Source organism: Castellaniella caeni NBRC 101664 (genome assembly GCF_001592225.1).
GTDB classification, from domain to species: domain Bacteria; phylum Pseudomonadota; class Gammaproteobacteria; order Burkholderiales; family Burkholderiaceae_B; genus Castellaniella; species Castellaniella caeni.
Window position 1 is genome coordinate 1 of the sequence record NZ_BCWN01000017.1, and the last position, 55,693, is coordinate 55,693.

At 65.8% G+C, this 55,693-nt stretch carries 54 protein-coding genes and 1 pseudogene (1 of these 55 cut by a window edge); 28 read left to right on the top strand and 27 right to left on the bottom strand.

Annotated features, from left to right (window positions below):
- A pseudogene (locus CCA01S_RS15845) lies at positions 1-228 on the top strand (hypothetical protein); the annotation flags it as partial.
- A gap of 186 nt (positions 229-414) precedes the next feature.
- A complete protein-coding gene (locus tag CCA01S_RS10915) occupies positions 415-1,557 on the top strand; it encodes an ABC transporter substrate-binding protein (RefSeq protein WP_232305084.1) in 1,143 nt (380 codons plus the stop codon).
- Between the two features lie 5 nt (positions 1,558-1,562).
- Here the strand turns inward: CCA01S_RS10915 and CCA01S_RS10920 are convergent, their stop codons facing one another.
- The 6 genes from CCA01S_RS10920 to mltA all read right to left on the bottom strand — a co-directional run bounded on the left by CCA01S_RS10920 (position 1,563) and on the right by mltA (position 11,526).
- The gene (locus tag CCA01S_RS10920) at positions 1,563-3,812 is read right to left on the bottom strand and encodes an EAL domain-containing response regulator (RefSeq protein ID WP_084386695.1); all 2,250 of its coding nucleotides are present in this window, start codon (positions 3,810-3,812) and stop codon (positions 1,563-1,565) included.
- Positions 3,809-6,850, bottom strand: a complete 3,042-nt coding sequence (locus CCA01S_RS10925) for a hybrid sensor histidine kinase/response regulator (protein ID WP_066458284.1) — start codon at positions 6,848-6,850, stop codon at positions 3,809-3,811. Before CCA01S_RS10925 ends, CCA01S_RS10920 begins: the two co-directional genes overlap by 4 nt.
- A gap of 13 nt (positions 6,851-6,863) precedes the next feature.
- Positions 6,864-7,709 carry a substrate-binding periplasmic protein gene (locus CCA01S_RS10930; RefSeq protein ID WP_198149987.1) on the bottom strand — a complete coding sequence of 282 codons (846 nt, stop codon included), beginning with the start codon at positions 7,707-7,709 and terminating at the stop codon, positions 6,864-6,866.
- A gap of 351 nt (positions 7,710-8,060) precedes the next feature.
- The gene (locus tag CCA01S_RS10935; RefSeq protein WP_066458293.1) at positions 8,061-8,903 is read right to left on the bottom strand and encodes a DsbC family protein; all 843 of its coding nucleotides are present in this window, start codon (positions 8,901-8,903) and stop codon (positions 8,061-8,063) included.
- A 45-nt stretch (positions 8,904-8,948) separates the two neighbouring features.
- Positions 8,949-10,133 (bottom strand): FAD-dependent monooxygenase, encoded by a 1,185-nt coding sequence (locus tag CCA01S_RS10940; protein WP_066458454.1) that lies wholly within the window; start codon positions 10,131-10,133, stop codon positions 8,949-8,951.
- 115 nt (positions 10,134-10,248) lie between these two features.
- On the bottom strand, positions 10,249-11,526 hold the full coding sequence (mltA, locus tag CCA01S_RS10945) for a murein transglycosylase A (RefSeq protein WP_066458296.1): 1,278 nt from the start codon (positions 11,524-11,526) through the stop codon (positions 10,249-10,251).
- A 72-nt stretch (positions 11,527-11,598) separates the two neighbouring features.
- On the opposite strand from mltA, the gene rpe reads away from it, so the two are divergent.
- The 3 genes from rpe to trpE all read left to right on the top strand — a co-directional run bounded on the left by rpe (position 11,599) and on the right by trpE (position 14,969).
- Positions 11,599-12,312, top strand: a complete 714-nt coding sequence (gene rpe / locus CCA01S_RS10950) for a ribulose-phosphate 3-epimerase (RefSeq protein WP_066458298.1) — start codon at positions 11,599-11,601, stop codon at positions 12,310-12,312.
- Between the two features lie 274 nt (positions 12,313-12,586).
- Positions 12,587-13,267: a phosphoglycolate phosphatase gene (locus CCA01S_RS10955; RefSeq protein ID WP_066458300.1), complete on the top strand. Its 681-nt coding sequence runs from the start codon at positions 12,587-12,589 to the stop codon at positions 13,265-13,267.
- A 181-nt stretch (positions 13,268-13,448) separates the two neighbouring features.
- Entirely contained in the window at positions 13,449-14,969 is a 1,521-nt protein-coding gene (trpE, locus tag CCA01S_RS10960) for an anthranilate synthase component I (RefSeq protein WP_066458302.1), read from the top strand.
- A 62-nt stretch (positions 14,970-15,031) separates the two neighbouring features.
- Here trpE and vapC read toward each other — a convergent pair whose 3' ends face one another.
- From vapC to lldP, 5 genes are all read right to left on the bottom strand, one after another.
- Positions 15,032-15,436 (bottom strand): type II toxin-antitoxin system tRNA(fMet)-specific endonuclease VapC, encoded by a 405-nt coding sequence (vapC, locus tag CCA01S_RS10965; protein WP_066458305.1) that lies wholly within the window; start codon positions 15,434-15,436, stop codon positions 15,032-15,034.
- On the bottom strand, positions 15,436-15,669 hold the full coding sequence (gene vapB / locus CCA01S_RS10970) for a type II toxin-antitoxin system VapB family antitoxin (protein WP_066458308.1): 234 nt from the start codon (positions 15,667-15,669) through the stop codon (positions 15,436-15,438). The genes vapC and vapB overlap by 1 nt, the downstream gene beginning before the upstream one ends.
- 74 nt (positions 15,670-15,743) lie before the next feature.
- Positions 15,744-16,880 (bottom strand): FMN-dependent L-lactate dehydrogenase LldD, encoded by a 1,137-nt coding sequence (gene lldD / locus CCA01S_RS10975; protein WP_066458311.1) that lies wholly within the window; start codon positions 16,878-16,880, stop codon positions 15,744-15,746.
- A gap of 26 nt (positions 16,881-16,906) precedes the next feature.
- The gene (gene lldR, locus CCA01S_RS10980) at positions 16,907-17,662 is read right to left on the bottom strand and encodes a transcriptional regulator LldR (RefSeq protein WP_066458457.1); all 756 of its coding nucleotides are present in this window, start codon (positions 17,660-17,662) and stop codon (positions 16,907-16,909) included.
- An 85-nt stretch (positions 17,663-17,747) separates the two neighbouring features.
- Positions 17,748-19,433, bottom strand: coding sequence for an L-lactate permease (gene lldP, locus CCA01S_RS10985; RefSeq protein WP_066458324.1), 1,686 nt, complete (start codon positions 19,431-19,433; stop codon positions 17,748-17,750).
- Positions 19,434-20,001: 568 nt separating this feature from the next.
- Between lldP and CCA01S_RS10990 the strand changes: the two genes are divergently transcribed.
- The 5 genes from CCA01S_RS10990 to CCA01S_RS11010 all read left to right on the top strand — a co-directional run bounded on the left by CCA01S_RS10990 (position 20,002) and on the right by CCA01S_RS11010 (position 24,423).
- Positions 20,002-20,568 (top strand): anthranilate synthase component II, encoded by a 567-nt coding sequence (locus tag CCA01S_RS10990; RefSeq protein WP_066458460.1) that lies wholly within the window; start codon positions 20,002-20,004, stop codon positions 20,566-20,568.
- Positions 20,569-20,596: 28 nt separating this feature from the next.
- Positions 20,597-21,631 (top strand): anthranilate phosphoribosyltransferase, encoded by a 1,035-nt coding sequence (trpD, locus tag CCA01S_RS10995; protein WP_066458329.1) that lies wholly within the window; start codon positions 20,597-20,599, stop codon positions 21,629-21,631.
- A complete protein-coding gene (trpC, locus tag CCA01S_RS11000; protein WP_066458331.1) occupies positions 21,628-22,419 on the top strand; it encodes an indole-3-glycerol phosphate synthase TrpC in 792 nt (263 codons plus the stop codon). The genes trpD and trpC overlap by 4 nt, the downstream gene beginning before the upstream one ends.
- A gap of 82 nt (positions 22,420-22,501) precedes the next feature.
- Positions 22,502-22,909 carry an HIT family protein gene (locus CCA01S_RS11005; protein WP_180984215.1) on the top strand — a complete coding sequence of 136 codons (408 nt, stop codon included), beginning with the start codon at positions 22,502-22,504 and terminating at the stop codon, positions 22,907-22,909.
- A 143-nt stretch (positions 22,910-23,052) separates the two neighbouring features.
- Positions 23,053-24,423, top strand: a complete 1,371-nt coding sequence (locus CCA01S_RS11010; RefSeq protein ID WP_084386696.1) for an amino acid permease — start codon at positions 23,053-23,055, stop codon at positions 24,421-24,423.
- 315 nt (positions 24,424-24,738) lie between these two features.
- Here CCA01S_RS11010 and CCA01S_RS11015 read toward each other — a convergent pair whose 3' ends face one another.
- The 9 genes from CCA01S_RS11015 to CCA01S_RS11055 form a co-directional block, all read right to left on the bottom strand.
- On the bottom strand, positions 24,739-25,164 hold the full coding sequence (locus CCA01S_RS11015) for a F0F1 ATP synthase subunit epsilon (protein WP_066458338.1): 426 nt from the start codon (positions 25,162-25,164) through the stop codon (positions 24,739-24,741).
- 9 nt (positions 25,165-25,173) lie between these two features.
- Positions 25,174-26,595: a F0F1 ATP synthase subunit beta gene (gene atpD / locus CCA01S_RS11020; protein ID WP_066458341.1), complete on the bottom strand. Its 1,422-nt coding sequence runs from the start codon at positions 26,593-26,595 to the stop codon at positions 25,174-25,176.
- Positions 26,596-26,640: 45 nt separating this feature from the next.
- Positions 26,641-27,540, bottom strand: a complete 900-nt coding sequence (gene atpG / locus CCA01S_RS11025) for a F0F1 ATP synthase subunit gamma (RefSeq protein WP_066458344.1) — start codon at positions 27,538-27,540, stop codon at positions 26,641-26,643.
- A 52-nt stretch (positions 27,541-27,592) separates the two neighbouring features.
- Positions 27,593-29,134 carry a F0F1 ATP synthase subunit alpha gene (atpA, locus tag CCA01S_RS11030; RefSeq protein ID WP_066458346.1) on the bottom strand — a complete coding sequence of 514 codons (1,542 nt, stop codon included), beginning with the start codon at positions 29,132-29,134 and terminating at the stop codon, positions 27,593-27,595.
- Between the two features lie 36 nt (positions 29,135-29,170).
- On the bottom strand, positions 29,171-29,710 hold the full coding sequence (locus CCA01S_RS11035) for a F0F1 ATP synthase subunit delta (protein ID WP_066458348.1): 540 nt from the start codon (positions 29,708-29,710) through the stop codon (positions 29,171-29,173).
- A 12-nt stretch (positions 29,711-29,722) separates the two neighbouring features.
- Positions 29,723-30,193: a F0F1 ATP synthase subunit B gene (locus tag CCA01S_RS11040; RefSeq protein ID WP_066458350.1), complete on the bottom strand. Its 471-nt coding sequence runs from the start codon at positions 30,191-30,193 to the stop codon at positions 29,723-29,725.
- A 131-nt stretch (positions 30,194-30,324) separates the two neighbouring features.
- Entirely contained in the window at positions 30,325-30,567 is a 243-nt protein-coding gene (gene atpE / locus CCA01S_RS11045) for a F0F1 ATP synthase subunit C (protein ID WP_043684944.1), read from the bottom strand.
- 100 nt (positions 30,568-30,667) lie between these two features.
- Positions 30,668-31,546, bottom strand: a complete 879-nt coding sequence (atpB, locus tag CCA01S_RS11050) for a F0F1 ATP synthase subunit A (RefSeq protein ID WP_066458354.1) — start codon at positions 31,544-31,546, stop codon at positions 30,668-30,670.
- Positions 31,547-31,572: 26 nt separating this feature from the next.
- Positions 31,573-32,046, bottom strand: a complete 474-nt coding sequence (locus CCA01S_RS11055; RefSeq protein ID WP_084386697.1) for an ATP synthase subunit I — start codon at positions 32,044-32,046, stop codon at positions 31,573-31,575.
- A 383-nt stretch (positions 32,047-32,429) separates the two neighbouring features.
- Between CCA01S_RS11055 and CCA01S_RS11060 the strand changes: the two genes are divergently transcribed.
- From CCA01S_RS11060 to CCA01S_RS15850, 9 genes are all read left to right on the top strand, one after another.
- Positions 32,430-32,879, top strand: coding sequence for a curli production assembly/transport protein CsgE (locus CCA01S_RS11060; protein ID WP_157076531.1), 450 nt, complete (start codon positions 32,430-32,432; stop codon positions 32,877-32,879).
- A complete protein-coding gene (locus CCA01S_RS11065) occupies positions 32,880-33,341 on the top strand; it encodes a curli assembly protein CsgF (RefSeq protein ID WP_157076532.1) in 462 nt (153 codons plus the stop codon).
- Positions 33,338-34,297 (top strand): CsgG/HfaB family protein, encoded by a 960-nt coding sequence (locus tag CCA01S_RS11070; RefSeq protein WP_084386698.1) that lies wholly within the window; start codon positions 33,338-33,340, stop codon positions 34,295-34,297. The genes CCA01S_RS11065 and CCA01S_RS11070 overlap by 4 nt, the downstream gene beginning before the upstream one ends.
- Before the next feature lie 42 nt (positions 34,298-34,339).
- Positions 34,340-34,885 (top strand): hypothetical protein, encoded by a 546-nt coding sequence (locus CCA01S_RS11075; RefSeq protein WP_066458362.1) that lies wholly within the window; start codon positions 34,340-34,342, stop codon positions 34,883-34,885.
- A 112-nt stretch (positions 34,886-34,997) separates the two neighbouring features.
- Complete coding sequence (locus CCA01S_RS11080) at positions 34,998-35,615, top strand: hypothetical protein (protein WP_066458364.1); 618 nt, start codon at positions 34,998-35,000, stop codon at positions 35,613-35,615.
- An 81-nt stretch (positions 35,616-35,696) separates the two neighbouring features.
- Complete coding sequence (gene csgH, locus CCA01S_RS11085) at positions 35,697-36,014, top strand: curli-like amyloid fiber formation chaperone CsgH (RefSeq protein ID WP_066458366.1); 318 nt, start codon at positions 35,697-35,699, stop codon at positions 36,012-36,014.
- A 175-nt stretch (positions 36,015-36,189) separates the two neighbouring features.
- Positions 36,190-37,524, top strand: a complete 1,335-nt coding sequence (gene pgaC / locus CCA01S_RS11090) for a poly-beta-1,6-N-acetyl-D-glucosamine synthase (RefSeq protein ID WP_066458367.1) — start codon at positions 36,190-36,192, stop codon at positions 37,522-37,524.
- A complete protein-coding gene (pgaD, locus tag CCA01S_RS11095) occupies positions 37,521-38,036 on the top strand; it encodes a poly-beta-1,6-N-acetyl-D-glucosamine biosynthesis protein PgaD (RefSeq protein ID WP_066458369.1) in 516 nt (171 codons plus the stop codon). The genes pgaC and pgaD overlap by 4 nt, the downstream gene beginning before the upstream one ends.
- An 83-nt stretch (positions 38,037-38,119) precedes the next feature.
- Positions 38,120-39,019: a response regulator transcription factor gene (locus tag CCA01S_RS15850; RefSeq protein WP_066458374.1), complete on the top strand. Its 900-nt coding sequence runs from the start codon at positions 38,120-38,122 to the stop codon at positions 39,017-39,019.
- Between the two features lie 13 nt (positions 39,020-39,032).
- Here the strand turns inward: CCA01S_RS15850 and CCA01S_RS11105 are convergent, their stop codons facing one another.
- The 3 genes from CCA01S_RS11105 to CCA01S_RS11115 form a co-directional block, all read right to left on the bottom strand.
- A complete protein-coding gene (locus CCA01S_RS11105) occupies positions 39,033-39,755 on the bottom strand; it encodes a cellulose synthase operon protein YhjQ/BcsQ (RefSeq protein WP_066458377.1) in 723 nt (240 codons plus the stop codon).
- Entirely contained in the window at positions 39,752-40,000 is a 249-nt protein-coding gene (locus CCA01S_RS11110; RefSeq protein ID WP_066458379.1) for a BcsR/BcsP family cellulose biosynthesis protein, read from the bottom strand. The genes CCA01S_RS11105 and CCA01S_RS11110 overlap by 4 nt, the downstream gene beginning before the upstream one ends.
- Positions 40,001-40,367: 367 nt before the next feature.
- Positions 40,368-41,144, bottom strand: a complete 777-nt coding sequence (locus tag CCA01S_RS11115; RefSeq protein ID WP_066458381.1) for an enoyl-CoA hydratase — start codon at positions 41,142-41,144, stop codon at positions 40,368-40,370.
- A 25-nt stretch (positions 41,145-41,169) separates the two neighbouring features.
- On the opposite strand from CCA01S_RS11115, the gene CCA01S_RS11120 reads away from it, so the two are divergent.
- Complete coding sequence (locus tag CCA01S_RS11120) at positions 41,170-42,966, top strand: M61 family metallopeptidase (RefSeq protein WP_084386700.1); 1,797 nt, start codon at positions 41,170-41,172, stop codon at positions 42,964-42,966.
- A gap of 21 nt (positions 42,967-42,987) precedes the next feature.
- Entirely contained in the window at positions 42,988-43,404 is a 417-nt protein-coding gene (locus CCA01S_RS11125) for a dihydroneopterin aldolase (RefSeq protein WP_373278668.1), read from the top strand.
- A 16-nt stretch (positions 43,405-43,420) separates the two neighbouring features.
- On the opposite strand, the gene CCA01S_RS11130 is transcribed toward CCA01S_RS11125, so the two are convergent.
- Entirely contained in the window at positions 43,421-44,911 is a 1,491-nt protein-coding gene (locus CCA01S_RS11130; RefSeq protein ID WP_232305080.1) for an ABC transporter substrate-binding protein, read from the bottom strand.
- A gap of 118 nt (positions 44,912-45,029) precedes the next feature.
- Here CCA01S_RS11130 and CCA01S_RS11135 point away from each other — a divergent pair, with 118 nt between their 5' ends.
- Positions 45,030-46,583 (top strand): GGDEF domain-containing protein, encoded by a 1,554-nt coding sequence (locus CCA01S_RS11135; protein WP_066458384.1) that lies wholly within the window; start codon positions 45,030-45,032, stop codon positions 46,581-46,583.
- A gap of 75 nt (positions 46,584-46,658) precedes the next feature.
- Here CCA01S_RS11135 and CCA01S_RS15855 read toward each other — a convergent pair whose 3' ends face one another.
- A complete protein-coding gene (locus CCA01S_RS15855) occupies positions 46,659-48,761 on the bottom strand; it encodes a 5-oxoprolinase subunit B/C family protein (RefSeq protein ID WP_198149989.1) in 2,103 nt (700 codons plus the stop codon).
- Positions 48,761-49,525 carry a LamB/YcsF family protein gene (locus tag CCA01S_RS11145; protein WP_084386701.1) on the bottom strand — a complete coding sequence of 255 codons (765 nt, stop codon included), beginning with the start codon at positions 49,523-49,525 and terminating at the stop codon, positions 48,761-48,763. The genes CCA01S_RS15855 and CCA01S_RS11145 overlap by 1 nt, the downstream gene beginning before the upstream one ends.
- A gap of 341 nt (positions 49,526-49,866) precedes the next feature.
- Between CCA01S_RS11145 and CCA01S_RS11150 the strand changes: the two genes are divergently transcribed.
- The 4 genes from CCA01S_RS11150 to CCA01S_RS11165 are packed head-to-tail and all read left to right on the top strand — an operon-like array spanning position 49,867 to position 53,194.
- A complete protein-coding gene (locus tag CCA01S_RS11150; protein ID WP_066458387.1) occupies positions 49,867-50,409 on the top strand; it encodes a cupredoxin domain-containing protein in 543 nt (180 codons plus the stop codon).
- Positions 50,410-50,413: 4 nt separating this feature from the next.
- Complete coding sequence (locus CCA01S_RS11155; protein WP_066458391.1) at positions 50,414-51,877, top strand: cbb3-type cytochrome c oxidase subunit I; 1,464 nt, start codon at positions 50,414-50,416, stop codon at positions 51,875-51,877.
- A gap of 11 nt (positions 51,878-51,888) precedes the next feature.
- Positions 51,889-52,515, top strand: coding sequence for an SCO family protein (locus CCA01S_RS11160; protein WP_066458393.1), 627 nt, complete (start codon positions 51,889-51,891; stop codon positions 52,513-52,515).
- Positions 52,481-53,194, top strand: a complete 714-nt coding sequence (locus CCA01S_RS11165; protein ID WP_198149991.1) for a hypothetical protein — start codon at positions 52,481-52,483, stop codon at positions 53,192-53,194. Before CCA01S_RS11160 ends, CCA01S_RS11165 begins: the two co-directional genes overlap by 35 nt.
- Here the strand turns inward: CCA01S_RS11165 and CCA01S_RS11170 are convergent.
- On the bottom strand, positions 53,139-53,843 hold the full coding sequence (locus CCA01S_RS11170; protein WP_146030635.1) for a Crp/Fnr family transcriptional regulator: 705 nt from the start codon (positions 53,841-53,843) through the stop codon (positions 53,139-53,141). The genes CCA01S_RS11165 and CCA01S_RS11170 overlap by 56 nt on opposite strands.
- 294 nt (positions 53,844-54,137) lie before the next feature.
- Between CCA01S_RS11170 and CCA01S_RS11175 the strand changes: the two genes are divergently transcribed.
- Positions 54,138-55,307, top strand: a complete 1,170-nt coding sequence (locus CCA01S_RS11175; RefSeq protein ID WP_066458402.1) for a p-hydroxyphenylacetate 3-hydroxylase oxygenase component — start codon at positions 54,138-54,140, stop codon at positions 55,305-55,307.
- Between the two features lie 10 nt (positions 55,308-55,317).
- A protein-coding gene (locus tag CCA01S_RS11180; RefSeq protein WP_066458404.1) for a flavin reductase family protein crosses the window boundary here: on the top strand, positions 55,318-55,693 show its 5' portion. 269 nt of this gene lie beyond the right edge of the window; only the first 376 of its 645 coding nucleotides appear in the window; it begins with the start codon at positions 55,318-55,320; the stop codon falls past the right edge of the window.

Genomic DNA, 55,693 nt, shown 5'->3' on the forward strand with positions numbered 1-55,693 from the left:
GCGCGCGCCGGGGCCGCTGGTGGCGGCCAGGCGGGGGCGCAAGCAGCGGGCAGCCGCGCGCCGCGTCTACCCGCGGCCGCCCCTGAAAAAGTGGTCAGCCCCGCCCCGCAGCGGCCCCGCCGCACCGAGCCCAAGGCGGCCGAGCCCAGTTCAACCCGTACCGCCTTGCGCGCCCCGGGCAAGCCGGCCCCGGTGACCGCCGACACGGAAGAGTGGACAGAGTTCTAAACCCTTCGTTCCTGGGCGCCGCCAGCGCCCAAGCCCTTCCCCAAAGCCCCAATCGCCGGACACCAGCCAGCCTTGGGGCTTTTTCACGGCACTTGCCCACAGCCCGCATTTCCACCAAGATATCGTCCGCGGCGCCCACCTGCGCGCCACCCAACAAAACCCACATTCTGGAGACCGCGCGTGCGCATTCAACTACTGGCAACCGCCCTGGCCACGGCCCTGCTGGCCCTTCCCGCAAGCAGCTTCGCCCAGGTGAAGATCGGCGTGGTCGCCTCGACCACCGGGCCCACGGCGCTGATCGGCATCCCGCAGAAAAACACTGTACCCTTGCTGCCCACGCAGGCGGGCGATCTCAAGATCGACTACATCACGCTGGATGACGCCAGCGATCCCACGCAAACCGTCACGGCCTTCAAGAAGCTGATCTCCGAAAACCACGTGGACGCCATCATCGGCCCCAGCGGCTCGCCCAACGCCATGAGCGTGCTGCAGTTCGCCGCCGAATCCGGCACGCCCATGCTGGCCCCCGTGGGGGCGGCCTCGGTGGTACTGCCCATGACCGAGCAGAAAAAGTGGGCCTTCAAGACCACCCAGAACACCGGCATCATCGCCCAGGCGCTGGTGCAGGACATGGTCAAGCGCGGCATCCACACGGTTGGCTTCATCGGCTTCGGCGATGCCTACGGCGACGACTGGTATCAGGTGTTCAGCACCCTGGCCAAGCAAAACGGCATCCAGATCAGCGCCGCCGAACGCTACCAGCGCACCGACAGCTCGGTCACCGGCCAGACGCTCAAGCTGCTGGCGGCCAAGCCGGACGCCATCCTGGTGGCGGGCACGGGGGCTGCCGCCGCCCTGCCGCAAACCACTCTGGTGCAACAGGGCTATCACGGGCAGTTCTATCAAACCCACGGGGCCGCGCTGCCCGCCTTCCTGAAGCTGGGCGGCAAAGCCGTGGACGGCACGATCCTGGCCGCCAGCCTGATGCTGGTGCTGCCCGAAATACCGGACAGCAACCCCTCCAAGCCCATCGCCGAAGACTACATCCAGCGCTATCAGGCCAAGTATGGCGAGCGCCCGGCCACGTTCGGCGCCAATGTATACGACGCGGGGCTGTTGCTGCAGCACGCCATCCCAGCCGCCGCCCAGGCGGCGCAGCCGGGCACCCCCGCCTTCCGGGCCGCCTTGCGCGATGCGCTGGAACAGACCCGCGAGCTGGTGGCCACACAGGGCGTGTACAACATGAGCCCGGCCGATCACAGCGGCTTCGATCAGCGTGGCCGCGAACTCATCACCGTCAAGAACGGCGCCTGGACACTGCTGAAATAGGCCGCTCAGGCCGACGCGCCGCGGCCGCCGCCAGCCAGCACGACACCCAGGGGGCCGTCGGCGTCCAGCCGCAAATCCAGCGCCTGTGACGCGGGCACGGGCCGGCCCAGCAGATAGCCCTGGATCAGATCGCAGCCCAGGCGCCGCAAGTGCGCCAGCTGCTGCGGGGTTTCCACCCCCTCGGCCACCACCTCCAGGCCCAGGCCATGGCCCAGGGCGATGATGGCCGTGACGATCGAGACGTTGCCAGGATTGGTCTCCAGGTCACGGATGAACGACATGTCGATCTTCAGCCGGTGCACCTTCAAGTGCTGCAGGTACGACATGGACGAATAGCCCGTGCCGAAGTCGTCGATGGACAGGCGCACGCCCAGCCGCCGCAGGGTTTCCAGGGCGGCGATGGCGCGCACCCGATCCACCATCAGGCAGCTTTCGGTGATTTCCAGTTCCAGGCGCTCGGGGGCCAGGCGGTTGGCCCGCAGTACGGCCTGCACGTTGTCGGCAAAATCTTCGCCGCTGAGCTGCAAGGCGCACAGGTTCACTGCCACGTAGCCCGGCGAGCGGCCCTGATCGGCCCACTCGCGCAGCTGGCGTCCAACCTCTTGCAGCACCCAGTTGCCCAGCGGCACGATCAACCCGCTTTCCTCCGCCAGCGAGATGAATTCGCCCGGGGCAACCAGGCCGCGCTGCGGATGCGCCCAGCGCACCAGGGCCTCCAGCCCTGTGACCACCCGTTCGCCCAGGTGCAGCTGCGGCTGGTAATACACCTGAAACTCCCCTTGTTCGAGCGCGCGGCGCAGCTCGGCTTCCAGCGACAGGCGCGCCTGGGCGCGCTGCATGATCTCCGGCGAGAAGAAGCGCAGGCTGCCACGGCCATCCTCCTTGGCCTGGTGCAGCGTCGCATCCGCCCGGCTCAGCAGCATTTCAGCCGTCGCGCCATCTTCCGGGTACAGGGCCACGCCGATGCTGGCGCTGACGTAGACCGGCTGGCCATCGACCTCGAACGGCGCCACCAGGGCATCGAGCAGGCGCTGCGCGGCCAGATCCGTGCCATGCCCCCCCGGGCCACGGGCCAGGATCAGGTCAAACTCGTCGCCGCCGACCCGGGCCAGGGTGTCGTGCTCCGCCAGCAGGCCGCGCAAGCGCTGGGCCACCTGAACCAGCACCCGGTCGCCCTGTCCATGGCCTTGGGTTTCATTGATGGCGGCAAACTTGTCCAGATCCAGACACAACAGGGCGAAGCGCCCGGCCCCACCCCCGGCCTGCTGGGCGGCATGCGCCAGCAGCTCGGCGAACAGCACCCGGTTGGGCAGGCCGGTGAGCGGATCGCGCTGGGTCAGCATCCGGTATTTTTCTTCGCTCAGCCGCAGCATGGCCGTACGCTGCGCCACCAGGTCTTCGAGAAAGCGGCGCAGGTGCGCGAGTTCGAGGTGGGCTCGCACCCGGGCGCGCACCTCCTGGATGTCGAACGGCTTGGTGACGTAGTCCGCGGCCCCCAGGGCAAAGCCCCGCAGCTTGTCCTGCGTATCGTCGGCCACGGTGACGAACATGACCGGCAGGTGCCGCCCCGACGGGGCGGCCTTGATGCGTCGGCAGACCTCGTAGCCATCCATGTCCGGCATCATCACGTCCAGCAGCACCAAGTCGGGCGGCGTCGGCCCCTGGACGATTTCCAGCGCCCGGGCGCCGTCGCTGGCCACCAGGATGCGGAACTCGTCGCGCAGGGCCGCCAGCAGTTCGTGGATGTTCTCGGGCACGTCATCGACCACCAGCAGCGTCGCCGCGGGTGCCGCCTGCGCCTGGGGCAGGATGTCGAACGCCGTCGGCATGCGCCGGTAGCGGGCCAGTTCGAGCTGATTGCGCACGCGGGCCTTGAACAGCTCGGGGTCGATGGGCTTGGTGACGTAGTCCGCCGCGCCCATCAGCAGGCCACGCGCGGCGTCCGCCGCCCCGGTCAGCGCCGTCACGAAAATGACGGGAATGCCGGCGGTCGAGGCGTCCTGCTTCAAGGCGGCCAGCACGGCGTAGCCATCCATGTCCGGCATCTGGATGTCGAGCAGGATCAGGTCGGGATGCGGCGCGCGGCGCGCCATCTCGATGGCCTTGCGCCCGCTGGTGGCCGCCGCAATGGCATAGTCGCCCCGAAACACGCCCACCAGCGTATGCAGATTGGCGGCGGCGTCATCGACGATCAGCAGCCGGGGGCGGCCGTCCATGCCCGGTGGCACGGGCGGCAGGCAAGCGGGCGGGTTCATTGCGTACCCTCCGCCCGGGCCGCCAGCGCATCCATGCGGGCCAGGGCCGCATCCAGGTCGAACTGGTCGATGAGCGCATCGATCTCCTGGGCGCCCGCCTGCAGCGGCGTGCCCGCCACCCCGCGACGCAATTCGCCCAATACCGCCTCGGCAGCCCCCAGATCGGATTCGACCGCCTGCCGCAGGCGCTCGAGCACATCTCGCAGCGCATCGGGCGCCAGCCGGGACGCGGGTGCCGACGCGGGGGCCTGCTCGGCGGGCAAGGTCTCGATATCGGCCAGCACGCCCCGCAGCAGGGCTTGCGCCTGATCCAGCAGCGCGGCTTCGGGCGGCTGCCCCTGCTTGAGCCGGGCATCGATTTCCGACACGCAGGCAAACAGCGCGCGGGCGCCGATATTGCCGGCCACGCCCTTGAGCATGTGGCAGTGCGCCTCGGCCTGCCGCAGCGGCGCGCGCGCCAGCAGTTCGCGCAATTCGGTCACGGCCCCGCCATACTGCGCCTGAAAGCGCCGCAGCTGCCTGCGGTAGGCGTCGGCCCGTCCGCCGATGCGGCGCACGCCGTCGGCGGCGTCCAGCTGCGTCATGGCCCGCAGCGCGGCGGGCAGACCCGCGTCGGTCTCGCCCGTTGCGGGCGGCGCCGCGGCGGCGGCCCGGCCCCCTGGCACCGTCACCCAGCGCATGAGCGTCGCCAGCAGGTGATCCGGGTCGATCGGCTTGGTCACGTGATCGTTCATGCCGGCCTCCTGGCTGGCCTGCGCATCAGAGGCCATCGCCAGCGCCGTCATGGCGATGATGGGCAACTGAGCCAGGCGCGCCTCGCCCGGTGCCTGGCCCAGGCGCCGGATGCGCCGCACCGCCTGCAGGCCGTCCATGATGGGCATCTGGATGTCCATCAGCACCGCGTCGTAGTGCTTGCGCTGCACCCGATCCACGGCTTCCCGTCCGTCCACGGCCTCGTCCACGACGATTCCCTCGCTGCGCAGCAGCTCGACGGCGAACTCGCGGTTGATGTCGTTGTCTTCGACCAGCAGGATGCGGGCGCCCGCCAGCCCCGTGTCGCCGGCCAGCCGCCCCGGCGCGGGCGTCTCCGTGTCCGTGTCGGGCATCAGGCGGCCCCGGCCCAGCACCGACAGCATCGTGTCGAGCAGCGAGGACGGCGACACCGGCTTGATCAGGAAGCCGTCCATGCCCGCCTGCGAGGCGCGGCGCATGACGTCCTCGCTGCCGTAGGCCGTCACCATCACGATCTTGGGCTGGTGTGCGATGGCGGTATCGGCCTGGATGCGCCCGGCCACTTCGTCGCCGTTCATGCCGGGCATGCGCCAGTCCATGAGCACCAGATCGAAGGGCTGACCACTGGCCTGCCGCAGCATGGTCAGGGCCTGCGCCCCGTGGCTGGCGGTGCTGACGTCCAGCTGGAAGAAGCGCAGCATCTCGGACAGGATTTCCAGCGACACCGGATTGTCGTCCACGACCAGCACCCGCCAGCCCTGCAGCCGTGAACCGATACGCGCCAGCAATTGGCGCTGCTGATCTTGCGCCTGCTGCGCCACGGCCAGCCGCACGCTGAAGCACATGGTCGTCCCCTGCCCCGGCAGGGAGGATTCCACCCACAGGCGCCCGCCCATGAGCTCGACCAGGCTGCGGCAGATCGCCAGGCCCAGCCCCGTGCCGCCATAGCGGCGCGTCATCGACTGATCAGCCTGGGTGAACTTCTGGAACAGCAACCGCACCTGATCGGGCGTCATGCCGATGCCGCTGTCGCGCACACAGACCCGGATCGTGACGCTGTCGGCGGTCTGCTCCTGGCACAGCAAAGACAGTTCGACTTCGCCCTGCTCGGTGAATTTGACCGCATTGCCGCACAGATTGAGCAGCACCTGGCCCAGCCGCAGCGGATCGCCCAGCAGCACGGTGGGGATGGCGGGGTCGTGCCGGATCAGGAATTCGACCCCCTTGGCCTCGGCCTGCAGGCCCACCGCATCGACCAGCCGCTCCAGCACGGTTTCCAGTTCGAACTCGACGCGCTCGACCGCCAGCTTGCCGGCCTCGAGTTTGGAAAAATCCAGCACGTCGTTGATGATGCCCAGCAGCGACTGCGCCGCGCCCTGCGCCTTGACCAGCCGGTTGCGCAGGCTGACCGACATGTCGTCCTTGAGCGCCAGGTACAGCATGCCCAGGATGGCGTTCATCGGCGTGCGGATTTCGTGGCTCATGGTGGCCAGGAAGTCGGACTTCACGCGCGTGGCATGCTCGGCGGTTTCCTTGGCCTGGCGCAGCTCTTGTGTGCGGGTCGCCACCTTCGATTCCAGCGTCTGGTTCAGCTCTTCGAGCGCGCACATCGACGCCGACAGGCGCCGGCGGCTGTCGCGCAGGGCGTCCACCAATTCGCCCAGCTCGTCGGCATAGGGGTACGACAGCGGCATGGCCTGCGCGTCGTCGCCATCGAAGCGCCAGCTCTTGACGGTGGCGGCGACCGCCGCCAGCGTCTTCGAGAGCCGGCTGCGGATCGCCCAGACGAAGAGCAGCCACAAAATACCGCTGAGAATGAGGGAATTCAGCAGCACGACCATGAAGCCGTACTTGATGCGATCCCAGATGACAGAGGGATCCGTGTAGAGATCGAGCGTGCCGATCGCCCGTGGTTCGCCGTCGCCAGCGAGGTGGCGCAGCGGCACGGTCACGGCATCGCCGCTGACGAACAGGCTGGATTGCCGCACATCGGCCGACGCGTGCGGCCAGTCGTGTTCAGCCAGCATCTCGCCATCCGAGGACACGACCCGCAGGCCGCTGATGATGGCGTTCTGGCGCACGCTGGCCAGGGCCTTGAGCAGCTGGCCACGGTCGAGTTCCCAGACGGCATCGGCCACGGTCGGCGCGATGGTACGGCCCAGCGAGGCCAGGTCGCCGGACACCGCCCGGCTGATGCTGACGTATTGGATGCTCAGCTGCACGGCCACCATGCCGATGGTAGCCAGCAGATACCAGGGCAACATGGAACGCAGCAGGCGCCGGGACAGGGTGGAGGGAGTCTTCATTCATGCTTCCGCATCAGGGCCACCACCATCGGGTATCGATGGCCGCCGTACCAGGGGGCAGCAGGGGGTTGTCCAGGCGGATGACCCGGCGCGTGGCGTGCTTCATGTCTTCGATCATCGTGGCGTGATAGGCCTGGAACAGCCGCTGGAACGAGCCATCGGCCAGCGCGCCCTTCAGCCCGCGCTCGATCTGCCCGGCCAGCCGCACGTCGTTGCGCCGCACCCAGAAATAGATGGGGTACGGGAAAAACAGGGCGCGGGTCTTTTCGAGCGCCAGCTGGGGGTAGGCCAGCCGCCGGGCGGCGAGTTCGATGCCGGCCTCGCCCACCCCGCGGGGCATGGCATCGAAGCGGTGTGCGGCCAGCATGGGGAAGAGACGGTCGTAGTCGGTCGATGTGACGACCGTATAGCCATTGGCCCGCATGACGGGCACGTCCGCCCACTGGCTGCCCAGGCCGAACGTCAGCTGCGTGCGAAAGGCCTCATCGTCCATGTGTGCGATGCGATCCTGGTCGTCGGCGGAAATCAGGAACACCCGGTAACCGACGATACCGCGAGAAATGTCGATCTTGATGGGCCGCATGGCCGCTTCGCGCTCGCTGGTGGTGCCCAGCGCGATGACGTCGATGACGCCGTCCCGCAGCAGGTGGATGCCCCGGTTTTGCGTGACGTCTTCTTCGTAAGGCCGCAGGTCGAGCGCCACCCCTTCGGTCTTGCGCACGTAATCCAGCGCCAGCCCCAGTACCTTCCAGCGATATTCGTAGATGGGGCCAACTGGAAAATACGTCAGGGTGCGGCTGGTGGCCTGCGCGGCGGCACCCGCCAGCCACAGGCAGGCGGCCAGGACAACCGCCAGCACCCTGCGCCCCGCTCGCTGGTTCAAATACCGCACAGTGCATCCTCCCGCCAGCCGCGGCCGGGCGCCAGCAATGCAGGCGCCGAATCAGGCAATACCCCTACAAACAGGAAGGGATATTGGCCGTACCGACTGACGCTGTCATCCCCCACCGACCCTCGGACTTCGACTTGTTTCTCTATGAAGAAATCATTCTAGCCGCAACCCGGGATATTTCAAGCCTGAAACACATCGGAACAAATTGTGAATGCGAGCCGATCCCTGTGGATCGGGGGCTCCCCCACGTCGCGGCTGGTACGCCGCTCCGATTCGCCAGGCGCGGATCAGTCCGCAGGGACTGATCCGATCGGGGGCTCATCCATGCTGTTCGTCGAATTTTTTCTTCAGGGCGTCGAGCGGCAGGGCGCCGCTGACGCGGCTGCCGTCGGCAAAGAACAGCGCGGGCGTGCCCTGCACATTGAGCTTGCGGCCCAGTTCGAGGTTCTTTTCAAGCGGCGTGGCGCACTCGGCCTTGGGCGGTAATTCGCCCTTCAGCATCCAGTCTTTCCAGGCCTGGGCCGGATTGGCGGCACACCAGATGTCGCGCGCCTTGGTGCTGGAATCCGCCGCCAGAATCGGGAAGAGGAAGGTGTAGACCGTGGTGTTGTCGATACCTTCGAGAGTCTTGTGCAGCTGCTTGCAGTAACCGCAATTGGGGTCTTCGAACACGGCGACCTTGCGCGCCCCGGTGCCCTTCACCTGCCGGATGGCCTGGTCGAGCGGCAGGCTGTCGAAGGCCACGCGTTGCAAGACTTCAAGGTGCTCGGCGGTCAGATCGCGCCGGGCCTTGGCATCGATGAGCGAGCCCTGCAGCACGTAATCGACCTTGGCGTCGGTGTAGAGCAGATCCATGCCCACCTGCACCTCGTAGAGGCCGCCCATGGGCGTGACGCGCACCGCATCGACCCGGATGCCGGGAAAGCGCTGTTCGAAGGCCTGGGCGATGGCCTGCTGCTGCGCCGTGTCCGTCGGCGCCGTGGAGACGACCGTGTCGTCGGCCCGTGTGCTGGAAGCCCCCGGCACGGTGCTGACGACCACGTCCGAGGCGGGGTGGCTGGCGGGGGCGGTGCTCGTGAGCGAATCACCCGCGGGCTGCGCAAAGGCCGACACGCCAACGCTCAACAAACCCGCGGCCAGGCAAAGAGAATAATGGTTCATGAAAACCTCGAAAACAGGGCCTGCCGCACGGCAAGCCACAAATGATTACTGCCCCATGGCCGCGCGAATCAGCTGCCGCTTGATGAACGGCAGCTGATCGACCAGGCTCATGCCCTGGTTGCGCGCCCAAGCCAGCGGCATGCACGACGTGCCAAAGAGCCGGTGCAGGCCGTGCGTGACCAGCCCCATGGCCAGCACGGGCTCGGCCCGGCGGCGGCGATAGCGCGCCAGCAGGCGCGCCTCGCCCAGGTGCTGCTGGGGCGCGCGCGCCGTCAGCACCTGGATGAGCGTCTGCACGTCGCCCAGGCCCAGGTTGAGCCCCTGCCCGGCCAGCGGATGCACGCGGTGCGCGGCGTCGCCCACCAACGCCACCCCGGGCGCCATCATGGCGCTGCGTTCGAGCGTCAGGGCAAAGCCCTGGGGGCGGGTGCGCAGGCCCAGGCGCCCCAGTCGGCCTTGCGTGATGGCCGCCGCCTGCGCTGCGAAATAGGCCTGCTGGGCCTCGGGCGGCTGCGCCAGCCAGGCCTGGGCCTGTCCCTCGGGCATCGACCACACCAACGAGGCCTGCGCCCCCTGGGCGGTGTCCGGCATGGGCAGCACGGCCAGGACGCTGTCGCCCGTGAACCACTGATAGGCCCGCTGCTGGTGCGGCCGTTCGATATCCAGGTGCGCGACCACGCCCATGTCGCCATACGGGGTGTATTCGTGCGGGATGCGCGCCGCCACCCGGACGGGCGAGCGCGCGCCGTCGGCCCCCACCAGCAGGCTGGCGGACAGCTGCCGCCCTTGGGCCGTATCCACCTGCACGCCCCGCGCCTGCGGGGTCAGGCCGACAAATTTGTCTTCGTGCCAGGCGATGCCCATCACCTGCGCGGCCTGCTGCAAGGCGCGCTCGATCTCGCCGGATTCGACGATCCAGGCCAGCGATTCGCGCGCATCCTGCCAGGCCGACAGGTCGAGCAGCCCGTCGGCATCGCCGTGGATTTCCATGGCCTCGACGGCGGTGATGCGCCGCGCCTCGATCAGGCGCCACGCGCCCAGCCGGTCGAGCAGGGCACGGCTGGATTCGGAAATGGCATAGACGCGCGGATGGTAGTCGTCGGCGGCCCGCACGGGAGGCGTCTGGCGCGGCCCCAGCAAAGCCACCGGCAAACCGGCGCGCGACAGGCCCAGGGCGCAGGCCAGGCCGGCGATGCCGGTGCCGCAAACGAGAATGGATTCTTGCTTCATGATGTCAGCATGGTACAGGGCCTGCGCGCAGCGGGACATGATCTGGCGCAGACCGCAAGGGTTAATGGCCGGGCGGGCTGGACACGCACCGAGCACCCGCGCGCCCGGCAGGCGTTCAGCGCGCGCTGGGCGCCCCGGCCTGGGCGGGCCACAAGAGCCACATGCGCCCGGTCTGCTTCATGCGGCCCGCCGCCGCGCCGGCCTCGTCGCCCGTGCCCCAGTAGAAATCGGCCCGCGCCGCGCCGCGGATCGCGGTGCCGGTATCCTGGGCGAACACCAGGCGCTGCAAGGGCCCCGCCCCGCCCGGGTGCTGGGTATCCAGCCAGAGCGGCGTGCCCAGGGGCACGAAATTGGGGTCGATGGCCACCGAGCGCTGGGCCATCAGGGCCACACCGTAGCCGCCGCGCGGCCCCAGTTCGGGGTCGGTGATGGTTTCTTCGCGGAAAAACACCATGGCCGGGTTGACGTTGAGCATCTGCTGCACGCGGTCGGGATGCGCGCGCGCCCAGCGCTTGATGTTCTGCATCGAGGTCTGCGCTAGGGGCATTTCGCCCTGCCGCGCGAGCCACTGCCCGATGGACACGTACGGCTGGCCATTGTGATCGGCATAGGCCAGGCGCGTGACCGCGCCATCCGGCAGCACGGCGCGTCCCGACCCTTGAATCTGCAGGAAAAAGGCCTCGACCGGGTCGTCGGCCCAGACGATCACGGGGGGCTGGCGGGCCGGGTCGGCGGCGATCTGGGCGCGCGTGTCGTACGGCACCACGCGGCGGCCTTCAAGCTTGCCACGGATGCGCTTGCCCGCCAGCTCGGGGTAGACGGCACCCAGGTCGACGGTGAGCAAGTCGGCGGGCGTGGCGTACAACGGCCACTGATAGGCGCCCTGTCGGCTGCGCGAAGCGCGGATGAGGGGTTCGTAGTAACCGGTGATGGTGCCGCTGGCCACCTGCCCCGAGGCCTGCTCGAGCCGCCAGGGCCGCAGCTGCGTTTGCAGGAAGCGGCGCACCGGCTCGCCCGAGGCCTGTGGCCCCAGCCCGGCCTGCGCGGCGGCCTGGCAGACGGGCTGCCAGGCACGCGGCGCGGCGCGCGCGGGCGCGGCCAGCGAGCCAGACACGGGCCGCATCAGCCCGCGGCAATCATTGAGCAGCGTTTTCCAGACGTGATTGAGGTCGTCGCCCGACCAGCCTGGCAGCTGCTGCCAGGAGACCGGCACATAGCGCCCCTGCAACGCACGCGCGGGCGTCTCGCGCAGGGCCGACAAAGGCGGCACCACCAGCGGCCCCGTTTCGGCGGGCGCAACCGCGAGTTCGCCCGGGGCGGATTCTTCGGGAGGCACAGAGGAACAGGCACTGAGCACGGCCAGAAGGGCCGCAGACCATAAAAGCTTTTTCATGCAAAAACCGCGTGCACTAAAATGAAGAAATCACCAAACCGCCATCATGACATATCTGGACGCCGTTTCGCCATGACCGAATTGCCCCCCGCCCGCATCGCCCCCAGCCTGCTGTCCGCCGACTTCGCCCGCCTGGGAGAAGAAGTCACGCAGGTCGTGGCCGCGGGCGCCGACTGGATTCACTTCGATGTGATGGACAATCACTTCGTACCCAACCTCACCATGGGGCCCATGGTCTGCGCGGCCCTGCGCCCGCACACGCAGGCGCCCATCGACGTGCACCTCATGGTCGAGCCGGTCGATGCCCTGGTGCCCGCCTTCGCCAAGGCCGGGGCCAACATCATCAGCTTTCACCCCGAAGCCTCGCGCCACGTCGATCGCACGCTGGCACTCATCCGCGACCACGGCTGCCAGGCGGGCCTGGTGTTCAACCCCGCCACGCCACTCGACTGGATGGATCACGTCCTGCAGCGCCTCGACCTCGTGCTGCTCATGTCGGTCAACCCCGGCTTTGGCGGGCAGTCCTTCATCCCGCATACGCTGGCCAAGCTGCACGAAGCCCGGGCCCGCATCGACCGCTGGCAAGAGCAAGGCGGGCAGGCCATCGCGCTCGAGGTCGATGGCGGGGTCAAGACGGACAACATCGCCGCCATCCGCGCCGCGGGCGCCGACGCCTTCGTGGCGGGCTCGGCCATCTTCGGGCAGCCCGACTACGCCCGGGTCATCGCCGGGCTGCGTCAAGGCATCGCGCAGGGCGATCAGCAACGCCAGGCATCCGGCAACTGACGCGCCGCCGGTTGCGCGCCATGTCCACAGTCACGCACGGGCACGGCCTGACGTAATCGTACGTAATCGAGCCCCACGAGACGAAACATTCGTTTCAAGTTGAGGCCAGGCTGATGCAGTCAAAGTGAAAATGGTACGATGCAGCGGGCCTCGACGCGCGTCTTGCGCACGTCTGGCGCCCCGCCCCGGAACCGGCAGATACGACACCGGCGCCCGTTTCGATTGATCCGCGCTGACAGGCAGGCGCCTCAGCCGCTCTAGTAGCTTGCACCTCATGCATTTTTCCGGAATTCTCTTCGATCTGGATGGCACACTCGTCCACACCATCCCGGATCTGGCCGCTGCGGCCAATGCCATGCGCCTGGACATGGGCCTGCCCGCACTGCCCGAGGCCACCATCGCCACCTACGTCGGCAAAGGGGTCGAACAACTGGTGATCCGCGCGCTGGCCAACGACGGCAAGCCCGCCAGCGTCGATCTGGTGATGCGCGGCCTGGCGCGCTTTCAAGATCACTATCGCGCCCTGAACGGCCGCCACAGCCAGCTGTTTCCCGGCGTACTGGCGGGGCTGCAGGCGTTTCGCAGCCAGGGTGCCAGGCTGGCGGTGGTCACCAACAAAGGCACCGAATTCACTCTGCCACTGCTGCGTCACCTGCAACTGGACACCTACTTCGACGCCGTCGTCTGCGGCGATACCTGCGAACGCAAGAAGCCCGATCCCCTGCCGCTCTTTCACGCCTGCGACCTGCTGGGCATCCAGCCGTCCCAGGCGCTGTTCATCGGCGATTCGATCAATGACGCGCTGGCGGCGCAGGCGGCGCAGATGCGCGTGCTGGCCCTGCCCTATGGCTACAACGAAGGCCAGCCCGTGCAGAGCCTGCCCGTGGATGCTATAGTGAACTCCATCATCGAAGCAGCCCGGTGGGCTGCCGACCAAACCCCGCTACCGGCATGAATCAACTGTCCCGCTATTACCCGATCACCACTGGCGCCACTTGGCGCTGGTGGTGTTTGTGTTCCGGGTAAATAGCCACCCGGCGCGCCCGAGCCCGCTCAGGCCGCCCGACTCCAAGCCCGAACCATCTCCATTGGCCGGGCTTTTTTTCTGTCCGGCCCAACCCACCCAGCAGACCGCTATGACAGAAATCGAATTCAATGCACTGGCCGCCCAAGGCTACAACCGCATTCCGCTCATCGCGGAAACCTACGCCGACCTGGACACGCCGCTGGCCATCTACCTGAAGCTCGCCCACGCGGGCCCCGAGGCCGGGCGCAACAGCTGCCTGCTGGAATCGGTGGTGGGCGGCGAGCGCTTTGGCCGCTATTCGTTCATCGGCTTGCCCGCCAAAACCCTGATCCGCGCCACCGGCACCACCACCGAGGTCGTCAAGCAGGGTCAGGTGGTGGAAACCCACGAGGGCGACCCGCTGGCCTTCATCGAAGCTTTTCAGCAGCGTTTCAAGGTGGCCCTGCGCCCCGGCATGCCGCGTTTCGCGGGCGGCCTGGCGGGCTATTTCGGCTACGACACCGTGCGCCACATCGAGCCGCGCCTGGGGCCGTGCGTCAAACCGCGTCCCGCCGGCCAGCAACCCGGTACGCCCGACATCATGCTGATGCAGGTGGATGAACTGGTCATCGTCGACAACCTGGCGGGGCGCACCTATCTCATCGTCTACGCCGACCCCACCCAGCCCGAAGCCTATGCCCTGGCGCGCCGCCGCCTGAAGGCGCTGCGCGAAAAACTGCGCACCCCGGTCGTCATCCCCTATGCCTACGCCAGCATGCAGACGCCCACCGAGCGCGACTTCAAGAAAGAAGACTATATTGCCGCCGTGCTCAAGGCCAAGGAATACATCGCCGCGGGCGACCTGATGCAGGTGCAGGTGGGCCAGGTGATCGCCAAGCCCTTCCGCGATTCGCCGCTGTCGTTGTACCGCGCGCTGCGTTCGCTGAACCCCTCGCCCTATATGTACTACTGGAATTTCGACACGTTCCACGTCGTCGGGGCATCGCCCGAAATCCTCGTGCGCAAGGATCACGAGGTCGAGGGCCAGCACAGCCGCGAGGTCGTCACCATCCGCCCGCTGGCGGGCACGCGCAAGCGCGGCGCCACGCAAGACGAAGATCAGCGCCTCGAAGCCGAGCTGCTGGCCGACCCCAAAGAACGCGCCGAGCACGTCATGCTCATCGACCTCGCCCGCAACGACATCGGCCGCGTGGCCAAGACAGGCACGGTCGAAGTCACCGACACCATGACCATCGAACGCTATTCGCACGTCATGCACCTGGTGTCCAACGTGCGCGGCGAACTCAACGAGGGCATGGGCAACATCGACGTGCTGCGCGCCACCTTCCCGGCAGGCACCCTCACGGGCGCCCCCAAGGTGCGCGCCATGGAAATCATCGACGAGCTCGAACCCGTACAGCGCGGCATCTACGGCGGTGCGGCAGGCTACCTGAGCTACGGCGGCGAGATGGATCTGGCCATCGCCATTCGCACCGGCATCATCCGCGACGGCATGCTGTACGTGCAGGCCGCCGCCGGCATCGTGGCGGATTCCGACCCCGAAAAAGAATGGCAAGAGACCGAGGCCAAGGCCCGCGCCCTGCTGCGCGCCGCCGAACAAGTGCAGTTCGGGCTGGACGAACCCATCTGAGGGTGTCAGGCGCCGCAGCCGACCGTCGTCAGCAGCACGGCTGACGGCTTGCTACGGCGCAATCAGACACCAACCCAGTTCTCGACCACAAGCGCCGGCACACGGGCGAATTCCGAGACATTGTTGGTGACCAGCACCAGGCCTTCACTGCGTGCATGACCGGCGATGTGCAGGTCGTTGACCCCAATGGGCTGGCCCTGTTTTTCAAGGGCCGCACGGATGGCCCCATAGTGCTGGGCGGCCTTGGCGCCATAGGAAAGCACATCCAGGCGGCTGCAAAAATCCTCGACAGCGGACAGGTTCTCGCTGACGCGGCTGCTTTTCTCTGCACCATGCAAAAGCTCGGCCAAGGTGATGGCGGAAATCGCCATGCGGCCGCTATTGGCGTTGAATATGGTCAACAGATCCAGCGAACGCCGTTTCAGGACATAGATGACCATATTGGTATCGAGCAGGTAGCGCAGCATCAAAGCGATTCCCGCTCTGGTTGGTGCTGATTGGCGCGTTCGGCCATGAAATCGTCACTGACCGCCGGGCCATCGTGAAAAAAACTGTCCCAGGCCTGACCAACCGGTGCAATGATGCGTTCATTGCCCCGAATACGAACCTCTACCTTGTGTACGCCTTCCGGCAGACGCACGTCCACGGGAAGCCGGACGGCCTGGGTGCGGTTATTGATGAACACGGTGCCAATGGACATATCAAGCTCCTGATACAGTCAAGAGAAGTATATAGCCATAGTATCTAGCATCCATCGATCGGTCGAACTCGATGTCAATCGCGCACCAGCGAGTCGCGCGTGATGTCGGCAATGGTGCGCGCGCCGGTGAGCGTCATGGCCACGCGCATTTCTTTTTCGATCAGGGACAGCAGGTTGGCCACCCCGGCCTGCCCGCCCACCGCCAGGGCGTACAGCCAGGCGCGCCCCAGCAGGACGCTGTCAGCACCCAGAGCCAGCATGCGCACCACGTCCAGCCCCGTGCGGATGCCCGAGTCGGCCAGGATGGTGATCTGCCCCTTGACCGCATCGGCGATGGCGGGCAAGGCGCGCGCCGTGGACAGCACGCCGTCCAGCTGGCGCCCGCCGTGGTTGGACACAACGATGCCGTCGGCGCCGAAGCGCACGGCCTCGCGGGCATCTTCGGGGTCGAGAATGCCCTTGATCACCATCGGCCCCTTCCAGAAATCGCGAATCCACTGCAGGTCTTTCCAGGAAATCGACGGATCGAAGTTGGCACCCAGCCAGCCAATGTAGTCTTCCAGCCCGGTGGGCTTGCCCAGATACTTGGAGACGTTGCCCAGATCGTGCGGGCGCCCCAGCAGGCCCACGTCCAGTGACCAGCGCGGGTGCAGCACGGCCTGCACGTAGCGGCGCAAAGCCGCATAGGGGCCGCTCATGCCCGAATGCGCGTCGCGGTAGCGCGCGCCAGGCACCGGCATGTCCACCGTGAACACCAATGTAGAGACCCCGGCGGCCTGGGCGCGTTCAAGCACGCTTTTCATGAAGCCGCGGTCTTTCAGCACGTACAGCTGGAACCACATGGGGCGGCTGATGGTGGGCGCCACCTCTTCGATGGGGCATACCGAGACGGTGGACATGGTGAAGGGGATGCCGTGCTTGTCGGCGGCCTGCGCCGTCTGCACTTCGCCCCGGCGGGCGTACATGCCCGTCAGGCCCACCGGCCCCAGCGCCACCGGCATGGACAAGGTTTCGCCGAACAGGCGGGTGGTGAGGTCGAGCTTGGACATGTCGTTCAGAACCCGCTGGCGCAGGGCCACGCCCGACAGGTCGCTGACGTTGTGCCGCAGGGTGTACTCGGCGTAAGCGCCGCCATCCGCATAATGGAACAGGAAGGGCGGCAAGCGGCGTTTGGCGGCGGCCCGGTAGTCGGTGGAAGCGGAAATGATCATGGCTTTATCGGTATCAACGTAAACGGTCAGGAAAAATGCGAGAGACGCGACGACCGCGCGCGGCGGGCCTCGTCTTCGTCCAGGGCGCGCACGGCGGCGTGCACGAATTCGAGGTGCTGCCAGACGGTATCGCGCGCCGCCTGGGCATCACCTTGCAAAATGGCCTCCATCAAGGCCTGATGCTGCTGGGTGAGCTGCTCGTGCGTGTGCCGCACGGTATACATGCGCTGGCGGTTTTCGGTGACGGTGGACTGCAGCAGCTGGAACAGCCCGCGCATCATCTGCAGCAGGATGGCGTTGTGCGAGGCTTCGGCAATCGCCAGGTGAAAGCGGGCGTCGGCCTGGGATGAGCGGTCGGCGTCGCCGATGTCCTGCTCGCGCAGCAAGTCGTCGAAGGCGGCGCGAATGTGCGCGCGGTCGTCGGGCGTGGCGCGCAAAGCGGCATGCCAGGCGGTGCCGCCCTCCAGCGCATGGCGCGCTTCGAGCACGTCGTAGCGGTATTCGGGGTCGTCCGACACCAGCTGGCCCAGCGTTTGCACCAACTGCTGCTGCGGCCAGGCAACAGAACCCTGCACGGGCGCCTGCAAGTAGGTGCCGCCGCCTTGGCGGCTGCGCAGCAGGCCCTGGCTGGCCAGCTGCTGGATGGCTTCGCGCACCGAAGGGCGCGAAGCCCCCAGTTCGAGCGCCAGCTGGCGCTCGGCGGGCAGACGGTCGCCGGGCCGCAGGCCCCGGTCGATGATGAGGGTCTGAAGCTGTTCGGCGAGACGATCTGCAAGACGCATGGCAAAAGGCGTGTGGCGCAGTGGCAAGGCCCGGCAACTGAGACCGGGCCTGCCGCCGTGCCGGGACGCGGCAAACGGGGCGGGTTTAAACGGCTGGAATCATCCAGGGCAGCACGTAGGCTTGCAAGGTCGTGAACAGCCCCACGATCACGGCAAAGAGCAAGCTGTACTTCAGGGTGAAGCGTAGCAGGTCGGACTCGCGCCCCACCAGCCCCACCGCCGCGCAGGCGATGGCGATGGACTGCGGCGAAATCATCTTGCCCGTCACCCCGCCGGTGGAATTGGCGGCCACCAGCAGTACCTCGGGCACGCCGATCTGGTGCGCCGTGGCGGCCTGCAGCGCGGCGAACAGGGCGTTAGACGATGTGTCCGAGCCAGTCAGGAACACCCCCAGCCAGCCCAGCAACGGCGAGAAGAAGGTAAAGGCATGGCCCGAGTACGACAGCGCCAGCGCCAGCGTGACCGACAGGCCCGAATAGTTGGCGATGAAGGCAAAGGCCAGCACGGTGCCGATCGTGTAGATGGGGATGGCCAGTTCTTTCAGGGTTTCACCGAAGACGCCGAACGCGGTCGAGGCTTTCATGCGCGTGGCCAGCACCGTGATGATGGCGGCGATCACGATCGAAGTGCCCGTGGCCGAGAACCAGTCGAACTTGTAGACGGCGCCATAGGTGGTGGCATCCGCCACGATGGGCGGCATTTTCTGCACCAGGCCGTCCAGGCCGGGCACCGCGATGCTGGCGATCCAGCCCTGCAGCGGGCCGCCTGCGGCAAACAGGTGCTTGAAGGGCGGAATCGACCAGATGGTGACCATCACCGTCAGCACGATGAAGGGCGACCAGGCGCGCAGCACCTCGCCCGTGGTGAACTTGCGGCCCGTCGGGCGCGCGGCGGGTGCATCCGGGGACAGGTGTTCGGAGCCCTCGCCGGTTTCCGAGAAGCGGAAAATGGAAGCCGGTTGCCACACTTTCAGGAAGGCGGACAGCGCCACCAGCGACACCAGCGCCGACGTGATGTCCGGCAGCTCGGGGCCAATGAAGTTGGACGTGAGGTATTGGGTGATGGCGAAGGTGCCACCCGCCACGATCACGGCGGGCCAGGTTTCCTTCACGCCGCGCCAGCCGTCCATGATGGCCATGATGACGAACAGCACGATGATGGTGAGAAACGGCAGCTGGCGCCCCGCCATTTCACCGATGGCGAAGGCCGGGATGCCCGTGACCTGCCCGGCCACGATGATGGGGATACCCAGGGCGCCGAAGGCCACCGGCGCCGTGTTGGCCACCAGGCACAGGCCGGCGGCGTACAGCGGGCGAAAGCCCAGGCCCACCAGCAAGGCGGCGGTAATGGCCACCGGCGCGCCGAAGCCCGCCGCACCTTCGAGGAAGGAACCAAACGAGAAGCCCACCAGCAGCATCTGCAAGCGCTGGTCGGCAGTCAGCGTCAGCACCGATTCGCGGATGGTGTCGAACTGGCCGGTCTTGACGGCGATCTTGTACAGGAACACGGCGCCGACGATGATCCAGGCGATTGGCCACAGGCCGTAGAAGAAGCCGTAGATGGCCGAGGCCAGCCCTTGCGTGACCGGCATGCCGTAGAAAAAGAGCGCGACGGCCAGGGCGCACAGTACGGTCAAGGTGCCCGCCAGCCAGCCTTTCAGGCGAAAGACCGTGAGCGACAGGAAAAACAGGATGATCGGCAGGCAGGCGATCAGGGCCGACAGCCAGATATTGCCTGCTGGATCATAAGATTGTTGCCAGATTGAGTTCATCTCGATGATTTCTCAGTTAGGGATCCGGTCGGCGTCTCCTGATGCAGCACTGAATTGGCCTGACCATTTATGGTTTTTTGAATTTCTGGCCGGATTATAGAAATGCACTGGTCAAGTGGTCAACGAATGACCACGAGGGCCATATTTCTCTCCCCCCTACGATGGACGCTTGAATTCCCAATTTAAATCAATAAGATGGAATGCACTTTCAACCTGCGGAAAGCTTGTCGATTTCACCGAATACTAGGGAAAACGATAGGTTGTGTTTGCAAATGGTATTACCAATAAAGCTTGCAGACAGGTGCCCATAGAAGCGCGGCAAGCAGCGCAAGGCCAGGACAGGCGCGGCGGCGGATGCGTACTTACCCTGCTCGACAGGCCCGAAATCCCACTGTAGAATCCCCGCATGACTTTTCACGCGACGACTCACACAGCTTCCTGGTGGCGCCCCTTCTAAGGGCGGCACCCGATGCGTGACTTTTCGCACTTTGCCGCCGTTCTGGTTGGCAAAGCTATCTTCCCCCTCTGTCTCCAGCGCGGCGGCCTCTGACCAAGGAAATGCTTGATCATGAAGCTCCTGATGCTCGACAACTACGACTCCTTTACCTATAACCTGGTGCAGTACTTTGGCGAGCTCGACGTCACTGTGCAGGTGATCCGCAACGACCAGATCGACCTCGCGGGGGTCGAGGCCCTCGCCCCCGACCGCATCTGCGTCTCGCCCGGCCCCTGCACGCCCGCCGAGGCCGGCATTTCCATCGACCTCATCCGCCACTTCGCCGGGCGCATCCCCATCCTGGGCGTGTGCCTGGGCCACCAGGCCATCGGTGCCGCCTTTGGCGGGCGTATCGTGCGCGCCCAGACGCTCATGCACGGCAAGGTCTCGGCCATCACGCACACGGGCACCGACGTCTTCGCCGGCCTGCCCTCGCCCTTTGACGTCACCCGCTACCACTCGCTGGCCATCGAACGCGCCACCCTGCCCGACTGCCTCAGCATCACGGCGCAAACCGCCGATGGCGAAATCATGGGCGTGGCCCACAAGACGCTGCCCGTCTACGGTGTGCAGTTTCACCCCGAATCGGTGCTCAGCGAGCACGGCCACGCCCTGCTGCGCAACTTCCTCACCCTGTAAAAAATCGCCGTCGCCACAAGGATCCCTCATGCCCCCCATTACCCCCAACGAAGCCCTGGTCCGCTGCATCGAGCACCGTGAAATCTTCCACGACGAAATGCTGCAGCTCATGCGCATGCTGATGCGCGGCGAAATGTCGCCGCAGCTGGCCAGCGCCCTGCTGATGGGCCTGCGCGTCAAGAAAGAAACCGTGGGCGAAATCACGGCGGCGGCCCAGGTGATGCGCGAATTCGCCCTGGGCGTCTCCACCCCCTGCCCCGAAGACCTGCTCGACATGTGCGGCACGGGCGGCGACGGCTCGCATACCTTCAACATCTCGACGGCAGCCATGTTCGTGGCCGCCGCCGGCGGGGTAAAAATCGCCAAACACGGCAACCGCAGCGCCTCGTCCTCATCGGGCAGCGCCGACGTGCTCGAAGCCCTGGGCGTGTGCATCACGGCCACGCCCGAACAAGTGGCCGAATCCATCGCCGCCACCGGCATCGGCTTCATGTTCGCCCCGGCGCACCATGGCGCCATGAAAAACGTCGCCGCCGTGCGCCGCGAACTGGGCGTGCGCACCATTTTCAACATCCTGGGGCCGCTCACCAACCCCGCCGACGCCAAAAACCAGCTGATGGGCGTCTTCCACCCCGACCTCGTCGGCATCCAGGTGCGCGTGCTGCAGCGCCTGGGCTCGCGCCACGTGCTCATCGTGCACGGCAAGGACGGCATGGACGAGGCCTCGCTGGGCGCGGCCACGCTCATCGGCGAGCTGAAAGACGGCGAGGTGCGCGAATACGAAATCCACCCCGAAGACTTCGGCATGGCCATGGTGTCCAACCGCAGCATCAAGGTGGCCAACCGCGAAGAATCGGCCCAGCTGGTACGCGCCGCCCTCGACAACACCGCGGGCACGGCGCGCGACATCGTCATCCTGAACGCCGGGCTGGCGCTGTACGCGGGCAACCGCGCCGACTCCATCCAGCACGGCATCACGCGCGCCGCCGAACTCATTGCCTCTGGCGCTGCGCGCGACAAACTGGAACAATTCCGTCAGTACACACAAAGGTTCGCAGCATGAGCGACATCCTCAAAAAAATCCTGGAAACCAAGCGGGCGGAAGTAGCCACCGCACGCCAGATGCGCAGCGAGGCCGAACTGCTGCGCGAGGCGCGCAGCCGCCAGGACATCCGCGGCTTCATCCGTGCCCTCGAAGACAAGATCGCCCAGGGCAAGCCCGCCGTCATCGCCGAAATCAAAAAAGCCTCGCCCTCCAAGGGCGTCATCCGGGCCGACTTCCAGCCCGCCGACATCGCCGCCAGCTACGCCTGCCATGGCGCCGCCTGCCTGTCGGTGCTCACCGACGTGCAGTACTTCCAGGGCGGCTACGACCACCTGCGCCAGGCGCGCGCGGCCTGCAGCCTGCCGGTGCTGCGCAAAGACTTTCTCATCGACCCCTACCAGGTGATCCACGCCCGGGCGCTGGGGGCGGACTGCGTGCTGCTGATCGCCGCGGCCCTGGAGCCCAGCCAGCTGCGCGACCTCGAAGCCGTGGCCATTGACCTCGGCATGGACGTATTGGTCGAAATCCACGATCGCAACGAACTGGATGCGGCCCTGTCGCTGCAGACACCGCTGCTGGGCATCAACAATCGCAATCTGCGCACCTTCCACACGCGCCTGGAAACCACGCTCGACATGCTCAAAGACCTGCCCGACGACAAACGGGTGGTCACCGAAAGCGGCATCCTGCTGCCCGAAGACGTCGATCGCCTGCGCGCGCACGGCGTGCAGGCGTTTCTGGTGGGCGAAGCTTTCATGCGCGCCGACGAACCCGGTGTGGCGCTGCACGAGCTGTTTTTCTCTTGATATGACCCAGCCCGCCTCCGCCACACCAACCGTTTGCGCTACACCGCCAACCTGCCCACTGTGCCATCTGCCTGCCGGACAGGTGCTGTGGCAAGACGCCCAGCTGAGCGTCATTCGCGTCGATGACACGGCATTCCCAGGCTATCTGCGCGTCATCTGGCACGATCACGTGCCCGAGATGAGCGACCTGGGTGCCGCCGAGCGCGCGCACCTGATGCAGGTGATCCACGTGCTGGAAGTGCAGCAGCGGCATTTTCTGCGGCCCGACAAGATCAACCTGGCCAGCCTGGGCAACCAGGTGCCCCACCTGCACTGGCATTTGATTCCGCGCTGGCGCGACGACCCCTGCTTTCCCGACGCCATCTGGGCCCCCGCCACGACAGACGCCGCCCGGCACACCGCCTGGGCCGCACGCGACCGGCAGCTTCAGCAGCAAGCGCAGCAGCTCTTTGCCGCCATCCCGCAGGCGCTGACCGCGGTCGGCCCATGACGCAGGTGCAGCCAGCAAGCGCGTTGTAACAGCGCGGGGCTACGCTTCGCCGTCACTCAGCTCTGGCGTCATTGACCACCCGATCAGCCGCAAGCAAGCTGCAAAGCCCAGACATTTCATCCTTTCTACCTACTGACACGCTCATGCCCGCAACATCAGCCTCTCCAGAAACCCCGGCGCCAGCGCCCGAAGCCCTCTCGCGCACGCTTAAGAACCGCCACATCCAGATGATCGCGCTGGGCGGCGCCATCGGCACCGGGCTGTTCTACGGCTCGGCCGCGTCCATCCAGCTGGTGGGCCCCGGCATCATCCTGTCCTACCTCATCGGCGGCGCCGTGATCTACCTGATCATGCGCATGCTGGGTGAAATGTCCACGCAAGAGCCGGTCTCCGGTGCCTTCAGCCACTACGCCTACCGTTACTGGGGCGGCTTCGCGGGTTTTCTCTCGGGCTGGAACTACTGGCTGCTGTACATCCTGGTCAGCATGGCCGAGCTGTCGGCGGTCGGCATCTACGTGGCCTGGTGGCTGCCGGACTTTCCCGCCTGGGCGAGCGCGCTCATCGTGCTGGGGGCCATCACGGCGCTCAACCTGCTCAACGTCCGCCTGTACGGCGAAAGCGAGTTCTGGCTGGCCTTCATCAAGATCGCCGCCATCATCGGCATGATCATCCTGGGGGTGGCGCTCATCCTCACGGGACACGACGAGCAATCCAGCGGTATCAGCAATCTGTGGGCGCACGGTGGCTTTCTGCCCAACGGCGTGCACGGCCTGCTGCTGTCGCTGGTGGTGGTGATGTTTTCATTCGGCGGCACCGAACTCATCGGCATCACGGCGGGCGAGGCCGACGATCCGCGCCGCAGCATCCCCAAGGCGATCAACCAAGTGCTCTGGCGCATCCTGCTGTTCTACATCGGTGCACTGGCGGTGCTGGTGGTGCTGTACCCCTGGAACGAGATCGGCATGGCGGGCAGCCCCTTCGTGCTGATCTTCTCGAAGCTGGGCATCCCTGCGGCGCCCGACATCCTCAACCTGGTGGTGCTGACGGCGGCGGTATCGGTCTACAACAGCGGCATGTACAGCAACGGACGCATGCTTTATAGCTTGGCGCAGCAGGGCAATGCGCCCAAGGTGTTTCTGCGCCTGGGCAAGCGCCATGTGCCCTGGGTGGGCGTGCTGTTTTCGTCGGCCTGCACGCTGGTGATCGTGGTGGTCAATTTCCTGGTGCCCGAAGGCGCTTTCATGCGCATCATGGCGGTGGCGACAGCGGCAGCGGCCACGACGTGGATGATGATCGTGCTGGTGCATTTGAAGTTCCGCCGGGCGCACGCGGTCTCCGAGCTGCATTTCCCCTCCCCGGCGTTTCCCTGGGCCAATTATGTCTGCGCGGCCTTTCTGGTGCTGCTGGTGGGTCTGATGACGCAGCTCGACGACACCCGCCCCGCCGTCTACGTGCTGCCAGTGTGGCTGCTGGTGTTGTACGTGGGCTATAAAACAGCGCAGCGGCGGGGGTGATGAAGGGGGGCTGGGGCGAACACATATGGGGCGCCGCATGCTTCCGAAGGGAGGCCGGGGGCAGTCGGCGCCCTCGATCGGCCCGCAGGGACGATATAGGGCGCCGCCCGGCCGGACGAGGAAGATGCGGGCAGCCCGACCGCAGGGAGGGCCGCCGAATTGGACGCCCCAGCCCCCTTCATCACCTCCGCAGCGGATCAAGAACGCAATCTCCGCTGCAGATCAAGCGCTCCCCCCCGCAGGAGTGCGCCCCTATCGGGCGCACCTAAAAAAAAGGCGCCCCCTGCGGAGCGCCCTTTCTGTCACATAGAAAAATCAGTGTGACGTCCGTTTGTGGCTGAACTTGCGTGCCGCCGCGGCTTGCGCCGCCAGCATCGCGAGTTCGGCCTCGACCACGGCGAGGTCGGCCTTGTCTTTCGTGTTGCGCAAGGCTTCTTCGGCGCGCTCGCGCGCCTTGACCGCCTTGGCCTCGTCCAGATCCGCTGCGCGGATGGCGGTGTCGGACAACACTGTCACCGCGTGCGGCTGCACTTCGAGAATGCCGCCCGCCACGAAAATGTTTTCTTCCGAACCGTCTTCACGCTTGATTTTCAGCGTGCCCGGACGAATGCGTGAAATCAGCGGAGTATGCCCCGGCAGGATACCGAGGTCTCCCGATTCACCCGGCAAGGCGATGAACGTCGCCTCACCCGAGTAAATCGAAGCCTCCGCACTGACCACTTCGATGTGAAGAGTCGCCATGTGCAATCCTTATTGGATGGTTTTGGCCTTCTCGAAGGCCTCGTCGATGCCGCCCACCATGTAGAAGGCCTGCTCGGGCAGCGCGTCGCACTCGCCCTCGACAATCATCTTGAAACCACGCAAGGTTTCGGTGAGGGGCACGTATTTGCCGGGCGAGCCGGTGAACACTTCGGCCACGTGGAAGGGCTGTGACAGGAAGCGCTGGATCTTGCGCGCGCGGGCCACTGCCTGCTTGTCTTCCGGCGAGAGTTCGTCCATGCCCAGAATGGCGATGATGTCGCGCAGTTCTTTGTAGCGCTGCAGCGTTTGCTGGACGGCGCGGGCAATCTGATAGTGCTCTTCGCCCACGATCTGCGGATCGAGCTGACGGCTGGTGGAATCGAGCGGATCGACGGCGGGGTAGATACCCAGGGCGGCGATGTCACGCGACAGCACGACGGTGGAGTCCAGGTGCAGGAAGGTGGTGGCGGGCGACGGGTCGGTCAAGTCGTCGGCGGGCACGTACACGGCCTGGATCGACGTGATGGAGCCGGTCTTGGTGGACGTGATGCGCTCTTGCAGCTTGCCCATTTCTTCGGCCAGCGTCGGCTGATAGCCCACGGCCGACGGCATGCGGCCCAGCAGTGCGGATACTTCGGTCCCGGCCAGGGTATAGCGGTAGATGTTGTCCACGAAAAACAGCACGTCGCGGCCTTCGTCGCGGAAGGATTCCGCCATCGTCAGGCCGGACAGGGCCACGCGCAGACGGTTTCCGGGGGGCTCGTTCATCTGGCCAAACACCATGGCCACTTTGGATTCGGCCAGGTTGTCGAGCTTGATGACGCCCGCGTCGGACATTTCGTGGTAGAAGTCGTTGCCCTCACGGGTACGCTCGCCCACGCCGGCGAACACCGACAGACCGCTGTGGGCCTTGGCGATGTTGTTGATGAGTTCGAGCATGTTGACGGTCTTGCCCACGCCGGCGCCGCCGAACAGACCCACCTTGCCGCCCTTGGCGAACGGGCAGACCAGGTCGATCACCTTGATGCCGGTTTCGAGCAGCTCGACGGACGGGGAGAGTTCGTCGAATTTGGGGGCGTGCTGGTGGATGGCACGCTTTTCCGTGGCCTGGATGTCGCCGCGCTCGTCGATGGGACGGCCCAGCACGTCCATGATGCGGCCCAGGGTGCCCTGGCCGACCGGCACCGAGATCGGTGCGCCGGTGCCCGCCACGGCCATGCCGCGGCGCAGGCCGTCGGACGAACCCATGGCAATGGTACGCACCACGCCGTCGCCCAGCTGCTGCTGGACTTCGAACGTCAGACCCTTTTCAGCGAAGTCGGAAGACTCGTCAACCAGGTGAAGGGCGTCGTAAATGTTGGGGATGCTGTCGCGAGGAAACTGAATGTCCACCACTGCGCCAATGCACTGAACGATGGTACCGTTACTCATGTTTAGTCCTATAAATATCTCTGGGTTTGCCGGAGCTTGCGTCGATCAGACTGCGGCAGCGCCGCCCACGATTTCCGAAATTTCCTTGGTGATGGCTGCCTGACGGGTCTTGTTGTAGACCAGTTGCAGATCGCCAATGACTTTCTTGGCGTTGTCAGAAGCCGCCTTCATGGCCACCATCCGCGCCGACTGCTCGCTGGCCATGTTTTCCGCCACAGCCTGGTACACCAGGCCTTCGACGTAGCGCATCAGCAGCTCGTCGATGACCGCCTGCGAGTCGGGCTCGTAGAGGTAATCCCAGCCGTACTGCGTCTCGAGCGTGTCGTCTTCCTGGGCACCCGCCTGGAAGGGGTCTTCGAGGCCGGAGGGCAGCGGCAGCAAGCGGATGAAGCTGGGGTCTTGCTTCATGGTGTTCACGAAGCGGCTGGTTGCCAGGTATACCGCATCGACCTTGCCATTGACGAAGTCATCGATCTGCGCCTTGATGGCGCCGATGAGGCGTTCGAGGTTGGGCGCATCGCCCAGCTGCACCTCGGACGAGACGACGTTGACACCCACGCGGTTGAGCAGCCCCAGGCCCTTGGAGCCCAGCGCCGTGGCCTGCACCCGGATGCCCTGGTGCTCGAATTCCTTGATCTGCGCCAAGACCAGGCGCGAGATGTTGGTATTCAGGCCGCCGCACAGGCCTTTGTCGGTGGTGACCAGAACCACGCCCACCGCCGAGAGCTTGGCGCGCTCGACCATGTAGGGGTGCGTGTAGTCCGGGTTCGCCTGCATCAGGTGTGCAGCAATCGCGCGAACCTTGGTGGCGTAGGGGCGGCCCGCCCGCATGCGATCTTGCGCCTTGCGCATTTTCGATGCGGCGACCATCTCCATCGCCTTGGTGATCTTGCGCGTGTTTTGCACGCTCTTGATCTTGGTTCTAATTTCCTTGATTCCGGCCATTGAACTATTCCCTTGGGCTGACCGGGACGCCTAACGGCACCCCGGCTGCAACTTAAAACGTGCCGTGCTTCTTGAACTCTTGGATGGCGGCGCCCAGCGCGGCGTCGTCTTCCTTGGACAGTTCTTTCACGTCTTCGATGCGCTGGATCAGGGCTTCGTGCTTGGCCTTGAGGTGGTCTTTCAGGGCCTTTTCGAACTTCAGCACCTGGGCCACTTCGAGGTCGTCGAGGTAGCCGTTGTTCACCGCGTACAGGGCCACGGCGAGTTCCCAGACCTGCTGCGGCTGGTACTGCGGCTGCTTGAGCAGTTCAACCACGCGCTTGCCGCGTTCGAGCTGGCGACGGGTAGCGTCGTCGAGGTCGGAGGCAAACTGAGCGAAAGCGGCCAGTTCGCGGTACTGAGCCAAGTCGGTACGGATACCGCCCGAGAGCTTCTTGACGACCTTGGTCTGGGCCGAACCGCCCACGCGCGACACCGAGATACCGGCGTTGATGGCGGGACGGATACCGGCGTTGAACAGGTCGGTTTCAAGGAAGATCTGGCCGTCGGTAATGGAGATGACGTTGGTCGGCACGAAGGCGGAGACGTCGCCCGCCTGGGTTTCGATGATCGGCAGCGCGGTGAGCGAGCCGGTCTTGCCCTTGACTTCACCCTTGGTGAACTGTTCGACGTAGTGCGCATTGACGCGCGCGGCGCGTTCGAGCAGGCGCGAGTGCAGGTAGAACACGTCGCCAGGGTAGGCTTCACGCCCGGGAGGACGGCGCAGCAGCAGCGACACCTGGCGATAGGCCCAGGCCTGCTTGGTGAGGTCGTCGTAGACGATGAGGGCGTCTTCGCCGCGGTCGCGGAAGTATTCGCCCATCGTGCAGCCCGAGTAGGCAGCCAGGTACTGCATGGCGGCCGATTCGGACGCGGCGGCGGCCACGACGATGGTGTATTCCATGGCGCCGTGCTCTTCGAGCTTGCGCACCACGTTGTTGATGGTGGACGCCTTCTGGCCAATGGCGACGTACACGCAGGTGACGCCCTTGCCCTTCTGGTTGATGATGGTGTCCACGGCCACGGCGGTCTTGCCGGTCTGGCGGTCACCGATGATCAGCTCGCGCTGGCCACGGCCGATAGGCACCATGGAGTCGATGGCCTTCTGGCCGGTCTGCATCGGCTGCGACACCGACTGACGCGCAATCACGCCCGGCGCGACTTTCTCGATGACGTCGGTCTGCTTGGCGTTGATGGGGCCCTTGCCGTCGATGGGGTTACCCAGCGCATCGACCACGCGGCCTTTGAGCTCGGGGCCGACCGGCACGGCCAGAATGCGGCCCGTAGTCTTGACGGAGTCGCCTTCGGACACGCCGATGTAGTCACCCAGCACCACGGCGCCGACGGAGTCGCGCTCGAGGTTGAGGGCCAGGCCGAAGCGGTTGTTGGGGAATTCGAGCATTTCGCCCTGCATCACGTCGGACAGGCCGTGGATGCGGGTAATACCGTCGGTCACGGACACCACCGTACCCTGGGTACGGACGTCGGTGGACGCGCCCATGCCTTCAATGCGGCTCTTCAGCAGTTCGCTGATCTCGGACGGGTTAAGTTGCATGGTAAGACTCCTGGAATCCTAGTGTGTGGCGCGCCATCATGCGGCCAGCGTGTCGCGCAGGGTAGCCAGCCGGGCCTGCACGGAAGTGTCGAGCACATGATCGCCCACGGCGACGCGCACCCCGCCGATCAGTTCCGGGTCAACCGTCACTTGCGACTTCAGTTTGAGGCCGAACTTGCGCTCCAGACTTTGCAGCAAGCCAGCCACCTGGGCGTCATCCAGCGGAAAGGCGCTGGTGATCTGCGCCAGCGCCGTGCCTTCGAGCTGATTGCGCAGCAGTTCGAATTGCTCGGCGATCTGCGGCATGACCTGGATGCGGCCGTTTTCCACGACCAGCGCAAGCAGGTTGGCCGCCTGCTCGGGCAGGGCCTGCGGCACCAGGCTGGTGAGCAGCTGGATACGCTGTGCGTCGTTCAGACGCGGATCGCCCATGGATTCGAGCACGTCGGGCAGGCTCGACACCTGGGCCAGCAGCGACAGAATGTCGGACCATGTCTGCAGCCCCTGCGCGTCATCGCGCACGGCTTCAAACAGGGCCTCGGCATAGGGTCGTGCGATAGTAGACAGTTCAGCCATCACGCGTCCTGATCAGAGTTGCGCCTTGAGCTGATCGAGCAGATCAGCGTGCGCCTTGGCATCGACCTCACGGCGCAGGATTTGTTCGGCACCCTTGACGGCCAGCACGGCCACTTCGGCACGCAGGCTTTCGCGAGCGCGCTGGGCTTCTTGCGCAGCGTCCTGGCGAGCCTGTGCAACGATGCGGGCCTTTTCGGCCTCGGCTTCACGACGGGCTTCGTCGATGAGAGCCGCGGCCTGCTTTTCAGCTTCGGCCAGACGCGCGTGGTTTTCCGTCTTGGAGGCAGCTTCGATCAAACTGACACGGGCCTGAGCCTGGGCCAGATCGGCCTTGCCCTTTTCGGCGGCAGCCAGACCGTCGGCGATTTTCTGGCGACGATCATCGATTGCCTTCGTCATGGGCGGCCAGATGAATTTCATCGTAAACCAGCCCAGAACGAAAAACACGATCATCTGGAAAAAGAGAGTCGCGTTTAAATTCACGGTCGTTTCCCTAATTTACCCACTCGTGCCTTGCAGCAAACCTGCAAGGCACCAAACCTGGCCTGCCCCGGCGCGCGGCGCGCCCGGACAAGCCCCTGGCCCACCCCGGTGGAGCAGGCCTCGCGCCGCGATCAGCCCACGAAGGGGTTGGCGAAGGCGAACAGCATGGCCAGACCCACACCGATCAGGAAGGCGGCGTCGATCAGGCCGACCAGCAGGAACATCTTGGTTTGCAGGGTGTTCATCAGCTCGGGTTGACGAGCGGAGGCTTCGAGGTACTTGCCACCCATCATGCCAATACCGATACAAGCGCCGATGGCGCCCAGACCGATGATCAGACCGCAAGCGAGAGCAACGAATGCAACGTTGGTCATAACAACTCCTTGGTAAGTAAACGTTGTTTAGTCAGAAAATCAAAAACCAGAATGAGGGCAAGCCCTGCCAACCCGCCCGGTGAATGCCGGGCGGATCATCTTAGTGGCCTTCGTGTGCTAGCCCGATGTACACCAGGGTCAGCATCATGAAGATGTACGCCTGCAGCAGCACGATCAGGATATGGAAGATCGCCCACGCCGAGCCGGCCAGCACGTGCCCGAAAGCGAGACTGACGCTGGTTGCATCAAACCCGGCCCAGGCACCCCCCAGCAAGGCGATCAGCATGAACAGCAGTTCGCCCGCATACATATTGCCGAATAGCCGCATGCCCAGAGAGACGGTCTTGGCGACGTATTCGATGAGATTCAGCAGCAGATTGAACGGCGCCAGCACGATGGCACCGATGCCGTGCGCGTGGAACGGCGCGGTGAAAAGCTCTTTGACGAAGCCGCCGGTGTGCTTGATCTTGATGCCGTAGTACAGCGTCAGCAGCAGCACGCCCAGCGACATGCCCATGGGCACGTTGAGGTCGGCGGTGGGCAGGATGCGCTGGTAGTACAGCGGATCGGAGTGGTGCGCGCCCAGGCCCGTCATGCGGAAAATCCAGCCCAGCAGATCGACCGGGATGAGGTCGAGGGCGTTCATGAGCGTGATCCAGAGGAACACGGTCAGCGCCAGCGGCGCGGCGTACAGACGCGATTTTTCGTTGGGAACGATGTTCTTGGCTTCTTCCTGCACCATGCCCACGAGCATTTCCACCGACATCTGGAAACGTCCGGGGACGTCGGTGGTGGCGCGGCGCGCGGCGCGCCACAGGAAATAGATGACAATGAGCCCCATCAGGATGGACCAGAACAGCGAGTCGTAGTTGACGACACTGAAGTTCGCAATGATGTCCTGTTTATGCCCGAGGTTGTTCATGTGCACCAGGTGGTGCTGAATGTATTCGGACTGAGGCGTCGTTACTACATCGCTCATCGGTAAGCCCTTCAAACGTAATCAAATCATGGCAGGCGGCGCAAGGCCAGCAACACCACATACCCCTTCATGACGCCCAACAGGCCCAGCAGGAAGGCCGGCCACACCAGCCAGCCCGACCAGCGCCACGCCACCAGAACCACGACCCCCGCCACTGCCAGCAGCTTGAGGGCCTCGCCCCAGAAAAAGGCGAGTGATCCGGGGCGTTTGGGCCCGAAATACCCCAACAGCAGCCGCAAGGCAAACAAAGTGTTGGGTACAAAATAGGCCGCCGCCCCTATGAAGGCGGAAGCCCCAGCGTCTTTTCCAGCAACCCCCCAAGCGCCCAGAACAACCAGCAAGGCCATGAAAGCCTGTGCCGCCAGCGCCCAAAACAGGCCGACCCGCGAACGTCTGGCGATAGCCGCGCGATCCGCATCGCTCAGCACCAGCCTGTCTGTCGCCTGCGGCGCAGAGGCATCCGACCCATTATTTGAATTGGACGTGGCCTGATCAACCATGCAAGCAACCGTTCACTACCCGTCTTACAGATACGCACACCGTTTGTATCTGTGCCGATCACCGTAAGACCGCAGTCAAACTCGTAAATTATAGCAATTTCGACAGAAGCCTTGGCCTCTGACCCGAAAGGCGCACCATTTTAACCTAGTTCGGCCAGGATTGCTTAGGGTTGTCCCCAGGGCCTGGCCAGACCGGCGCTTTGCCTACCCTGTTTGGCCGATCAGACGCACCTTTTCGGCTGATCGGCGTAGTTTGTCCATCCTATGGGTAAGGGCATTGCCCGCACGTACCATCCTCTCTACGCCATACAGCTCGATACGTTCGGAAAGATTTTTGTCTCCGTTCGAGTCCAACCCGGCGTCGAGGTTCAAGGGAGCATGCCGTGCGGCATTCAAGGTTCAGCGTCAGCATCATTGCACTCGTCCTGTCAGGCGGGATGGCGGCTGCGCAAGAGCCCGAGGCCCCCAAGGCACCCCCGCCCCTGGATCAGGGCCAGATCGACAGTGACCCGCTGCAGGGGCTGATCCTCAGCCGGACGATGACCGTCCTGGGCTGGGATTTCTACAAGAACTTCGCCGAAGTCTGGCAAGCGCTCTACCCCGACTCGCGCGACACGATAACGGTGATCGAGCGCCCCACGGCGCAGTTCGGCAGCGAAATCTGGATCAACTACCTGAACCAGGCCGTGTTTCACACATTTCTGTCGCCCGCCCGTTCGCGGGCGCGGGAAGAAAGCAAGAACGCCGTCGAGGCCGTCCACAACAACATCGAAGCCATCAATATCCAGCGCCGGTATGCACAGGATGCCGACCTGGGGCCCGAGGAGATGTAAATGCGCTTACATATCGCCAGATTTCATTCAGGCAATGCGCCGCTCAGGGCATTGCTGGCCGCCGTGGCCACCGGGCCGCTGATGCTGGGCGGCGCCTCGGCCGGGCAACTGACCTACACGCCGGTGAACCCGTCGTTTGGCGGCAGCCCGCTCAATGGCTCGTACATGCTGCAAAGCGCCCAGGCGCAGAAGCGCTATCCGATGCCAATGGACGATTATGACCTCGGCAACGGCAACGTCAAGGTTCTTAATGCCGGGAACTACCCGGTCATTCAGGTGGGCAGCCAAGTCTACATCTATGATGCGGCAAATGGCGGCTGGGTTCTGTTCGATCCCAACACAGTCGGAGGCGCAGGCACCACCGGTTTGAAGAGCAGCGCGCTGGCGACTGAATCCAGATCCCTTCTGGGAGGCGCACCTGCCCAGACCGATGGCAAGCTCGACAGCGGGGTGGTGCAATGAGCGCGCCCAGCATCCCCGATTCGGCACCGACGAGGCAATGGTCGCGGCTTTGCCTGGCGATGGCGGCTTCGCTGACACTATCGGCTTGCGCCCTGCAACGCCCCGCCAATGTCTCCAACGAGGCAAAGCTGACGCCACCCACACCATCGACGGTCGATCTGCTGCAACTGCCTCCACCGCAAAAGAAGATCGTGGCCGCCGTCTACGGTTTTCGCGACGAAACGGGCCAATACAAACCTTCGCCTGACAGTTCATTTTCAACTGCGGTCACACAAGGCGCCGCCTCGATGCTGATGAAGGCCCTGAAGGACTCCGGCTGGTACATCCCGGTGGAACGCGAGGGGCTGCAATCGTTGCTGACTGAGCGACGCGTGCTGCGCGCCGTGGATGAACACCTCAAAAACGGCACCCCGCAAAACACCACGGTGCCCAACCTGCTGCCCGCCAGCATCATCCTGGAAGGCGGCATCGTGGCCTACGACAGCAACGTGCGCACTGGCGGCCTGGGCGCGCAGTTTCTGGGCATCGGACTCTCAACCCAGTACAGCGTGGATCAGGTGACCGTGAACCTGCGCGCCGTGGACGTGAACACCGGAGCCATCCTGAACAGCGTCTCGACCACCAAGACCATTTTTTCGCACGAAATCCATCCCAGCTATTTCCGCTTCGTCAATTACTACGACCTGCTGGAGATCGAGGGGGGCTACACGCACAACGAACCGGCCCAGCTGGCCGTGAAAGAAGCCATCGATGCCGCTGTCATGCACCTGACCGTGCAAGGCATCAAGGACAACCAATGGCGCTTGCGCAACCCATCAGACTGGAACAGCCCGCTGATACAGCGTTATCTGGATGCTGAGAAGGAATACACCGTCACCGTCACCCCGCGTCAGCCCGCCGCGCCAGAACACCCCCCTGCGGCCAGCCCACAAGGCACATCAAGTGCCACGCCCTAGGGCAAACCAGGGCAACGTACGGGAGATACAGGAGGACTCATCATGATCCATCACACATTTTCAGCGACCCGCCTGGGCGGCCGCTCCAGGCGGGTCGGCAGCCTGCTGGCCGCGCTCTTGCTGACCCCCTTGGTTGGCTACTGCGCCACCCCCGATCTGGCCTCGTTTTCCGAACTGCCGCCCGCCGAGCTGAGCTCGTCCCTGCAAGCCCGCAGCACACAAACCGGGGCACTGAACACCAGCGATATCCAGCAGACCGGCTCGCGCAGCCAGGGTTCGGTGCATCAGGCAGGCATAGGGAACAGCGCCAGCATCTCTCAAGGCGGCGTGGCCAATCAAGCCAGCGTCGTTCAACTGGGCCTCGGCAACCAGGCGGACATCGCCCAATATGGCAGTGGCAATTACGCCGAGGCCAACCAGTTTGGCACGGGCAACCAGGCCACCATCGACCAATACACCAGCAACGCCTACGCCAGCGTGAACCAGGCAGGCAACTTCAACCAGGCCACCGTCAAGCAGACACGACCAGGATTCGCCTTCCCGGTCATCCAGATTGGCGACCACCTGAAGATCACTGTCTATCGCTGAGGTGGCACGACATCCACCAGCCGTCCACTCTTTCCCATACAAAGCCCGGTAACAAGGCCGCTGGGTGGCGTATTTTTTGTACAGGTCTTGATGCCCTTAGAGGAGTCACACCATGAAGATTCAACTTTGCGCACTCGCGTCTGGTCTTGCCCTGGCGTTTGCAGGTACTGCCAGCTTCGCGGCAACCGACGGGACAACCGTCCAGGAAGGCTTCGGCAACGACGCAACCATCACGCAAGCTTACAACGCGAACACAAGCGCACTCATCGACCAACTGGGTGCAATCAACCAAGCGACGACGTCGCAGAATGCCAACCTGGGCTCAAAGGCCAAGACGTATCAACGTGGCTTTAACAACAACGCCGACACCACGCAGCGATACACGGTGAGTGCATACTCGGAAATCGTGCAGCATGGCGGTTTCAACCAGGCTGACGTCGCACAAAGCAACGGCTACGACCAGTACTCGAAGGTCTACCAGAAAGGAGTCGGCAACTCGGTGGACGTGAGCCAGAGCTGGAACAGCAATGCCGATTCCGATATCGTGCAGCACGGCTGGTTCAATACGGCCAGCGTTACCCAGACGTCGGGCCGCCACCAAGACGCCGAGGTATACCAAGGCGGTATCGCCAACAGTGCGACGATCATGCAGACGGGCTCGTACCTGAACGCCTCGGCCAGCCAGAAGGGCTTCATGAACACCAGCAACATCACCCAGACCGGCTGGTAAGTGGCTGCGGCCCCCTAAAGCCCCCCGGGAGCGACGTGGTCGCCCCCGGGCAGTTTCCGACAGTATCAACCGGAGATCGCAATGATGACAGCCGACATCAACCTACAAGTCTGGCTAGACATCATCCCCGGCACCCAGCCCAGCGTGGTGGTTCCGTACGTCAAAAGCCCCACATCAGGCATCGTGCAGTATCAGCTAAACGCCACGAAGAAAGGACTCAGTGGTACGTCCAGCATCAGCCAGAGCGGCGGCGTCAGGGTGCAGGCCGACCACCCGACCGCTTTGACACGCTTTTCCATGTCGCTGGGCGCGCAGGATCAATGCAAGATCGAGCTGACCTTGTTTGCCAACGGCCACGAGACAGGCACATACCAATTCGACTGCCCCAGACCCCGGTAGCGCAGGGGCAGGCATCTGCAAAAGAGGCACTGCATGCCTCATTTTTATACACAGCCGACGTTACGTTTTGCGCAACCTTGGCATATTTCGAGCAGCCCGGTGCAATATTTGCCCGGCCGACGCCGGTGAACCGCCCGCAAAATCATGCATCCATTTCGCAAAGGGAGAACGCACGATGACCAGCCGCCCACTCGCCGGGGCCTGTCTCTGCCTGAGCATCGGCGCCCCTCTCGGCATCGCTGCCGTCTGGTCGGCGGACGCTCTCCTGGGCTTCGCGTTTTTCTACCCCTTGCTGATTGCGGTCGTATCGATACTGGGCGGCCTGTATTACTGGTTTCACTGGGAGCGGCACTGGGCCTGGGGGCTGGACGTGCAGCCGCCCGAACTCAAGGGCAACCCATTGATCACGATCCTGATCCCCTGCCACAACCAGGCCGAACAGGGGCCGGACACGGTGCTGTCGGCCCTTGACCAGCACTACCTGAACATCGAGGTCATCGCCATCGACGACGGTTCGACCGACGGCACCGGACGCCGACTCGATGCGCTGGCGGCCGTGCACGAACGGCTGCGCGTGGTTCACCTGGACAGGCATCAGGGCAAGGCCATGGCCCTGCGCATGGGCGCACTGGCAGCGCGCAGCGACTATCTGGTGTGCATCGACGGCGATGCGCTGCTGGATCGCAACGCGGCCTCGTTTCTGGTGGCGCCGCTGCTGGCGTGCCCGCGGGTCGGGGCCGTGACGGGCAATCCACGCATCCGCACGCGCTCGACCCTGATCGGACGCATCCAGGTGGGCGAATGCGCGTCCATCGCCGGCCTCATCAAGCGTACGCAGCGGGTATACGGCCAGGTGTTCACCGTCTCGGGCGTGGTGTCCGCCTTTCGCCGCAGCGCACTCGACCGGGTCGGCTACTGGAGCCTGGACACGGTGGCCGAGGACATCGACATCAGCTGGAAACTGCAGCGCGACCACTGGTCGATCTTTTACGAACCCCGCGCCCTGTGCTGGATTCCGATGCCCGAGACGATCCGCGGCCTGTGGCGGCAACGTTTGCGCCGAGCCCAGGGCGGGGCCGAAGTCTTTCTGAGCAACGTACCCGCCATCTGGTCGTGGCGCTACCGGCGCCTGTGGCCCATGGTGCTGGAATACGGCGTGTCCTCGGTCTGGGCCTTCGCGCTGCTGCTGGCCGTCGTCCTTTGGACGATCGGGCTGTTCACGGCGCTGCCCAGCCGCCTCCACATCGACACGCCGCTGCCCCCGGCATTCACCGGCATGGTGCTGGTCATGGCCTGCCTGCTGCAATTCGCCCTGAGCATCTTCATCGACCAGCGCTACGAGCACGGCCTGGCGCGTTCGCTCTACTGGGCCGTCTGGTATCCCCTGGCCTATTGGGTCGTGCACTTGCTGACCACCCTGTGCAGTTTTCCCGCCGTCCTGCTCAAACGATGCCGCCCGAGGGCGCGCCGGGAAAGCCCGGATCGCGGCATCAAGGCACCCACGTCATGATCATCATCAAGACCGCGCGCTCGCGTCTGCGGATGGCGCTCGAAGGCTTGCTGACAGCCCTGGTCTGGGGCGCCTGCCTGTCCCTGTTCAGCGTCGGCATCCGCTCGATCGCACCAGGCACGCTACGCGGCCTGGCAGGCCCCCTGGCCGCGCGCCTGCCGCCGGGCCTGCACACATTGCTGCTCTACGCCCTGGTGGCTCTGGGCGTCGGCGTCCTGCTGTTTTCCTGGGCGAGCTACAACGCGTTGCGCTATGGCGGGCTGGATCGCCGCAAATCGGCATCAACCCTTACGCGGCAGGCGCTGGCGCAGCGCTTCGGCATCGATGCGGGCCAGCTGGACGCCTTGCGCGACAGCCAGATCGTGCACATTCTTCATGACGAGACAGGAAATATCCTGCAACTGCGGGCAAATGACGAAAATTCAAACACAGCAGACCACAACAGGCTTTCGCCGTCCCGATGCGGCGTTTACGATACACATGGAAATCATATAAGTCATTTTTCACAATGATTATTTCCATAAACTGATGACATAGTGAACAATTCTGTTTCATACAAGTTCTGTTTCATACAGGCTTTAAGGAGGTTCCATCAATGGTGACAGTCACCGTGGTAGAGCCCAATGCGCTGCTTCGCTTGGGTATCCTGAATCTTCTGGAGACGCTCGACTGTGAGACGATCACAGTCGGCGTGGACTACGTACAGCTCTTTCAGGGCGCGCAGCGGCATCTGGCGGGCACCGATCTCCTGCTGCTGTCCGTGCCGGACGCCTACGAACGCATGATCGAACTGCTTGCCGCCGCCCAGCAGCACTACGAACCGCGGCGCATCCTGTTCCTCTCGGACACGCACGTCCTGCCCTACTCGCTGCTCAAGCTGCCCGCTACCCTGGCGGGATACGTCTGCAAACACGCCTCGCAAGACGTGCTCAAGACCTCGGTCATGCTGGTGCTGGCGGGCGGCAAGTGCTTTCCCGCCCCGGAAACCCTGCAACTGAAAGAGACGGAACCCGGGATCGCGGGCGACGGCCGCGCGCTCAAGCGGCGCTGGTACGAGAAAGACACTACCTTGCCGGACACGCGCGATGCGCTACAGCAGCCCGACAACCTGCTGCAGCTGCGCCCCACGGGGCACGCACAGGCGCCCACCCCGGCCCACGCGCCGCGCCCCCCGCTGGCACAGGCCAAGGGCGCGGCACCCGAAGCCTCTCCCCTGAGCCCCAGGGCCACGGCCCTGGAAGCCGAGCTGCTGGGCTTGACGCCCCGGCAATACGAAGTGCTGGCCCTGATGGCCAAGGGCTACCCGCTGAAAAAAATCAGCCGCGAACTCAATATTTCGGTGGCCACCGCCAAGACCCACACCGAGGCGCTCTACCAGCGGCTGTCGGTCAACAACCGCAACGCCGCGGTCTATGCCGCCATCTCACGCGGGGCCACCCTGGGTTGGGCCGGGTCCGCCGTCGAGGCCGCCGGTTCGCCGCACATCAGTGCCTAGTGTGCTGTTCGGCTCACACGGGCTCGGGAAACGTGGCCAGGCACCACTGGGCAATCGCGGCGGCGGCCTGGCTGGCCACCGCGGCGGGCCGATACTGCGTCACCGGCATCTTGTGAGCCAAGGCCTCGTGCACGCTTTCGTCCAGTGCCACCGCCTGTGGCACCACCTGCGCCCCATAGCGAAACCGCCAGTCGAGCACGACGTCGCACGCCAGCTGCCGGGCGCTGTCCAGGCCGTTGACGAGCACGTGCGTGGTCTGCTCCAGGCCGATCTGGGCGAGCAAGACATGCGCGGCAATGTCGGGGTGGACGACCAGTACGTCCAGCGTGCTGCGAAAGCGCAGGGCAGGCGCCAGGCGATTGGGATATGGCGGACAGTCGAACAGCACCCAGTCGTAATCCGCCCCCAGGTCGGGCGCCACCTGCAACCAGAAATCATCTCCCCGCAGCAAGTGGGACACGCCGGAATCTTCGATGGCCTTGCGCCCGAAGGGCGCCAGCGTGAGGCCCGGGCGAATCTCGCAAGCCTGCTGGCGCCACTCGGCGGCAAAGGCGGAAGACACCCAGCCACGGCCATCGCGGTGGGGAATGTCGAAGTGCAGCCGCAGCAGGTCGGCGGCATTGAGATCCACCAACAGCACCCGTTGGCCCCGGGCATGCAGGGCATCCCCCAGCATGCCCGCCACGGTCGTGGTGCCGCCCCCACCCCGCACGCCAGTCAAGGTCACCAGATTCATGGCAAGGCCCGGCTGGCGGCTTCGACCGCCGCTTGCGCCCGCTGCCGCTCCTGCAGTACCCGATCCATCTCCGCCAACAGCGGCCAGCGATCCAGCGCATCCTGCAGCGCCTGGCGGGCGGCGGCATCCAGGCCACCCGCCGCCGACGCCCCCGGCGGGACGGGCAGCGACGTGACACGTCCGGATTGATTCTGGTCGTCCTGCGGGTCGTCACCCGGAGGCTGGGAAACCGTCGGGTGTGCCATGAATGGGCTCCTTGGTGGCCTGAGACGGCGCCTGGCTGTCGCCGGAGCCCCCACTTGGCACGCAGGCAACGGCCATGCGCCCAGGCCCCATGACTCTTGCTGATCGAACATCTCACCATCCCCGTAACAGCGCCAGAGTTTTCACAACATTCTGTGTCTGGAAACGATAAGGGTTTCTGTAAAAATCGGTGAGGGATAGATGGCTGACCAGCCGTTTGGCCTAAGATCAGCTGTCGGGATGAACCCCGCCGCCGCGAGGCGCGGCGGGCGTGCCAGGATAGCCGCCAGAGGGGCCAGGCACGGCGCGATGGCGGCATCCGGGGCGGCCGCGAGACGGCCCGCAAGTGGGCCGCCCCGGCTTGGGTGCTCAGCGGTGCTTGAAATCGGGCTTGCGCTTTTCCACGAAGGCCTTCATGCCTTCTTTCTGGTCTTCGGTGGCAAACAGCGCGTGGAAATTGCGCCGCTCGAAGAGCAGCGATTCGTCCAGTGTGGCCTCGAAAGCGCGGTTGACGCACTCTTTGGCCATCATCACGGCAGGCAGCGACATGGCGGCGATGACCGTGGCGGCCTCGATGGCTTCGTCCAGCAGTTTTTCGACCGGCACGATGCGGGCCACCAGCCCAGCGCGCTCGGCTTCATGCACGTCCATCATGCGGCCCGTCAGGACGAGGTCCATGGCCTTGGCCTTGCCGACGGCGCGCGGCAGGCGCTGCGTGCCGCCGTAGCCGGGGATGACCCCGAGCTTGATTTCCGGCTGGCCGAACTTGGCGTTTTCGGCGGCGATGATGAAGTCGCACAGCATGGCGAGTTCGCAGCCGCCCCCCAGGGCATAGCCCGAGACGGCGGCGATGATGGGCTTGCGCGCGCGGCGCAGCGCATCCCAGTTGCCGCCCAGGTAATCCGCCTTGTAGACGTCCATGTACGACCAGTCGGCCATGGCACCGATGTCGGCCCCGGCGGCAAAGGCCTTCTCGCTGCCCGTGAGCACCAGGGCGCCGATGTTGTCGTCGGCCTCGAAGGCGCGGATGGCCGCCGAGAGTTCGTCGATGACGGCATTGCTGAGTGCATTGAGAACCTGGGGCCGATTGAGGGTCAGCAGGCCCACGCGTCCACGAACTTCGACTTTTACCAGTGCTTCGCTCATAGTGTCTCCAAAGTAAAATGCCAGGATGAAAACTGAACTGATCCGCTACCGGGTGCAGCTGGCCGACCCGGCGGGCCACCGCTATCGCGTCCGGCTGACGATTCCGCACCCCGCCCCCGAAGGGCAGGCGCTGCGCTTGCCGGCCTGGATACCCGGCAGCTATCTGATCCGTGATTTTGCCCGACAGATCGAAACTCTGCAGGCCAGCGACGCACAAGGGCCGCTGGCCTGCCACAAGACCGACAGCCATACCTGGCAATGCGCGCCCGCCCATGGGCCGCTCACCCTCGACTACACCGTCTACGCTTGGGATCTTTCCGTGCGTGGCGCGCACTTCGACGACAGCCATGCCTTCTTCAATGGCTGCAGCCTGTTTCTGGCGGTTCTGGGGCAAGAAGACCGGGCCTGCCTGCTCGAACTGTGCGCCCCCGCACACACGCGCCACTGGCACGTCTACACCAGCCTGCCGCCCGCCACCGGCCACGTCGGCTGCGCGCCGCTGCGCGGCTTTGGCTGCTATCTGGCACCCGACTACGACGCGCTCATCGACCACCCGGTCGAAATCGGCACACCGCAGCACATCAGCTTCGTGGCGCACGGGGCGGTGCACGACCTGGTCTTCACCGGGGTGGCGCCGCAGCTCGACCTCGAACGGCTGGCGGCGGACGCGCAGAAAATCTGCGCCGCGCAAATCGCGCTCTTCGAGCCCGACACCTGCCGCGCGCCCTTTCTGGACAGCGCCTCGCGCTACGTGTTTCTCGTCACGATCACGGGCGACGGCTACGGCGGACTCGAACACCGCGCCTCGACGGCCCTGATGGCCAGCCGCGCGGTGCTGCCCATGCGCGGCTGCGCGGCCCCCAAAGAATACGACACGTTTCTCGGGCTCGTCAGCCACGAATACTTCCACACCTGGAACGTCAAGCGCATCAAACCCGCAGCCTTTGCGCCGTACGACCTCAGCCAGCCCAATCACACCGGACTGCTCTGGGTCTTCGAGGGCTTCACCTCGTACTACGACGATCTCATGCTCGTGCGCGCGGGCGTCATCGACGAGGCCGCCTACTTCAAGCTGCTGGCACGCACGCTCGATCAGGTCATGCGCGGCCCGGGGCGCGGCAAGCAGTCGGTGGCCGAAAGCTCGTTCGACGCCTGGACTCGCTACTACAAACAGGACGAAAATTCGCCCAACGCGCTGGTGAGCTACTACACCAAGGGCGCGCTGGTGGCGCTGGGGCTCGACCTCGAAATCCGCCACCACAGTGGCCAGACCCGCAGCCTGGACGACGTCATGCGGCTGCTCTGGGCGCGCTTCGGGCGTGATTTCTTCCAGGGCAAACCCGTGGGGCTGGCCGAAGACGCGCTGCCCGCGCTCATCCACGAAGCCACGGGGGTGGACACCGAAGACTTCATCCGCCGCTACGCGCTGGGCCGAGAAGACGTCCCCCTGCAGGCGCTGCTGGCGCGCACGGGCATCACGCTGGCAGGCGCCCCCGAACACCCGCGCCCCAGCCTCGACATCCGCACCCGGGCCGACGCCGGGGGGCTGCGCATCGCCACCGTCTACGAACACGGCCCCGCGCACCTGGCGGGGCTGTCGGCGGGCGATCTGCTGATCGCGCTCGACGGCCTGCGCGTCACCGACGCCGCCAGCCTCGACCAGCTGCTCGACGCCCACCAGGCGGGCGACACGGTCGTGCTGCACGCCTTCCGGCGCGACGAACTGCGCCAGTACAGCGCCGCGCTGGGGCCTGCGAGGCCGATCAAGCACACGCTCGCGCGCCTGCCTGGCGGGCACGACGCGCAGCCCGTCACCCCCTGACCCATCACCAACCCACACAACATGCACCCAGCCCACGTTCAGCCCACGTCCGCCAGCCTCCCGGGCCTGCCAGCCACTCGCCGCATCATCCTGGACGACCTGCGGGTCTCGGCCTCGATCGGCATGCTCGACCACGAACGCCAGGCGCGCCAGGCCCTGCGCATCCACGCCGAATTCGACACCGACGCCTCGCGCCGCGTGGACGACCACGACATCGGGACGGTGCTCGATTACCGCCTGCTGCGCGCCGCCCTGATTGAAGAAGCCACCCAGGCACATACCGACCTGCTGGAAACCCTGGTCGATCGCACGCTGGCGCGCATCCTGCGCGATTTCCCCACGGTGCTGCACGCACGCATCCGCATCTGCAAACCGCAAGCCTTCGAAGATTGCGCCGCCGTCTGCATCGAACAGGCGCGCAGCCAGCCACCCGCCTAGTGTGCCCGGCCGCTGACTACACCCAGTACATGGCCCCGACATCGTGGGTGAAAAGGGGCAGGTTCATGGGCACCCCCTTGAGGCCCTTGCGCGTCACCGAACCGATCTGGGGCGTGAAAATCCAGGCGCTGGCGGCATCGTCGGCCAGCTTGCGCTGAATCTGGCGGAACAGGCGGTGCTGCTCGCGCGGGTTGCCGCTGATGGCATGGTTGACCACCAGCGCCCGAAACTCGGCGCTGTCGTAGCCGAAGTAGTAATCGGGGCGGGCGTAGATGGCGTAATCCAGTGGTTCGACGTGCAGGATGAGCGACAAGTCGAAGTGGCCGCGAAAGACCTGCGCCATCCAGGCTTCCCATGACATGGGCACCAGGCGCGCCTGCACGCCCACGGCCCGCAGGTAGCGGACCACGACTGGCCCGCCCCTGAGCGCGTAAGGCGTGGGCGGCAGGGCCAGATCCAGCGTCAGTGGAGCGCGCACGCCGGCCTCGCGCAGCAGGCTGCGGGCCTGGGCCGGATCGTACGGGTTCACCGCGGTGAGATTGATGAAATCGGACTCGCTGGGTGCAAAGTGGCTGCCGATCGCAACACCGTAGCGGTGCTGCACCTCGCGGATGAAGGCCTCGCGATCGATGGCCATCGTCAGGGCGCGGCGCACCCGGGCGTCGTTCAGGGGCGGCCGACGGTGGTTGATGGCCACCAGGCCCTTGCCCGACGAGCTGCCCAGCAGCACCTCGTAGTCGCTCAGGTTCATCACGCCGTCCAGGCTGCCGCTGGCCGCCGCGAACAGGGCGTCGAGCTCGCCCGCGTGGATGGCGCGGATCTGCTCGGCGGGGTTGGAGATGAAGTGAAAGCTGGCCGCCGGGATGGCAGCGGCGTTGGCATCGCGAAACTCGCTCCAGCGGACGAGTTCGATTTCGCCGTCAGCCCCCCGGCGAACGAAGCGGTAGGGGCCGGTGCCAATGGGATGGCGCACCGCCTGGCCCGCGGTTTCGGGGTGCAAAATGGCCGCCGGGGGTTCGCCCAGGCGAAACGTCAGGAAGGGGTCGGCGTGCCGCAAGGTGATCTCGACCGTCTGCGCGTCCAGCGCGCGGACGGCCGCCATGTTCTGCCAGGTTTCCACCAGCTTGTTGGCGGTGCCCAGCGCCTGGGCCCGCAACAGGCTGGACGCCACCACGGCGGCATCCAGCCGCGAACCATCGTGAAACAGCACCCCGGGGCGCACGCTGAAGCGGTAGCGCAGGCGGTCGTCGGAGATATCCCAGTGGCTGGCCAGGCAGGGAACGACCTGGCTGTCTTCCAGCACTTTGGTGAGCCCCTCGAAAATATTGCAATGCACCACTTCGCCGATGGCCGCCGCGGGCGCGCGCGTCGGATCGAGGCTGTCGGGCCGCAGGGACAGGCCGATGGTCACGGCCTGATACTGGCTGCGAGCCCGCGCCGACCTGGGCACGCTGGCGGTGGCGGCCCACACCCAGGGAAAGGAAATCATCGCACGACGAGAAATCACCGGAAAACCCCTGGCAAAACAAACGTGACAAGTACTTACACAGTAAGATGCTCACATTATCACCGACGCATGACACCACGGCGCAGTACGCCATGAATGCTTCAAGCCGACATCCAACATGAGCCTCGAACACCTGAGCCCCTGGCGCAAATCCGCCCTGGTGCTGACCCTCGTGTCCGGCATCCTGATGATTCTAGGCGGCATGCTGGCCTACCGCATCATGCAGCAGCGCCACGTGCAGGAAATCGAACGCGAAATGCAGCTGATCAACAAGCTGCAGTCGCAAAATGTCTACACTTGGCGCCATGCCCGCCTCACTGAGGCCGACCTGCTCACCGGCGCGCCCCTGTTCGGCGAGGCCATCGCCAACTGGCTGCACGCGCGCGCGGCGCTGGACACCGAGGCCAACAGCTGGCGCGCGCCCATTCTCAGCCAGCTGCGCCAGCTCACTGAACAAGCCAACTACGACGCCGTCTACCTGCTGGACACGTCGGGGCGCGTGCTGCTGAGCCCCGGCAGCCCCCGGCAGCGGGCCCTGCCGCCGCAAGAGCAACTGGCGCTCGAACAGGCCCTGAGCCAGGCGCGCGCGGCCACCGTCGAGCCGCACCGCGACCCCAGCTTCGCCTTTCCCTATTTCAGCCTGGTCGCGCCCATCTACCTGAACGACGAACCGATCGCCGCCGTCTGGATGGTGATGGACGTGCGCAAGTCGCTGTTCCCGCTGGTTGATCAGTGGCCGTCGGCCAGCCGCACGGCGGAATCCGCCATCGTCACGCGTGACGGCTCGGGGGTGCGCCTGCTCAGTCCGCTGCACGACCAGCCCGAGGCCGCCCTGCGCTTTCGTATTTCAAGCGCCCACCAGCAAGACCCCATGGTGCTGGCCGCCAGCGGCATGCGCGGCCTGTTCGAGGGCACGGACTACCGCGACCAGGCGGTGATCGCCGTGGCCTCGCCGGTGCCGGGCTCGCCCTGGTATCTCGTCTCGAAGATCGACAAGGCCGAAGCGCTGCACAGCCGCACCCGCGACGCCTGGATGATTCTGCTGCCGGTACTGGCCGGCCTGCTCTGCATCTGGCTGGCCCTAGCCTACGTCCAGCACCTGGCCTGGCGCCAGGAACGCCTGCTCAAAGAACTGCTCGAAAGGCAGGTGCGCCACGACCCGCTCACGCAGCTGGCCAACCGCGTGGCGCTGAACGAGCGCTTCGAGCTGAACTGGCATCAGGCGCTGCGCAAGCGCCAGCCCCTGTCGGTACTGATGATCGATGTGGATCACTTCAAGGAATACAACGACCACTTCGGCCACGTATCGGGCGACCACTGTCTCAAGCGCATCGCCGACATCCTGGCGGCGGCGACGCGCCGCGCCACCGACCTGGCGGCCCGCTACGGCGGCGAAGAGTTCGTCATCCTGCTGCCGGACACCACCGCCGAGCGCGCCTGGCAGCTGGCGCGGCAGCTGTGCCAGGCCGTGCACGAAGCGGAGATCCCGCACCCGCTGTCGCGGCACGACCAGCGGGTCACCATCAGCATCGGCCTGAGCACTTTCGTGGCCGACCATGCCACGGCGGGCAGCAGCTTCACGAAAGTCCGCAAGGCCATGCTCGAACAGGCCGACGCCGCGCTCTACGAGGCCAAGCGGGCCGGGCGCAACCAGGTGGCCATGGCGCCCTGAGGCGCGCCACGCCCCGGCGGTTTCGCCTTCCGCAGGCAAGACGCCCGCAGGTGCGCCGTTTCGCGGACGCGACACCTACGCACACACGTGAAAGCGCAGGAAGGCCCCGACCGGCACCTGGGCCAGGCGGTCGATATCGCGGCTACGCACCACGGCAATGACGGGATAGCCGCCCGTCAGGGGGTGATCGGCCAGAAACAGCACGGGCTGGCCGTCGGTCGGCACCTGAATCGCCCCGGCGACCGCGCCCTCGCTGGGCAGCTCTTGATCGTTCGAGCGCCGCAACGGCCGCGCCCCCGCCAGGCGCATCCCCACCCGGTTGGATTGTGGCGTCACCCGCCACGCCTGGGCCGCCAGCAACGCCAGGGCCTCCGGGGCAAACCAGTCGTCCCGTGGCCCGGGGATGACCTCGACGGTCACCACGTCACCCGGCTGCGGCAGCGGCGCCGTGCGCTGCGGTTGTCGCTGCGCCCATCCAAGGGACTGTGTCTGTGCCTGCACACAATGATTGTCGGACGTCCGGCCTTCCCTCTGCCCATCCGCCGTGAGGCCGGGCGCAGCGGGCGGACAGAGCGGCGCACCGCTGGCCGCAGTGCTGTCAACGACAACACCGGCTGGTGTATCGCTGCGGGCATCGCCGCTTGAGCCGCTGCCAGGCGACGCATCGGGTGCGCCGATTTCGAGCCGGTCGCCGGGGCGCACAGGGGCGGGCCCGATGCCCGCCAGCACGTCCGTGGCGCAGCTGCCCAGCACGGGCGGGACGGCCCAGCCGCCGCGCACCGCGACGTAGCAACGCACCCCGGCGCGGGGCGCACCGATGCGCAGCACTTGCCCGTCTTCCAGGCGCAAGGCGTGTCCGGCGGCCGCGGGCAGTCGCACGCCCGACGCGGTGGTGAGAAATACCGGTGCCTGTGCCCCCGTGACGGCCACCACGGCCCGCCCATGGCACGACAGCCGCAAGCCGCCCAGGGCGTTCTCCAGCACCGCCAGCCCCGGTGGATTGCCCACCAGCTGGTTGGCCTGCCGCGCCGCCGCGCGATCGAGCGCCCCGGAACGAGAAACCCCCAGCCCCGCCAGCCCGGGCCGCCCCAGATCCTGAAACAAGGTCTGAGCGCCCGCGCGCAACACCTCCAGGCAAGCAGCCCCCCGCCCCGCCGTGTTCCGTGCTGCCGCGCTCGGCGCCGCAGCCCCCTGCTCTACCGCACTCTGCTCTACCGCATCCCGTCCTGCCGCATCCCGTCCTGCCGCATCCTGCTCCGCCATCGCCCGCCCTGCGGTCAAAGTACCGCGGGCGCCGGGTTGCGCGAGGCGGCGCTCGACAGCGCCGGACGCGGGCAGGCTGACGCGGACAGCGGGATCGTCCAGGTCGATGAACCGCACCTGGAAGCCCGGCTGGATGAGGGCGGGCTCGGCGCGGTGCAAGTCCCACATCCGCACGGGCGTCACCCCCAGCAGCTGCCAGCCGCCAGGGCTTTCCGAGGGATACACGGCGCTGAACCCGCCGGCAAGCGCCACCGACCCTGCGGGCACCCGGGTGCGTGGACTGGGTCGGCGCGGCACACCCCCAAAGCATGGATCGCCCCCGGCCAGATAGACAAAGCCCGGCGCAAACCCGGCAAAGGCGGCCTGATACACGCTACCGGTGTGCCGTTCGACGACTTCGCGCCGTGTCAGCCCCAGCCAGTCGGCAACGGCATCGAGGTCTTCGCCGACGTAATGGACGGGGATTTCGACCAGACGGCCAGATGTCGGCTGTGGTTGTGGTTGTACTGGCGTAGAGGTCGGCTCGGGCACCTGTGCCAGGCATCGGTGCAGCCATGCGCACACGACAGGCCGCGCGATTTGATCGGGGCGGAAGCGCACCAGCAAGGTGCGCGCCGCAGGAATGAGATCGGTCACCCCCGGAGGCCGACTGTCGCGGGCCACCGGAAACAGCGCCAGAATCTGATCGAGCGACCGCCATTCGAGCAGCACGGCGGCGTCTCCACAAGACAGCAAACGAGGCGCCGCGTCCCCAGGCGAGCCACAGGACAAGCCCAGCGAGGCCAGCAACGCCGACGAGCCGCCAGCCGGGTCTGGCGAAGTGCCAGGCGCTGCCGACAGCGTGGACGAACCGTCCGTCGCACTTGGCGAGGCCGACGAAGCACCGGAACCGGACGGGCCAGAGGGGGCGGCCATCAGGCCTCCAGGGCTGCGGCAAAGGGCCGCAGCGCGACGCCGGCGGCATCCAGCCGGGCGCGCACGGCGCGCGCCATCGCCACGGCGCCGGGGCTGTCGCCATGCACGCAGATGGAATCCGCCTGCACGCGGATCGGCGTGCCGTCGATGGCGGGCAGCGTCCCGGTGCGCACCCAGTCGAGCATGCGCGCCGCCACGTGGTCGGGATCGTGCAGCACGGCGCCGGGCGCGTGCCGGGGCACCAGCCCGCCATCGGGCCGGTAGGCCCGGTCGGCAAACGCCTCGGCCACGGCCCGCAGGCCACGCTGCCGCGCCCAATCGAGCACTGGCGCCCCCGCCAAGCCCACGAACGTCAGCCGGGGATCGAGGCTGAGGATGGCCGTGAGGACGTCGTCGGCCTGGCGCGCATCCCGCGCGATGGTGTTGTACAGCGCGCCATGCGGCTTGACGTAGCGCACCTGGGTGCCCGCCGCCGCAGCCAGGCCCTGCAAGGCACCAATCTGGTAGATGACGTCGGCCACCAGCTCGGCGCTGGAGGGCGCCATGGCCCGGCGGCCAAACCCGGCGAGGTCGCGGTAGCCGACATGCGCGCCCACCGCCACCCCGCGGGCCGCCGCCGCCCGCAGCGTACGCAATATGCCCGCCGGGTCTCCGGCATGAAAGCCGCAGGCCACGTTGGCGCTGGTGACAACCGCCAGCATGCTGGCATCGTCGCCCATCGTCCAGGCGCCGAAGCTTTCCCCGAGATCGCTGTTCAAGTCCACGTTGGATTCCCGCTGATTGATGCTGATTGATACACGGGGCGCAATGCCCCCATCCCCTATTCTGCCCGGATCGCCGGGCCATGACCATGCCCGCCACGGCCTGTCGCAGGCCCCGCCAGCCTGAACCTGGGTTCAATCAATTTCTGAACGGCGTCCATACAATTGATAACAAATCCAAGTCTGCCGGGCCGCCTTTCTTGCGCGGCGCACGCGAACAGACGATAGCCGGAGACACCCCTCCTCCCCCCATCGCCGCCCCGTCATCCACCCGATGCTTCGGCTCGCACACGGTCGCCCGTCCGGCTTGGCCAAGCTTCCTGTGTAGAAACGAGAGGATCATCGTGACCGTTCAAAACGTAGTCTGGCCATTGGCGCTGCTGGGCATTGCCGCCGTGGCGCTGATTTTCATCTTCGTCATCAGCCAGGCCGGCAAACCGGCCAGCGTCGAAGAAACCCGGCAAGCGGCGCACACGGCGCACGTCATCCAGGCCCGCTTTTTCGCCGTCCTGGTCGTGGGCTTTGCCGTCGGCACCTGGCTCACCCTGCGCCACTTTCCCATCCCCCAGCAGCACCAGCCCCTGCACGCCGACCAGGCCATCGATGTCGAAGGCTTCATGTGGGGATGGAACATCCAGCCCACCACGGTGCGGGCCGGCCAGACGGTCGAATTCCGCGTCACCAGCAAGGACGTCAACCACGACTTCGCCATCTACGGCCCGGACGGCAACGTCGTGGCGCAGACGCAGGCCATGCCCGGCTTCACCAACAAGCTGCTCTACACCTTCCAGCAGGCGGGCGTCTACACGGTGCAGTGCCTCGAATATTGCGGCGTGGGGCATGGCGTCATGAGAACCACGATCACCGTTGCCGCCGCAGGAGACTGACACCATGGCCACCCTCACAATGTATCCCGCAGACGAAGCCCTCGCCCCGCGCGCGCGCCTGGGCTTCAACCTGTACATGATCACCTCGATCATCGCCATTTTGCTGTTCATGCTGCTGGGGCTGACCATGCGCCTGAACGAAGCGCAGTGGATCAGCATCCCGCCCACCCTGTTCTACGAACTGCTCTCCATGCACGGCACCGGCATGGTGGGGATCACCTCGCTCGCCACCACCGCCGTCATGTGGTATTTCCTGCGCAAGTACGTCACCCTGCACCTGTGGGTCTTCATCGCCAACTACGTGCTGTTTCTGGCGGGTGCCGTCTGCATCGTGCTGGCCATCTTCGTCGGCGGCTACGGCGCGCTCTGGACATTCCTGTACCCGCTGCCCGCCAAGGGCATGGGCCTGTGGTCCAGCGGGGCTTCCGAACTCTACGTATTCGGCTACATCCTCATCGGTTTTGGCTCGCTGCTGTTCTACTTGGACGCTACAGCGGGCATCGTGCGCCGCTATGGCGGCCTGGGCAAGGCCATGGGCTGGCAGTGGCTCTTTGGCGGCACCGTCGATCCGGATCATCCCAAAGCCGTCATCGCCAGCGCCGGGGTCATCATCGCCAACTCGCTGGGCATCATCGCCGGTGAAGTGGCGCTGTTCATGACGCTGGTCAACCTGTTCTACCCGGACATCGTGCTCAATGCCCTGCTGGCCAAGAACCTGATCTATTGGTTCGGCCATATGTACGCCAACGCCACCATCTACATGGGCGTCATCGCCGTCTACGAACTGCTGCCGCGCTACACCGGCAAGCCCTACGTCGTCTCGCGTCCCTTCATCTGGGCCTGGCTGGCCACGGCCCTCTACGTCATCGTCGTCTTCCCGCACCACCTGTTCATGGACTTCGCCCAGCCGCGCTGGGTGGCCGTCATGGGGCAGGTGGCCTCGTGGGTGGGCGGGTTTCCGGTGTTCGTCATCACCGTCTACGGCGCGCTGGTCAACCTGTACCGCTCGCACATCCGCTGGACGATGCCCTCGATGCTGCTCATTCTGGCCATGTTCGGCTGGGCCGCGGGGGTCGTGCCCGCCATCATGGACGGCACCATCCGCGTCAACGCCGTGATGCACAACACGCTCTGGGTGCCTGGCCACTTCCACTTCTACATGCTGATCGGCATGCTGCCCATGGTGCTCGCGCTGATGTATCACGAGATCGGCCGCCTGGGGCAAGCCCCGGTGAAATCGGCCGCTGACCAGGTGGGCTTCCCGCTCTTTTTCATCGGCGCCCTGATCTTCGTGCTGGCCTTCCTGTACGGCGGGCAATCAGGCGTGGCCCGACGCATGGCCGAACACTGGGCCGCCTGGACGGCCAGCGACGGCGTGGGCGCCCTGGGCGCCAGCCTGGTGGTGCTGGCCGTGATCTACTTCGCGGGCCGTATCACGCTGGGCCTGCTCAGGAAACCGGCGGCCTGACGCCCGACACCATGCCCGCCCTACGCACCTGCGCAGCCAGCCTGGCGATCCTCGCCGCGGGCACGGGTCTGTTTGCCGCAACCACGCACGGCTTTCACGTCTACACCAGTGAAGGGGCGCTGCGCCTGAGCGTACAGCAGGCCCCCCGCCCGCTGCCCGACGTCACGCTGCAGGCGGCTGACTGGCGTCGGCTCAGGCTGGCGGACTTCCACGGCACATGGCTGGTGGTCGGCTTCATGTACACGCGCTGCACGACCGTCTGCTCGATCCAGGGCAGCGGATTTGCCCAACTGCACGCCGCGTTGCGGCACGCCATCGGTGCGCACCAGGTCCGTTTGCTGAGCATCAGCTTCGACCCGCGACACGACGCGCCCGCCGCGCTGATGCGCTACCGGCAACGCTACGACGCCCCCGGCGCAGGCTGGCTTGCCGCCAGGCCCCGCAACGAGGCCGATCTGCGCGCGCTGCTGACGACGTTCGGTGTCCGGGCCATCCCCGACGGCCTGGGGGGCTACGAGCACAATGCCGCCTTCAACATCATCGACCCGCAGGGTCGGCTGCTTGCCATCCTCGACTGGGACGACCCCCAGGCCGCGGCACGCTATGTCCTGGCGCAGCTGCCCGCCGCGCGGCGCTGAGGGCGCCGTGCGCCCCGCCACGCACACCATGCGCTCCGCTGCCGCACACGGCGCGCGGCCGCAGGCCGCCAACCGACGTACGCTCCGCCTGCTGGCGGGGCTCGCCGTCTGGCTGAGCCTGGGCCTGCCCGCCACCCGCCACTGGCTCGAAGCCGACATGAGCCTGCACATGCTGGTGCAGCTGCCCCTGCTGGCCTGGACGGGCTGGCAGCTGGGCCGGGCCTTGCCCGCGCCCCTGGCCCGGCGGTTGGCCCCCTGGAACCTCCAGGGCATCAGCGGCCTGCTGCTGGCCAGCCTGGTGATGGCCTTCTGGATGCTGCCCATCGCGCTCGACGCCGCCACCGAAGCGCCGTCTACCGCCCTGGCAAAGTTTCTCAGCCTGCCCCTGCTGCTGGGCCTGCCTTGCGCGCTCAGCTGGCCGCTGGCGGGCTTCATCACACGAGGCGTGTTTCTGGTGGAACTGATCGCCACCCTGTTTCGCAGCGGCTGGCTGTATCTGGCCTCGCCCGTGCGGCTGTGCACCAGCTATCTGCTGGACGCGCAGCAAAGCACGGGCGCAGGGCTGCTCGTGGCTGGCGGCCTGGTGCTGGCGCTGCTCGTACTGCGGCTGCTGGTCGGCCCGCTCAGGAAGACTGCAGATTCTGATAAGCGCGCAGACCCGGCTCATCGAGGATCGTGATGTCGCGCCCCTGCACGGCAATGAGTTCGCGTTCCACGAGATCGTGCAAAATGCGCGAAAAATGCTGCGGGGTGAGGTTGAGCCGGGAGGCCACGACCCCCTTCGAGGTTGCCAGCCGGAACGCCGTCCCCCGCTGCGCCTGCGCTTCGCGCAGCAAATAGCCGATCAGGCGCTGGTGCCCTGTGTGCACGGTATACGCGCTGACGTCGCCCATGAGCATGTAGTAATGCTGCGCCAGGCTGTGCACCAGCTGCCGGGCCAGCGCCGCGCTGGCGGCCATCTGGTCGAGCAGCACGCTGCCCGGAACGTACAGCAGATCGGCGTCGCTCAGGGCTTCCGCCGAGACGACATAGGGGCGCCCGAGCACCGCCAGCGCCTCGCCGAAGCTGTCGCCCGCGCCCACGATGCGCATCACGCGTTCGAGCCCCGAGGCCGACTCGCAGCACAGCTTGACGCGCCCTTCGATCACCAGATGCACGCCTTCGCAGGGCTCGCCGCGGCGCACGATCACGGCATCGCGTCGGACGCGCAGGCGGCGCGCGCGCTGCGCCACCTGCTGCAGGACGGGCAGCGGCACGCCGCCAAAATAAGGCAGTCTCAGGAGCAGATCCTGGGTGGATTCGGGAGGGCTGGAATGATCGTGGGACATGGTGACCAAGGGCTCTTGAAGAAAACGGCACGCACTCGGCCTGGCGCTTCACATCTTATCCGCCAGGCGCGCCAAAACCGCCATAGACAGCACTTGCAAGAGGGTGTCGGCGGCAAGCGGCGACACGCGGCGACAGCAGACGGCTGTGCGGCGCGGCCAGCGCCCGAAACCTGGTACTTACCCGTACTGTCAGAAAAGTCCTGTCTTTTGCACGGAAAGTGCATTTTTCTATATCACTAACATATTTATGATTTCTCCAGTCACACCAAAATTCATGACCCAGGAGACATCGACATGACCACCGCCAACCCCATGCTGGAACGCATTCAGTCCATCCTGCCCGACATTGCCGCGCGCGCCAACCAGGCCGAACAAGAACGCCGGGTGCCCGCGGAAAACATCGCCCTGCTGAAAAATACCGGCCTGCACCGCGCCTTCCAGCCCAAGGCCTACGGCGGCCTCGAGATGTCGCTGCCGGACTTCGCCGAATGCATCGTCGCCCTGGCGGGCGCCTGCGGCGGCACCGCCTGGGCCTTCAGCCTGCTGTGCACCCACAGCCACCAGCTGTCGATGTTCTCCAAGCAGCTGCAAGACGAACTCTGGGGCACGGACCCGGACGCCACCGCCAGCAGCAGCATCGCCCCCTTTGGCCGGACGGAAGAGGTCGAGGGCGGCATTCTGCTCAGCGGCGAAATGGGCTGGAGCAGCGGCTGCGACCACGCCGACTGGGCCATCCTGGGCTTCAACCGTGTCAACGAAGCGGGCGAAAAGATCTACAGCTTCGCCGTACTGCCCAAAAGCGACTACACCATCCGCGACGACTGGTACGCCATGGGCATGCGCGGCAGCGGCTCCAAGACCCTGGTGATCGACAAGGCCTTCGTGCCCGAGCACCGCATCCAGGCCGCCAAGCCCATGATGGAGGGTACGTCGGCGGGCTTTGGCCTGTACCCCGACAGCGACATCTACTACACCCCCTACCGGCCCTATTTCGCCTGCGGCTTTTCCGCCATCAGCCTGGGCGTGGCCGAGCGCATGCTGACGGCCTTCCAGGAAAAAACCAAGAACCGCGTGCGCGCCTACACCGGCGCCAGTGTGGGCACGGCCACACCGGCCCTGATGCGGCTGGCCGAATCCACCCACCAAGTGGCGGCAGCGCGTGCCTTCCTGGAGAAGACCTGGGAAGATCACCGGGTACACGGCCGGGAAAAACGCTACCCCAGTCCCCGCACGCTCACCTACTGGCGCACGAACCAGGCCTATGCCGTGAAGATGTGCGTCGAGGCCGTGCGCCGCCTGTTCGAAGCCGCCGGGGCGGGCGCCTGGTTCGACGGCAACGAGATGCAGCGCCTGTTTCGCGACAGCAACATGACCGCCGCCCACGCCTACACCGACTACGACGTCTGCGCACAGATTCTGGGGCGCGAGCTGATGGGTCTGGCCCCCGACCCCTCGATGATCTAAGGAGAGCGCCATGACCACCGCCATCGCCGCCAGCACCACCGATACGCGCACGCTGCGCCGCGCCCTGGGCAACTTCGCCACCGGGATCACCGTCATCACGGCCCAGCACGAGGGCGTGCGTGCGGGGGTCACGGCCAACAGCTTCAGCTCGGTCTCGCTCGACCCGCCGCTGGTGCTCTGGTGCCTGGACAAGCGCTCGGGCAGCGCCCGCTTGTTTCAGCAGGCCAGCCACTTCGCCATCAACATCCTCGCCGTGGATCAGATCGGCCTGTCAAAACGTTTTGCCGGCGGGCAGGAAGACCGTTTCGCCGAGCTGGCCCTGCAGGAAGGCCTGGGCGGCTGCCTGCTGCTGGAACACACCAGCGCCAGCTTCCAGTGCGCCCGCC

What these genes read in the sequence shown, in the direction of transcription:
- CCA01S_RS11155 (WP_066458391.1), top strand. Translation starts at nt 50,414, where the DNA reads ATGGCCACCCTCACAATGTATCCCGCAGACGAAGCCCTCGCCCCGCGC.
- CCA01S_RS11165 (WP_198149991.1), top strand. Translation starts at nt 52,481, where the DNA reads ATGTCCTGGCGCAGCTGCCCGCCGCGCGGCGCTGAGGGCGCCGTGCGC.
- CCA01S_RS11170 (WP_146030635.1), bottom strand. Translation starts at nt 53,843, where the DNA reads ATGTCCCACGATCATTCCAGCCCTCCCGAATCCACCCAGGATCTGCTC.
- CCA01S_RS11015 (WP_066458338.1), bottom strand. Translation starts at nt 25,164, where the DNA reads ATGGCGACTCTTCACATCGAAGTGGTCAGTGCGGAGGCTTCGATTTAC.
- rpe (WP_066458298.1), top strand. Translation starts at nt 11,599, where the DNA reads ATGACCGAATTGCCCCCCGCCCGCATCGCCCCCAGCCTGCTGTCCGCC.
- CCA01S_RS11115 (WP_066458381.1), bottom strand. Translation starts at nt 41,144, where the DNA reads ATGAGCGAAGCACTGGTAAAAGTCGAAGTTCGTGGACGCGTGGGCCTG.
- CCA01S_RS15855 (WP_198149989.1), bottom strand. Translation starts at nt 48,761, where the DNA reads ATGGCCGCCCCCTCTGGCCCGTCCGGTTCCGGTGCTTCGTCGGCCTCG.
- vapC (WP_066458305.1), bottom strand. Translation starts at nt 15,436, where the DNA reads ATGCTGCGCTACCTGCTCGATACCAATATGGTCATCTATGTCCTGAAA.
- vapB (WP_066458308.1), bottom strand. Translation starts at nt 15,669, where the DNA reads ATGTCCATTGGCACCGTGTTCATCAATAACCGCACCCAGGCCGTCCGG.
- CCA01S_RS10925 (WP_066458284.1), bottom strand. Translation starts at nt 6,850, where the DNA reads ATGAAGACTCCCTCCACCCTGTCCCGGCGCCTGCTGCGTTCCATGTTG.
- trpE (WP_066458302.1), top strand. Translation starts at nt 13,449, where the DNA reads ATGACAGAAATCGAATTCAATGCACTGGCCGCCCAAGGCTACAACCGC.
- atpE (WP_043684944.1), bottom strand. Translation starts at nt 30,567, where the DNA reads ATGACCAACGTTGCATTCGTTGCTCTCGCTTGCGGTCTGATCATCGGT.
- CCA01S_RS11070 (WP_084386698.1), top strand. Translation starts at nt 33,338, where the DNA reads ATGAGCGCGCCCAGCATCCCCGATTCGGCACCGACGAGGCAATGGTCG.
- trpC (WP_066458331.1), top strand. Translation starts at nt 21,628, where the DNA reads ATGAGCGACATCCTCAAAAAAATCCTGGAAACCAAGCGGGCGGAAGTA.
- CCA01S_RS10935 (WP_066458293.1), bottom strand. Translation starts at nt 8,903, where the DNA reads ATGAACCATTATTCTCTTTGCCTGGCCGCGGGTTTGTTGAGCGTTGGC.
- atpD (WP_066458341.1), bottom strand. Translation starts at nt 26,595, where the DNA reads ATGAGTAACGGTACCATCGTTCAGTGCATTGGCGCAGTGGTGGACATT.
- CCA01S_RS11080 (WP_066458364.1), top strand. Translation starts at nt 34,998, where the DNA reads ATGAAGATTCAACTTTGCGCACTCGCGTCTGGTCTTGCCCTGGCGTTT.
- CCA01S_RS11010 (WP_084386696.1), top strand. Translation starts at nt 23,053, where the DNA reads ATGCCCGCAACATCAGCCTCTCCAGAAACCCCGGCGCCAGCGCCCGAA.
- CCA01S_RS11160 (WP_066458393.1), top strand. Translation starts at nt 51,889, where the DNA reads ATGCCCGCCCTACGCACCTGCGCAGCCAGCCTGGCGATCCTCGCCGCG.
- CCA01S_RS11075 (WP_066458362.1), top strand. Translation starts at nt 34,340, where the DNA reads ATGATCCATCACACATTTTCAGCGACCCGCCTGGGCGGCCGCTCCAGG.
- lldP (WP_066458324.1), bottom strand. Translation starts at nt 19,433, where the DNA reads ATGAACTCAATCTGGCAACAATCTTATGATCCAGCAGGCAATATCTGG.
- lldR (WP_066458457.1), bottom strand. Translation starts at nt 17,662, where the DNA reads ATGCGTCTTGCAGATCGTCTCGCCGAACAGCTTCAGACCCTCATCATC.
- pgaC (WP_066458367.1), top strand. Translation starts at nt 36,190, where the DNA reads ATGACCAGCCGCCCACTCGCCGGGGCCTGTCTCTGCCTGAGCATCGGC.
- atpG (WP_066458344.1), bottom strand. Translation starts at nt 27,540, where the DNA reads ATGGCCGGAATCAAGGAAATTAGAACCAAGATCAAGAGCGTGCAAAAC.
- CCA01S_RS11105 (WP_066458377.1), bottom strand. Translation starts at nt 39,755, where the DNA reads ATGAATCTGGTGACCTTGACTGGCGTGCGGGGTGGGGGCGGCACCACG.
- trpD (WP_066458329.1), top strand. Translation starts at nt 20,597, where the DNA reads ATGCCCCCCATTACCCCCAACGAAGCCCTGGTCCGCTGCATCGAGCAC.
- CCA01S_RS11110 (WP_066458379.1), bottom strand. Translation starts at nt 40,000, where the DNA reads ATGGCACACCCGACGGTTTCCCAGCCTCCGGGTGACGACCCGCAGGAC.
- atpA (WP_066458346.1), bottom strand. Translation starts at nt 29,134, where the DNA reads ATGCAACTTAACCCGTCCGAGATCAGCGAACTGCTGAAGAGCCGCATT.
- CCA01S_RS10920 (WP_084386695.1), bottom strand. Translation starts at nt 3,812, where the DNA reads ATGAACCCGCCCGCTTGCCTGCCGCCCGTGCCACCGGGCATGGACGGC.
- CCA01S_RS10955 (WP_066458300.1), top strand. Translation starts at nt 12,587, where the DNA reads ATGCATTTTTCCGGAATTCTCTTCGATCTGGATGGCACACTCGTCCAC.
- CCA01S_RS11175 (WP_066458402.1), top strand. Translation starts at nt 54,138, where the DNA reads ATGACCACCGCCAACCCCATGCTGGAACGCATTCAGTCCATCCTGCCC.
- CCA01S_RS10940 (WP_066458454.1), bottom strand. Translation starts at nt 10,133, where the DNA reads ATGAAGCAAGAATCCATTCTCGTTTGCGGCACCGGCATCGCCGGCCTG.
- CCA01S_RS11055 (WP_084386697.1), bottom strand. Translation starts at nt 32,046, where the DNA reads ATGGTTGATCAGGCCACGTCCAATTCAAATAATGGGTCGGATGCCTCT.
- lldD (WP_066458311.1), bottom strand. Translation starts at nt 16,880, where the DNA reads ATGATCATTTCCGCTTCCACCGACTACCGGGCCGCCGCCAAACGCCGC.
- mltA (WP_066458296.1), bottom strand. Translation starts at nt 11,526, where the DNA reads ATGAAAAAGCTTTTATGGTCTGCGGCCCTTCTGGCCGTGCTCAGTGCC.
- pgaD (WP_066458369.1), top strand. Translation starts at nt 37,521, where the DNA reads ATGATCATCATCAAGACCGCGCGCTCGCGTCTGCGGATGGCGCTCGAA.
- atpB (WP_066458354.1), bottom strand. Translation starts at nt 31,546, where the DNA reads ATGAGCGATGTAGTAACGACGCCTCAGTCCGAATACATTCAGCACCAC.
- CCA01S_RS10990 (WP_066458460.1), top strand. Translation starts at nt 20,002, where the DNA reads ATGAAGCTCCTGATGCTCGACAACTACGACTCCTTTACCTATAACCTG.
- CCA01S_RS11135 (WP_066458384.1), top strand. Translation starts at nt 45,030, where the DNA reads ATGAGCCTCGAACACCTGAGCCCCTGGCGCAAATCCGCCCTGGTGCTG.
- CCA01S_RS11125 (WP_373278668.1), top strand. Translation starts at nt 42,988, where the DNA reads ATGCACCCAGCCCACGTTCAGCCCACGTCCGCCAGCCTCCCGGGCCTG.
- CCA01S_RS11065 (WP_157076532.1), top strand. Translation starts at nt 32,880, where the DNA reads ATGCGCTTACATATCGCCAGATTTCATTCAGGCAATGCGCCGCTCAGG.
- csgH (WP_066458366.1), top strand. Translation starts at nt 35,697, where the DNA reads ATGATGACAGCCGACATCAACCTACAAGTCTGGCTAGACATCATCCCC.
- CCA01S_RS15850 (WP_066458374.1), top strand. Translation starts at nt 38,120, where the DNA reads ATGGTGACAGTCACCGTGGTAGAGCCCAATGCGCTGCTTCGCTTGGGT.
- CCA01S_RS11035 (WP_066458348.1), bottom strand. Translation starts at nt 29,710, where the DNA reads ATGGCTGAACTGTCTACTATCGCACGACCCTATGCCGAGGCCCTGTTT.
- CCA01S_RS11120 (WP_084386700.1), top strand. Translation starts at nt 41,170, where the DNA reads ATGAAAACTGAACTGATCCGCTACCGGGTGCAGCTGGCCGACCCGGCG.